Source organism: Nostoc sp. (genome assembly GCF_036917655.1).
Taxonomy (GTDB): domain Bacteria; phylum Cyanobacteriota; class Cyanobacteriia; order Cyanobacteriales; family Nostocaceae; genus Nostoc.
Map to the genome: position 1 here is coordinate 1 of NZ_JBALCY010000080.1, position 57,318 is coordinate 57,318.

56 protein-coding genes, 5 tRNA genes and 1 pseudogene are annotated in these 57,318 nt (G+C 41.5%); 36 read left to right on the plus strand and 26 right to left on the minus strand.

From position 1 onward, the window contains the following. The 4 genes and pseudogenes from V7K30_RS30670 to V7K30_RS30685 form a co-directional block, all read left to right on the plus strand. Window positions 1-599 (plus strand): WD40 repeat domain-containing protein (locus V7K30_RS30670; protein ID WP_335005871.1); only part of this gene is annotated, 599 nt, incomplete at its 5' end. A 277-nt stretch (window positions 600-876) separates the two neighbouring features. Next, window positions 877-1,446 (plus strand): annotated as a pseudogene (locus V7K30_RS30675) (hypothetical protein). A 271-nt stretch (window positions 1,447-1,717) separates the two neighbouring features. Continuing rightward, window positions 1,718-1,933 (plus strand): hypothetical protein, encoded by a 216-nt coding sequence (locus V7K30_RS30680; protein ID WP_335005873.1) that lies wholly within the window; start codon window positions 1,718-1,720, stop codon window positions 1,931-1,933. Between the two features lie 2 nt (window positions 1,934-1,935). After that, complete coding sequence (locus V7K30_RS30685) at window positions 1,936-2,187, plus strand: hypothetical protein (RefSeq protein ID WP_335005875.1); 252 nt, start codon at window positions 1,936-1,938, stop codon at window positions 2,185-2,187. Window positions 2,188-2,226: 39 nt separating this feature from the next. Here the strand turns inward: V7K30_RS30685 and V7K30_RS30690 are convergent. Then, window positions 2,227-2,299: transfer RNA gene (locus V7K30_RS30690), tRNA-Val, on the minus strand. 142 nt (window positions 2,300-2,441) lie between these two features. On the opposite strand from V7K30_RS30690, the gene V7K30_RS30695 reads away from it, so the two are divergent. Together V7K30_RS30695 and mazG are read left to right on the plus strand one after the other, a co-directional pair. After that, the gene (locus tag V7K30_RS30695) at window positions 2,442-3,062 is read left to right on the plus strand and encodes a metal-binding protein (protein WP_335005877.1); all 621 of its coding nucleotides are present in this window, start codon (window positions 2,442-2,444) and stop codon (window positions 3,060-3,062) included. A gap of 3 nt (window positions 3,063-3,065) precedes the next feature. Beyond that, on the plus strand, window positions 3,066-3,914 hold the full coding sequence (mazG, locus tag V7K30_RS30700; RefSeq protein ID WP_335005878.1) for a nucleoside triphosphate pyrophosphohydrolase: 849 nt from the start codon (window positions 3,066-3,068) through the stop codon (window positions 3,912-3,914). Here mazG and V7K30_RS30705 read toward each other — a convergent pair. From V7K30_RS30705 to V7K30_RS30715, 3 genes are all read right to left on the minus strand, one after another. Further along, window positions 3,872-5,089 (minus strand): transporter substrate-binding domain-containing protein, encoded by a 1,218-nt coding sequence (locus V7K30_RS30705; RefSeq protein WP_335005971.1) that lies wholly within the window; start codon window positions 5,087-5,089, stop codon window positions 3,872-3,874. The two genes, mazG and V7K30_RS30705, sit on opposite strands and share 43 nt — an antisense overlap. A gap of 138 nt (window positions 5,090-5,227) precedes the next feature. Continuing rightward, the gene (locus V7K30_RS30710) at window positions 5,228-5,410 is read right to left on the minus strand and encodes an aldehyde dehydrogenase family protein (RefSeq protein WP_335005973.1); all 183 of its coding nucleotides are present in this window, start codon (window positions 5,408-5,410) and stop codon (window positions 5,228-5,230) included. A gap of 97 nt (window positions 5,411-5,507) precedes the next feature. Next, complete coding sequence (locus V7K30_RS30715; RefSeq protein WP_335005880.1) at window positions 5,508-5,639, minus strand: hypothetical protein; 132 nt, start codon at window positions 5,637-5,639, stop codon at window positions 5,508-5,510. Between the two features lie 416 nt (window positions 5,640-6,055). On the opposite strand from V7K30_RS30715, the gene V7K30_RS30720 reads away from it, so the two are divergent. Continuing rightward, window positions 6,056-8,341, plus strand: coding sequence for a hybrid sensor histidine kinase/response regulator (locus V7K30_RS30720; protein WP_335005882.1), 2,286 nt, complete (start codon window positions 6,056-6,058; stop codon window positions 8,339-8,341). 13 nt (window positions 8,342-8,354) lie between these two features. Here V7K30_RS30720 and V7K30_RS30725 read toward each other — a convergent pair whose 3' ends face one another. The 3 genes from V7K30_RS30725 to V7K30_RS30735 form a co-directional block, all read right to left on the minus strand. Then, on the minus strand, window positions 8,355-8,708 hold the full coding sequence (locus V7K30_RS30725) for a hypothetical protein (protein WP_335005884.1): 354 nt from the start codon (window positions 8,706-8,708) through the stop codon (window positions 8,355-8,357). 594 nt (window positions 8,709-9,302) lie between these two features. After that, window positions 9,303-11,297, minus strand: a complete 1,995-nt coding sequence (locus tag V7K30_RS30730; RefSeq protein WP_335005885.1) for a zinc metalloprotease HtpX — start codon at window positions 11,295-11,297, stop codon at window positions 9,303-9,305. A gap of 322 nt (window positions 11,298-11,619) precedes the next feature. Beyond that, window positions 11,620-11,829: a hypothetical protein gene (locus V7K30_RS30735; protein WP_335005887.1), complete on the minus strand. Its 210-nt coding sequence runs from the start codon at window positions 11,827-11,829 to the stop codon at window positions 11,620-11,622. Here V7K30_RS30735 and V7K30_RS30740 point away from each other — a divergent pair. Further along, a complete protein-coding gene (locus tag V7K30_RS30740) occupies window positions 11,813-13,120 on the plus strand; it encodes a glutamate-5-semialdehyde dehydrogenase (protein WP_335005889.1) in 1,308 nt (435 codons plus the stop codon). The genes V7K30_RS30735 and V7K30_RS30740 overlap by 17 nt on opposite strands. A gap of 49 nt (window positions 13,121-13,169) precedes the next feature. Here the strand turns inward: V7K30_RS30740 and V7K30_RS30745 are convergent, their stop codons facing one another. Next, the gene (locus tag V7K30_RS30745) at window positions 13,170-13,364 is read right to left on the minus strand and encodes a hypothetical protein (protein WP_335005891.1); all 195 of its coding nucleotides are present in this window, start codon (window positions 13,362-13,364) and stop codon (window positions 13,170-13,172) included. 187 nt (window positions 13,365-13,551) lie between these two features. On the opposite strand from V7K30_RS30745, the gene V7K30_RS30750 reads away from it, so the two are divergent. After that, window positions 13,552-13,785, plus strand: coding sequence for a lactate/malate family dehydrogenase (locus V7K30_RS30750; RefSeq protein ID WP_335005893.1), 234 nt, complete (start codon window positions 13,552-13,554; stop codon window positions 13,783-13,785). A gap of 69 nt (window positions 13,786-13,854) precedes the next feature. Then, a complete protein-coding gene (locus V7K30_RS30755) occupies window positions 13,855-14,358 on the plus strand; it encodes a malate dehydrogenase (RefSeq protein ID WP_335005974.1) in 504 nt (167 codons plus the stop codon). 473 nt (window positions 14,359-14,831) lie between these two features. Here V7K30_RS30755 and V7K30_RS30760 read toward each other — a convergent pair whose 3' ends face one another. Next, a complete protein-coding gene (locus tag V7K30_RS30760) occupies window positions 14,832-16,247 on the minus strand; it encodes an isochorismate synthase (RefSeq protein WP_335005895.1) in 1,416 nt (471 codons plus the stop codon). Between the two features lie 311 nt (window positions 16,248-16,558). On the opposite strand from V7K30_RS30760, the gene menA reads away from it, so the two are divergent. Genes menA through V7K30_RS30775 form a run of 3 tightly spaced genes read left to right on the plus strand, consistent with a single transcriptional unit; the run spans window position 16,559 to window position 19,853 of the window. Then, window positions 16,559-17,455, plus strand: a complete 897-nt coding sequence (gene menA, locus V7K30_RS30765) for a 2-carboxy-1,4-naphthoquinone phytyltransferase (protein WP_335005897.1) — start codon at window positions 16,559-16,561, stop codon at window positions 17,453-17,455. A 14-nt stretch (window positions 17,456-17,469) separates the two neighbouring features. Next, on the plus strand, window positions 17,470-18,483 hold the full coding sequence (locus tag V7K30_RS30770; protein WP_335005899.1) for an o-succinylbenzoate synthase: 1,014 nt from the start codon (window positions 17,470-17,472) through the stop codon (window positions 18,481-18,483). Continuing rightward, the gene (locus tag V7K30_RS30775) at window positions 18,468-19,853 is read left to right on the plus strand and encodes a 2-succinylbenzoate--CoA ligase (RefSeq protein WP_335005901.1); all 1,386 of its coding nucleotides are present in this window, start codon (window positions 18,468-18,470) and stop codon (window positions 19,851-19,853) included. The genes V7K30_RS30770 and V7K30_RS30775 overlap by 16 nt, the downstream gene beginning before the upstream one ends. Here the strand turns inward: V7K30_RS30775 and V7K30_RS30780 are convergent. The 3 genes from V7K30_RS30780 to V7K30_RS30790 are packed head-to-tail and all read right to left on the minus strand — an operon-like array spanning window position 19,846 to window position 21,052. Then, complete coding sequence (locus tag V7K30_RS30780) at window positions 19,846-20,292, minus strand: acyl-CoA thioesterase (RefSeq protein ID WP_335005903.1); 447 nt, start codon at window positions 20,290-20,292, stop codon at window positions 19,846-19,848. The two genes, V7K30_RS30775 and V7K30_RS30780, sit on opposite strands and share 8 nt — an antisense overlap. Before the next feature lie 35 nt (window positions 20,293-20,327). Beyond that, window positions 20,328-20,789: a type II toxin-antitoxin system VapC family toxin gene (locus V7K30_RS30785; protein ID WP_335005905.1), complete on the minus strand. Its 462-nt coding sequence runs from the start codon at window positions 20,787-20,789 to the stop codon at window positions 20,328-20,330. Continuing rightward, complete coding sequence (locus V7K30_RS30790; RefSeq protein WP_335005907.1) at window positions 20,786-21,052, minus strand: FitA-like ribbon-helix-helix domain-containing protein; 267 nt, start codon at window positions 21,050-21,052, stop codon at window positions 20,786-20,788. The genes V7K30_RS30785 and V7K30_RS30790 overlap by 4 nt, the downstream gene beginning before the upstream one ends. A gap of 417 nt (window positions 21,053-21,469) precedes the next feature. On the opposite strand from V7K30_RS30790, the gene V7K30_RS30795 reads away from it, so the two are divergent. Genes V7K30_RS30795 through V7K30_RS30815 form a run of 5 tightly spaced genes read left to right on the plus strand, consistent with a single transcriptional unit; the run spans window position 21,470 to window position 26,660 of the window. After that, window positions 21,470-21,625 (plus strand): hypothetical protein, encoded by a 156-nt coding sequence (locus tag V7K30_RS30795; protein ID WP_335005909.1) that lies wholly within the window; start codon window positions 21,470-21,472, stop codon window positions 21,623-21,625. Window positions 21,626-21,661: 36 nt separating this feature from the next. Then, window positions 21,662-22,837, plus strand: a complete 1,176-nt coding sequence (locus tag V7K30_RS30800) for a hypothetical protein (RefSeq protein WP_335005911.1) — start codon at window positions 21,662-21,664, stop codon at window positions 22,835-22,837. A gap of 9 nt (window positions 22,838-22,846) precedes the next feature. Continuing rightward, window positions 22,847-23,524 (plus strand): hypothetical protein, encoded by a 678-nt coding sequence (locus V7K30_RS30805; protein WP_335005913.1) that lies wholly within the window; start codon window positions 22,847-22,849, stop codon window positions 23,522-23,524. 3 nt (window positions 23,525-23,527) lie between these two features. Beyond that, the gene (locus tag V7K30_RS30810) at window positions 23,528-24,826 is read left to right on the plus strand and encodes a hypothetical protein (protein WP_335005914.1); all 1,299 of its coding nucleotides are present in this window, start codon (window positions 23,528-23,530) and stop codon (window positions 24,824-24,826) included. Window positions 24,827-24,866: 40 nt separating this feature from the next. Next, window positions 24,867-26,660 carry an ATP-binding protein gene (locus V7K30_RS30815; protein WP_335005916.1) on the plus strand — a complete coding sequence of 598 codons (1,794 nt, stop codon included), beginning with the start codon at window positions 24,867-24,869 and terminating at the stop codon, window positions 26,658-26,660. A 102-nt stretch (window positions 26,661-26,762) separates the two neighbouring features. Here the strand turns inward: V7K30_RS30815 and V7K30_RS30820 are convergent, their stop codons facing one another. The 4 genes from V7K30_RS30820 to V7K30_RS30835 form a co-directional block, all read right to left on the minus strand. Continuing rightward, window positions 26,763-27,950 (minus strand): Druantia anti-phage system protein DruA, encoded by a 1,188-nt coding sequence (locus V7K30_RS30820; protein ID WP_335005918.1) that lies wholly within the window; start codon window positions 27,948-27,950, stop codon window positions 26,763-26,765. A gap of 13 nt (window positions 27,951-27,963) precedes the next feature. Then, on the minus strand, window positions 27,964-28,116 hold the full coding sequence (locus V7K30_RS30825; RefSeq protein ID WP_335005920.1) for a ribbon-helix-helix protein, CopG family: 153 nt from the start codon (window positions 28,114-28,116) through the stop codon (window positions 27,964-27,966). 255 nt (window positions 28,117-28,371) lie between these two features. Next, a tRNA-Ser gene (locus V7K30_RS30830) sits at window positions 28,372-28,456 on the minus strand. 100 nt (window positions 28,457-28,556) lie between these two features. After that, entirely contained in the window at window positions 28,557-29,486 is a 930-nt protein-coding gene (locus V7K30_RS30835; RefSeq protein WP_335005922.1) for a TIGR04168 family protein, read from the minus strand. Here V7K30_RS30835 and V7K30_RS30840 point away from each other — a divergent pair. From V7K30_RS30840 to V7K30_RS30855, 4 genes are all read left to right on the plus strand, one after another. Next, on the plus strand, window positions 29,466-29,621 hold the full coding sequence (locus tag V7K30_RS30840; RefSeq protein WP_335005923.1) for a hypothetical protein: 156 nt from the start codon (window positions 29,466-29,468) through the stop codon (window positions 29,619-29,621). The genes V7K30_RS30835 and V7K30_RS30840 overlap by 21 nt on opposite strands. Before the next feature lie 14 nt (window positions 29,622-29,635). After that, entirely contained in the window at window positions 29,636-30,610 is a 975-nt protein-coding gene (gene nadA / locus V7K30_RS30845; protein ID WP_335005925.1) for a quinolinate synthase NadA, read from the plus strand. Between the two features lie 124 nt (window positions 30,611-30,734). After that, window positions 30,735-30,820: transfer RNA gene (locus V7K30_RS30850), tRNA-Tyr, on the plus strand. Between the two features lie 87 nt (window positions 30,821-30,907). Beyond that, window positions 30,908-30,979, plus strand: a tRNA-Thr gene (locus V7K30_RS30855). 250 nt (window positions 30,980-31,229) lie between these two features. Here V7K30_RS30855 and V7K30_RS30860 read toward each other — a convergent pair. From V7K30_RS30860 to V7K30_RS30875, 4 genes are all read right to left on the minus strand, one after another. Beyond that, a complete protein-coding gene (locus V7K30_RS30860; protein ID WP_335005927.1) occupies window positions 31,230-31,652 on the minus strand; it encodes a hypothetical protein in 423 nt (140 codons plus the stop codon). Between the two features lie 16 nt (window positions 31,653-31,668). Then, the gene (locus V7K30_RS30865; protein ID WP_335005929.1) at window positions 31,669-31,959 is read right to left on the minus strand and encodes a hypothetical protein; all 291 of its coding nucleotides are present in this window, start codon (window positions 31,957-31,959) and stop codon (window positions 31,669-31,671) included. Window positions 31,960-31,992: 33 nt separating this feature from the next. Beyond that, window positions 31,993-32,673, minus strand: coding sequence for a group I intron-associated PD-(D/E)XK endonuclease (locus V7K30_RS30870; protein WP_335005931.1), 681 nt, complete (start codon window positions 32,671-32,673; stop codon window positions 31,993-31,995). Window positions 32,674-32,742: 69 nt separating this feature from the next. Then, a tRNA-Arg gene (locus tag V7K30_RS30875) sits at window positions 32,743-32,815 on the minus strand. 357 nt (window positions 32,816-33,172) lie between these two features. Between V7K30_RS30875 and V7K30_RS30880 the strand changes: the two genes are divergently transcribed. The 3 genes from V7K30_RS30880 (at window position 33,173) to V7K30_RS30890 (ending at window position 35,854) form a co-directional block, all read left to right on the plus strand. Then, the gene (locus V7K30_RS30880; protein ID WP_335005933.1) at window positions 33,173-33,832 is read left to right on the plus strand and encodes an Npun_F0813 family protein; all 660 of its coding nucleotides are present in this window, start codon (window positions 33,173-33,175) and stop codon (window positions 33,830-33,832) included. A 141-nt stretch (window positions 33,833-33,973) separates the two neighbouring features. Then, window positions 33,974-34,825: a hypothetical protein gene (locus tag V7K30_RS30885; protein ID WP_335005935.1), complete on the plus strand. Its 852-nt coding sequence runs from the start codon at window positions 33,974-33,976 to the stop codon at window positions 34,823-34,825. Window positions 34,826-34,846: 21 nt separating this feature from the next. Beyond that, the gene (locus V7K30_RS30890; protein ID WP_335005936.1) at window positions 34,847-35,854 is read left to right on the plus strand and encodes a transposase; all 1,008 of its coding nucleotides are present in this window, start codon (window positions 34,847-34,849) and stop codon (window positions 35,852-35,854) included. Between the two features lie 69 nt (window positions 35,855-35,923). On the opposite strand, the gene V7K30_RS30895 is transcribed toward V7K30_RS30890, so the two are convergent. Next, on the minus strand, window positions 35,924-36,865 hold the full coding sequence (locus V7K30_RS30895) for an ADP-ribosylglycohydrolase family protein (protein ID WP_335005938.1): 942 nt from the start codon (window positions 36,863-36,865) through the stop codon (window positions 35,924-35,926). A gap of 394 nt (window positions 36,866-37,259) precedes the next feature. On the opposite strand from V7K30_RS30895, the gene V7K30_RS30900 reads away from it, so the two are divergent. Then, entirely contained in the window at window positions 37,260-37,799 is a 540-nt protein-coding gene (locus V7K30_RS30900; protein ID WP_335005940.1) for an outer membrane beta-barrel protein, read from the plus strand. 310 nt (window positions 37,800-38,109) lie between these two features. Next, entirely contained in the window at window positions 38,110-40,026 is a 1,917-nt protein-coding gene (sir, locus tag V7K30_RS30905; RefSeq protein WP_335005942.1) for a sulfite reductase, ferredoxin dependent, read from the plus strand. A 113-nt stretch (window positions 40,027-40,139) separates the two neighbouring features. On the opposite strand, the gene V7K30_RS30910 is transcribed toward sir, so the two are convergent. Further along, window positions 40,140-40,388, minus strand: a complete 249-nt coding sequence (locus tag V7K30_RS30910; RefSeq protein ID WP_335005944.1) for a hypothetical protein — start codon at window positions 40,386-40,388, stop codon at window positions 40,140-40,142. Window positions 40,389-40,478: 90 nt separating this feature from the next. Continuing rightward, window positions 40,479-40,925, minus strand: a complete 447-nt coding sequence (locus tag V7K30_RS30915; protein WP_335005946.1) for a hypothetical protein — start codon at window positions 40,923-40,925, stop codon at window positions 40,479-40,481. A 99-nt stretch (window positions 40,926-41,024) separates the two neighbouring features. Here V7K30_RS30915 and V7K30_RS30920 point away from each other — a divergent pair, with 99 nt between their 5' ends. From V7K30_RS30920 to V7K30_RS30930, 3 genes are all read left to right on the plus strand, one after another. Next, on the plus strand, window positions 41,025-41,732 hold the full coding sequence (locus V7K30_RS30920; protein ID WP_335005948.1) for a 16S rRNA (uracil(1498)-N(3))-methyltransferase: 708 nt from the start codon (window positions 41,025-41,027) through the stop codon (window positions 41,730-41,732). A gap of 64 nt (window positions 41,733-41,796) precedes the next feature. Then, window positions 41,797-42,861: a tetratricopeptide repeat protein gene (locus V7K30_RS30925; RefSeq protein WP_335005976.1), complete on the plus strand. Its 1,065-nt coding sequence runs from the start codon at window positions 41,797-41,799 to the stop codon at window positions 42,859-42,861. 88 nt (window positions 42,862-42,949) lie between these two features. Further along, a complete protein-coding gene (locus tag V7K30_RS30930; protein WP_335005950.1) occupies window positions 42,950-45,265 on the plus strand; it encodes a VIT domain-containing protein in 2,316 nt (771 codons plus the stop codon). Window positions 45,266-45,295: 30 nt separating this feature from the next. Here V7K30_RS30930 and V7K30_RS30935 read toward each other — a convergent pair whose 3' ends face one another. Further along, a complete protein-coding gene (locus V7K30_RS30935) occupies window positions 45,296-45,823 on the minus strand; it encodes a hypothetical protein (RefSeq protein WP_335005951.1) in 528 nt (175 codons plus the stop codon). A gap of 403 nt (window positions 45,824-46,226) precedes the next feature. Between V7K30_RS30935 and V7K30_RS30940 the strand changes: the two genes are divergently transcribed. Beyond that, window positions 46,227-46,865 carry an esterase/lipase family protein gene (locus tag V7K30_RS30940; protein ID WP_335005952.1) on the plus strand — a complete coding sequence of 213 codons (639 nt, stop codon included), beginning with the start codon at window positions 46,227-46,229 and terminating at the stop codon, window positions 46,863-46,865. A gap of 69 nt (window positions 46,866-46,934) precedes the next feature. Here V7K30_RS30940 and V7K30_RS30945 read toward each other — a convergent pair whose 3' ends face one another. Continuing rightward, the gene (locus tag V7K30_RS30945; RefSeq protein WP_335005954.1) at window positions 46,935-47,366 is read right to left on the minus strand and encodes a VOC family protein; all 432 of its coding nucleotides are present in this window, start codon (window positions 47,364-47,366) and stop codon (window positions 46,935-46,937) included. A 598-nt stretch (window positions 47,367-47,964) separates the two neighbouring features. On the opposite strand from V7K30_RS30945, the gene V7K30_RS30950 reads away from it, so the two are divergent. The 3 genes from V7K30_RS30950 to V7K30_RS30960 all read left to right on the plus strand — a co-directional run bounded on the left by V7K30_RS30950 (window position 47,965) and on the right by V7K30_RS30960 (window position 52,589). Continuing rightward, the gene (locus V7K30_RS30950; RefSeq protein WP_335005956.1) at window positions 47,965-48,762 is read left to right on the plus strand and encodes a TIGR00297 family protein; all 798 of its coding nucleotides are present in this window, start codon (window positions 47,965-47,967) and stop codon (window positions 48,760-48,762) included. Window positions 48,763-49,155: 393 nt separating this feature from the next. Further along, on the plus strand, window positions 49,156-49,938 hold the full coding sequence (locus V7K30_RS30955) for a peptidylprolyl isomerase (protein ID WP_335005958.1): 783 nt from the start codon (window positions 49,156-49,158) through the stop codon (window positions 49,936-49,938). After that, complete coding sequence (locus V7K30_RS30960; protein WP_335005959.1) at window positions 49,887-52,589, plus strand: type I secretion system permease/ATPase; 2,703 nt, start codon at window positions 49,887-49,889, stop codon at window positions 52,587-52,589. The genes V7K30_RS30955 and V7K30_RS30960 overlap by 52 nt, the downstream gene beginning before the upstream one ends. Before the next feature lie 492 nt (window positions 52,590-53,081). Here the strand turns inward: V7K30_RS30960 and V7K30_RS30965 are convergent, their stop codons facing one another. Further along, a complete protein-coding gene (locus tag V7K30_RS30965; protein WP_335005961.1) occupies window positions 53,082-53,855 on the minus strand; it encodes an SDR family oxidoreductase in 774 nt (257 codons plus the stop codon). Window positions 53,856-54,534: 679 nt separating this feature from the next. Here V7K30_RS30965 and V7K30_RS30970 point away from each other — a divergent pair. Next, a complete protein-coding gene (locus V7K30_RS30970; RefSeq protein ID WP_335005963.1) occupies window positions 54,535-56,229 on the plus strand; it encodes a S8 family peptidase in 1,695 nt (564 codons plus the stop codon). 306 nt (window positions 56,230-56,535) lie between these two features. Beyond that, window positions 56,536-57,279 (plus strand): alpha/beta fold hydrolase, encoded by a 744-nt coding sequence (locus V7K30_RS30975; RefSeq protein ID WP_335005964.1) that lies wholly within the window; start codon window positions 56,536-56,538, stop codon window positions 57,277-57,279. Window positions 57,280-57,318 lie beyond the last annotated feature (39 nt).

The following is a 57,318-nucleotide window of genomic DNA, read 5'->3' on the forward strand; positions in this document are numbered from 1 at the left end:
ATGGACAACAGTTAGCTTCTGCTAGTGTTGACAAGACGATCAAAATCTGGGATGTCAGCAGTGGTCAACTCCTCAAAACCCTGACTGGTCATAGCAGTGAGGTCTATAGCGTCGCCTACAGCCCCAATGGACAACAGTTAGCTTCTGCTAGTGTTGACAAGACGATCAAAATCTGGGATGTCAGCAGTGGTCAACTCCTCAAAACCCTGACTGGTCATAGCAGTGGGGTCATTAGCGTCGCCTACAGCCCCAATGGACAACAGTTAGCTTCTGCTAGTGATGACAAAACAATAATTTTATGGGATTTGGATTTCGAGAATTTATTGCTCAGTGGTTGCAAATTGCTGAATAATTACTTCATTGGCCATCCAGAAGTGTTAGAAGAGTTGCAATCATGCCAAACTCCATCCCGTAAGGCGCAAGGGGCGACAACGTTAGTCATCCAAGGTGAGAATTTAGCGCAAAATGATGATATTAATGGCGCTGTGGAAAAGTTTGGCAAAGCCCAGCAGTGGGATAATAAATTAAAGTTTGATTCCCAGGCGAGGGCGAAAGAGTTGGCGAATCAAGGTAAGACAGACCTAACCCCAGCCCCTTAAGAGCGAGGGAAGGGGAATAAGAAAGGGAGTAAGCCTCAAAGCCTCTCTCCTAAATGGCTACGGTGTACACGTCGAATTACCCCCCTTAATCCCCCCTTAGAAAGGGGGGAAAAAAGAAATCTAGTTCCCTCCCCTTTATAAGGGGAGGGTTAGGGTGGGGTAAAACCCTGCTTAATCAGCTATTTCAGACTTGTGTGTACACAGTAGCCTAAAAGGAGAGAGGTCAAAGGTGTTGCATCCAAACGAGAACTGCTATAAATAATCACAAGGTAGAAGGATGGTATACAGCGATTTTAGTCTCGCTAAGGTGAAAAAGAGTTTTGACTTAACCCTCGATGAAACTCGGAATTTATTTGCTGATACAAAACCTGTTACACCATCAGAAACTCTCAGAACGATTTTAATTGATTACATTCCTTTAGCAAGTGCGATTTCAACCGAAAAAGCCAGGTCAGAGTTTTTAATTGCCCCAATCCTGGCAGAGGTCAGACGATTATTAAATAATAAAATCTCCCTGTTTTCGGGGAATGAATTTAATGTTGATGCAACTCAAGGCTTGCAAGGTTTTTGCGATTACATCATCAGCAATTCCCAAGAGCAATTATTTATTTCTGCTCCGGTAATGTTTATTTTTGAGGCGAAAAAAGAAGATATTATCGGCGGTCTTGGTTAATGTGTAGCGGCAATGATTGCGGCACAGTTGTTCAATCAAAATCAAGGCAATGAAGTTGGGCGGATTTATGGCTCGGTTACGAGTGGAACTAACTGGAAGTTTTTATTTCTAGAAGAAACGATTGTTTATATAGATTCGACTGAGTACTATATAGGACTCATATTTGATTTTTGAAAAAACTCAGTACAACTCAAAGAGGCTTCTTCCCTACTCCCCACTCCCTACTCCCTACTCCCAGCCTACGCAAATAATTTCAGAAATCAAATCGGATTGCTATATTAAAGAAGTTGATAAAATTTTGGGTATTTTATTGCAACCTTTTGGGCCTATTTTAACTACTGTTTGAATATATAGCAGGTAATAGCCAGTAACCTGCGATTCTCCTTAAGCCAAGCGGATTGTGTTATAAGATTAAGTTATCTCAATATCCTAAGAGAGATTAAAGATGCTAAGTGCAGTTGAGTTTCAAGCAAAGATTCAAAATGGTTTAATTCAGATTCCCGATGAGTACAAACAAGAACTCAGTGAAGGAGATGATATTAAAGTAATCATTTTGGTGAAAAAAAAATCATCTAAAACAACAGATATGATTGATGAATTAACAGAGAATCCTGTTCAAGTGGATGGTGTACTCAGCCGTGAGGAAATTTATAACCGATAATTATGAGTTTTACTGCATCTTTTATTGATACGAATGTTTGGCTTTATCGTCGTTGCACTGTGGTAGAGTTCAATCTGACTATTTTTGAATCTGCATCAGATATCCGCAGTCGATATAATTTTTATTTTTGGGATAGTCTAATTATTTCTTGTGCGCTATCTACAAGAGCAAGTATTCTCTATTCTGAAGATATGCAAGATGGGTTAGTAGTAGCTGGTCAATTAGAGATTATGAATCCATTTAAAAAAGGCTAGAAACGGCATCTAAGCTGTCTCTAGCCTTAATTTACTTAATGGGCAGTACCAGACTCGAACTGATGACATCCTGCTTGTAAGGCAGGCGCTCTACCAACTGAGCTAACCGCCCTTTTCACTAATCCTTAACTAATATAGCAAAAGATTTCGTGTGGCGCTAGTAGTTTTAAGAAAATCTTTTTTCTCTTATACTGACTCAGTATTCAGTTACTCAGCACGGGCTAAACGCCCCGCTATCGCTAACAGGATTTAGGATGCCCTCTGGTCGGACGCACGATCGCATTACTATGTATGCTCTGCCGTTGGTGGCGGGCGTTACTTTGTGGCAGACTCGCAGTAGCAATGCGACTTTGTTGGTTGCAGGCGGATTTCTCTTTGGCGGACTGATGTTTGGCCCCGATTTGGATATTTACTCTGTGCAATTTCAACGCTGGGGTTTCTTGCGCTGGATTTGGCTACCTTATCAAAAAAGTCTCCGTCATCGTTCTTTCTTATCCCACGGGCCGATTATTGGCACGATTCTGCGGATACTTTATCTAGGGTGTTTGCTAGCTATTTTGGCAATTTTCGTTTTGGGAATTGCTCAAAGGTTATGGAATCTGAGTTTTACTTGGCAGGATTTGGGGGAAACTGTGGGGCGATCGCTCGTACAATACGATACTGAATATATCGCTTTGTTTTTGGGGTTGGAACTCGGTGCGATGAGTCATTCTCTCAGTGATTGGGGCGGTTCGGCATACAAGCGCTTTCAAAAACAGGGGGTTCGGGGGTTGCTTCCTAGTGGCAAAATTAAGAAGCGGAAAGTTACAAGTCGGGGTAGTCGTCGAACTACAGTTAGCAGAAAGAGCAACGGGAAAACGACAAAGGACAAATGACAAATGACAAATGAGAAAGTTGAGACTTTGGCGGCGTTGCAGGAGTTAATTGAGGTGGTGGCGAAGTTGCGATCGCCTGATGGTGGTTGTCCTTGGGATTTGGCGCAAACTGCCGAAACGCTGATGCCTTATGTGATTGAGGAAGCTTATGAGGTGGTGGACGCGATTAAGAGTGGGGATAAGGGTGCGATCGCAGAAGAGTTAGGCGATTTATTATTACAAGTGGTACTACAAGCCCAAATCGCTAGCGAATCTGGACAATTTTCCCTCAAAGAAATAACTCAAGGGATTTCCCAAAAGTTGATTCGCCGTCATCCCCATGTGTTTGGTGATGTGTCGGTGACAAGTGTGGATGAGGTGCAGCAAAATTGGGAACAAATCAAAGCTGCGGAAAAAGGCGAAGCATCTCCAGAGGCGCAAAAACTTAGTGCTAAACTCGCTCGTTATGGGCGCACCCTTCCCCCACTGACGGCGGCGATGAAGATTTCTCAAAAGGCTGCGGCGATCGGGTTTGAATGGGAAAATATTCAGGGTGTCTGGGATAAGTTTCATGAGGAGTTGGGGGAGTTTCAACAGGCTTTAGCTGAGGAAACACCCGAACGACAACAAGCAGAATTAGGCGATTTACTATTTGCGGTTATTCAGCTAGCGCGTTGGCATAATCTTGACCCTAGCGCTGCTTTGCAAGGCACAAATCAGCGATTTGTCCAGCGATTACAAAAAATGGAGGCAGTTGTTGACCGCCCCCTTTCTGATTACAGTTTAGATGAGTTAGAAAACTTGTGGCAACAGGCAAAAGCCCAACTTGCTCAAGATTCTTTAGGAGAGAACCACTTATCATATAGCGATTGATAAGTGCCATCTTCTTTGAGATTCAGTAGGGCCTGATTAATTGGTTTGCGGTAGGGACTGTTGTTGGGCAGAATAATGCCGTAGCTTTCTTCACGCAAGATACTGCCAACAACCTGTACCTTCCCTTTGCCTTCATGGGCAGCATAGAAGAGGAGTACAGGCGCATCAAACACCACGGCATCAGCTTTTTTTGTTTGCAGAGCATTGTAAGCTTCCTCAATCTTGCTAACTTCTAGAAGTGAAATATTATTTTCTCGCAAGTATGTGGCCGCTGTGCTACCCGCAGTCGTGACTACTACCTTGCCGGGTAAATCGTCTATACTCCTGATATCACCCTGAAGTTGCTGCACTGTTAATGAAGTAGTAGCGCTGGCTGTAAAGTAGGCGACAAAGAGGACTCCGATAAACATCCAGACTACAGCCATTAGACGTCCCAGCACTCCCTTGGGCATTTCATCGGCTTGAGTCGCTAATGTGGCAGCTGCCCACCAACAAGCTTTGAAAATGCCAGGAAAGTATGATTGAGAAATCATCCCTTCTTTATGATTGCGCTCAGATAACCAAATAATGTGGGCTGCTACGACAATTAACACTAAGGCAATGCCTATTACTTGCAAGAGGCTAGTAGAAAAAAACAATTGCAAAATATTTGGAAAGGCACTGTTTTTACTCTCTGGGTTTCGTACCATAATTTGCAGCCCCCCAGCAAAAATGGGTAATGAGAAATCAAAATTCTGCTCGCGTTCGGCTGTAATCGAAATCGCTGAAATCCCTAAGTTGGCTTTGCCCTCCTTAATAGCAGAAAGCAGTTCCGGCACACTGGAATATTCAATAAATTTAGACTCTATACCTATTTGGTTAGCGATACTGCGCCAGAGGTCGATACTGAATCCCGATAGCTCACCTTTGTTTGGTAGCACGAAAGGCGGTATAACTCGTGTAGCTACTAATAACGGTTGTTGGAGTTGTGGGGATTGTTGGGGTTGCGGTTTTTGGGCCAGTCCTGGGGATGCTATTAACAACAATGCCAAAATTCCCCCTACTAATCCTATACAGGTATACAGTGCTAAGGAACGCCTGGTTTTGTTTTTGCGGTCATATCTGTCAAAATAGCTAATCGGGCTTTTTCTGGCAGCCATAAGTTGGCGAAATCTAGTAGCGATCGCATTTATCATCAGAGTTTTCATGGGATTGTATGCAACGTCTATTTATCATGCCCACCCCATATCAAATATCACGTTCATCATCCCCCTAACACCGATTTTTTTCAGATTTAGGGGGATGAACATGGCTAAAGCTAGACTCAAGTCGAACTAAAATTTGATGGTAACGGTCTTAACTTCGGTGTACTGCTGCAAGCCATATTCGCCTAGTTCCCGGCCAATGCCAGATTGCTTGAATCCATCGAAGGGTGCAACAGCATCAAATCCGTCGTAGCAATTTACCCACACAGTACCAGCCCGGAGATTGTTGGCGATCGCAGAAGCTTTGGTGATATCCTAAGTTCACACAGGGGCGGCGAGTCCATACATTATGCCATTCGCCTATTAAATAACTTTCTCGATATCTTTAAATTTGATCATGCTCATCAGTTCACCTCGCCTGTAGTCGGGTTAATTGTTTCAAAGCGGCGAGATCGCTGACACTTTCTACCCACTCATTGTTAATCAGCAACTTGATTGGGCCAATTTTGACCTGTTGTCCTGGTACTGTTGCTGTAACCATCAGGCCCTCCTTAAGTTATAAAAAAATTTGCTTAAATCTACTTATTATGTTTGTTGCTGTACAGCCCTCTAGGTGGATTTATTTATGAATTCTTTATTTTAGGATAATAGTAGTTAGAGGTTGAGGCCCCTATATTTTGTCTAATTCACTTTGTATAACTCATTTTGGTGAAACAAATATCTATCTTCTGATCAATCGTTCAGAGATCAGCTTTTAGCTTATATTTGGACTTATACTTGCTTAGTATTTCCTTTCACGTGCGCTTCTTAGTCTTACTACAGTTTTGCGTGAAAGCGGAGGTTTTTAATGCAGGGAAACGCATGAACAATGTAAGTCGATGCATTGGTATTATAGGGTATTGCCAAATTTAATTCGCTACGAATTAATGAAATGCTGTACTTAGCAAAGTGAGCAACATGGATGTAGACGATTTTAGTCAACAAATAGAGACATTGCGCTCACGGGTGACGGGATTATTGCAAGGTACTGCAAGTGAGCCGCACTCACAACAGGAGCTAACAGCAGAAGCTTTTGAAGAACTTCATATCGCTTTGGAAGAACTGAAAATCGCCTCCGAGGAACTACAAGCAACACGAATGGTAGTAGAAAAGGAGCGTCAGCGTTACCAAGAATTATTTGATTTTGCCCCTGATGGTTATTTGGTAACTGATATCTATGGCACTATCCTTGAAGCTAACTGTACCGCTACCATACACCTTAATGTTTTACAGCGATTTTTGATTGGCAAACCGCTGCTTACTTTCATCGCCAAGTCAGATCATCAAGCTTTTTTTAATTACCTAACTCAGTTGCAGCAGATCGATCGGGGTGAGGAATGGGAAGTGCGTTTACAACCACGAGAAAAAGTCTCTTTTGATGTTGCTTTGACAGTAGTTACCGTCCGTAACGAGGAAGGTAAGCCAGTTGCTCTGCGCTGGCTAATGCGCGACATTACCAAGCGCAAGAATTTAGAGTTAGAGCGCGAGCAGTTATTCGCCAATGAGCAAGCCGCCAGGATTGCAGCCCAAGCAGCACAAAAGCGCTCTAATTTCCTAGCTGAAGCAAGTAGTGTACTGGCATCTTCCTTAGACTACCGCACCACCCTAACTAGCGTCGCGCAATTGGCAGTGCCTACCCTGGCCGATTGGTGTATTGTAGATGTCGTTGAAAATAATTCGTTAGTCTTCAGTAACCCAGTGATAGCTGCATCTGAAGCGCAGAAAGAAGCACTAGTACGAAAACTCCGACAACTCTATCCAATTTCTGTCGATGCTGATTATGGACTACCAAAGGTTTTACGGACTGGTGAGCCGGAACTAGTTACAAACATTCTTAAGTCTTCATTCCAGAAAAACGCATGGAACGAGGAACACCTGAATCTGCTGGAAGTGAAGTCTTATATCGTAGTGCCACTGCTGGTGCGTAAACGCAAGCTGGGGACAATTGTATTTGCGTCTGCACAACCAGGACGCCATTACACTATTGTAGACCTAACAATGGCTGAAGAACTTGCCCAACGGGCAGCGTTCGCCATTGAAAATGCCCAGCTTTATCGCGAAGCTCAAGAAGCTAACCGATTTAAGGACGAATTTTTAGCGATCGTCTCCCACGAACTTCGTACACCTCTTAACTCTATGCTGGGTTGGGTTCAAATAATCCGTAATCGAAAATTGGACGAGACAATTACTATTAAGGCACTGGCGACAATCGAGCGGAATGCTAAACTTCAGAGGCAACTGATTGAAGATATCCTGGATATTTCACGCATTGTACAAGGTAAAATCCGCCTAAATACCCGTAAAGTTGACCTTGGACTTATAATTAACGCCGCGATTGAAGCTGTACATCCCACATCTGAGATTAAGGCTATGCAAGTTGAGTCTAACCTTGATCCCTCAGTAGGTGAGGTTATAGGTGATGCAGACCGCCTCCAACAAATCGTCTGGAATTTGCTAACTAACGCCGTCAAGTTTACACCCAGCGGGGGGCGAGTTGAAGTGCATCTAAAGCAGGTAAACTCAAATGCCCAGATAACTGTCTCTGACACAGGTAAGGGAATTAGTGCTGACTTTCTACCTTATATATTTGAGCGTTTCCGTCAAGCTGATAGCACAACTACTAGAGTAGACAATGGTTTAGGGCTGGGACTGGCAATTGTGCGCCACTTAGTAGAAATGCACTCAGGCACAGTCTACGCATTTAGTGAGGGAGAAGGACGGGGAGCAACATTTACAGTGCTGTTGCCTTTAGTAAAATCGCAACAAGAGCAGTTAATTAAAGAGAGTGAAGTAAAAGTCGATAACCTCTCAATGCTCGACGGCTTGCAAGTACTCGTTGTAGATGACAATGCCGATACGCGTGAGTTAATTGCCTTTATTCTTCAACAGTCTGGAGCGCAGGTAACGGCGGTTAGCTCAGTAAGTGAAGCCTTGGAAGCGCTGGTAAGATTAAGTCCAGATGTTTTAGTCAGTGATATCGGAATGCCAGATGAGGATGGTTATTCGCTGATTCGCAAATTGCGGGCGCAGGAAGTTTTTCGTGGGGAAAAGATTCCAGCTGTAGCACTAACGGCATTTGCTAGAGATGAAGAACGCAGGCTCGCTCTGCAAGCTGGATTCCAAGTTCATGTATCCAAGCCAATCGAGCCAGAAGAGTTGGTGAGAGTGGTAGCGAAACTTGCCAAAAGCAGCAAACAAATTTAAGGCATAAATCAAATTAGGGAGTTTCTGCGATCGCCAAAGCTACAAATGCGATCGCCAAAGCTACAAATGCGATCGCTAAAGCTACAAATGCGATCGCCAAAGCTACAATTGCGATCGCTAAAGCTACAAATGCGATCGCCAAAGCTACAATTACGATCGCCAAAGCTACAAATGCGATCGCCCAAGCTACAAATGCGATCGCCAAAGCTACAATTGCGATCGCCAAAGCTACAATTGCGATCGCCAAAGCTACAATTGCGATCGCCAAAGCTACAAATGCGATCGCCAAAGCTACAATTGCGATCGCCAAAGCTACAAATGCGATCGCCAAAGTAACAAATGCGTAGGCGTAGCCAGCAGTCAGCATCGTCGAAGTTGCAAATGACCTAACCCCTAGCTCTTTTCCCTGCTAGGGAAGGGGAAAATTTCTCTCATTTCCATGCTCCGCATGGGAATGAGGAAATGCTCCGCATGGGAACGAGGACGAGGAAAGCCTGAAATAGCTCACCCTGCTTATGCTACGCAAAACCTGTCCCTCTCCTTACTAAGGCTACGGTGTACACACAAGTCGAAAAAAGCTCGATTTCTCATTTCTCCTTGTTCTCTCGTTCCCATGCAAAGCTAGGAATGGTTGATTAGAGGCTGCTGCCTCCAGTCAGATATTGAGTCAGAGACTCAATGAATGCATTCCTCATGCAGAGCATGGGAACGAGTCAAGCCTAATTCAAGCTAGGTTTTTAGGACTTGTGTGTACACCGTAGCCTTACTAAGGAGAGAGATTAAAGATAGGACAGGGTGAGGTTTTTCTTTTGTTTTGGGTCACGACTTATGCGTACATCTGTACGCCCCAACAGCCGATTCATAAGTTGCATGAAAAAAAGAGGCAGTTACTAACCGCCTCCTAACAAAATTAAAGCTTGGATGGACTGAGAAATGCTTTGACAGCAGCCTAGAAACTCAGCTATCTACTGCTCAAAAACATAGTCAAGACGACTCCCAGGATAATCGAGCCACTGCCAAGGATGAATGACCAGAAGCGATGGTAACTGTTGACAATGGTGCCATTTTCACTTTGAAGTTGAATCAGATCCATCCAAGGTGCAACACCGCGACGGAACCAACCCACAGCCCCAACTTGTTCACCAATCAAGCTTTTGACTCGCTTCATCCCAAACAAAAAATTGCCGATAGGGCCAAAGCGGGAAGCGTAATGCAAATAAAGCATTCCGCTACGATCCTGAATTTTTAAATCGGAACCAAACTTATAACCAGCGTCGCCACGACCAATTAGTTGACCTTCAAGTTTTGCAGGTTGTCCGCGCAAGGGACTGGCATAGGGGTCTGACATCAGGGTGAGAATGTCGGTTTCCGGTGCTTGCTTGTAGTCGGGGAACATCACCAAGGCTTTGACCATAATTCCTATCCCTAAGCCAATTAGTGGCGCACCAAATGCTAAACCTGTGTTTGGAGAACTTGACCACAGAATCACACCCATTACCAACCCAACAAAGAAACCAATTGTTTCAGCCCCGTACAGTACAACATCTAAAAAGAAGTTGCCGTAAAGCCTACTCTTACTCAGACTTTTGCCTTCTCCAATAACTCGCCCCATATCAAACTCAGTCGGTAAACCCAATTGTTCAGCATAGGTGCTTAATGCACGAACTCGTTTACCTGTCAAGGGGTGAGTTGAATTTAACTCCATCCACCAGCCCCAAGGGTTAAACATATCCCACAGAAAGACGCGACCAATTTTTTGCGGATCGGATGCAATGCGGTAGGCGGTTCCTGTGGAAGCGGCGGCTTTATGGTCATAGATACCCAAGGCGCGAGTCCCTTCAATTAAACGGCTGGGTTCTGGCGATCGCGAACCTTCTTCTAATATCCCATAGGCAATCTTCACCAAAGCGCGGGATAATCCATTGGGATTACCTGTACTTTCGGCTGAAAAATGGTCAGCAAAGTATTCCCGTGTGCGCGAGAGGTACAGCAGTAAATAAGTACCGAGGACATAAAACACGTAAGCAGCTAAGGCAGCAGTTTGCATCGCATCTTTAATTTTGCTATCGCCACCACGCCCAAATCTTCTGGCTGTGCTGTAAATCAAGTAACAAATTTGCACTAAGGTAGAAGCTACAGTCATCACTGCAAAGTCCCAGTGGACGATGTGTCCCAATTCGTGGGCGTAGACAGTAGCAATTTCATCGTCATCCAGGTATGTGAAAAGTCCCTGACTGACGACTAAACGGGCGCTGTTTGGCAATGAACCATAAGTAAAAGCCGTGGGGTTTTGGTCGTTAATGATTCCCAGTCGTGGCGCTTTCAGCTTTTTCTGCTCACAGACTTGGCGAATAACTTTAGCTGTCTCTGGACTGAGGGTTTCAACTTCTGCTAACTCTACCCAGCGAGTTTGGTAAAGCCAGCTTTGAGTTAAGTCCATGAGAAATGGCGACAGGAAAAAGGCGGCGATATTAAAAACTAGGGTAATACCAATAGCGATCGCTAGCCCTTGGAGTGGATCGTCGCTACCCACAATAAATACTAAGCTCAAACCTAAAGCCAACACCATGCCAAACAGCAAGGTCATGGTGACACCAGAAGCTAACGCCAAACTACCACCCACACCCCCCATCGTTAATTTCATCCCAGTAGTAGCAGCGCGACCAGCTTTTTGGATATTATTAGACTGGTTTGCTGGCGTTTGGCGGAAAGATTGACTAGCTTGTTCTGCCCAACTGCGAGTCTGTGGGTTTTCACTGATCATTAACTTTTGACACAGGATCTTGGCTTTTTCGATTTCGCCTGTGGCTTGATAGGCTTTCATGAGCCACATCTGTGCTGAAATATAATCAGAGGAATCGTGTTCAACACAATTGCGGCAGAATTCTTCGAGTAATTCAACCGCTTCTTGATAACGCTTGTCTTTTAAGGCATCTAATCCAGATTGCAATGACATAGGATCTCCCTAGCATAGGAGTGGTATTTGATCCATCAATACACAATAGATCCAGCGATCGTCACTGCAATTTCGTAAAAATTAAAATAATGGCAGTATAAATTATTTACTTAAGTAAAAGACTAGAGAAACATAAATTACTATGTCTTTCTAGTCTTGGGAACGCATAAATCATATTTAAGATTTTCAAATAAAATATGTAATAATACCTGCTATATTTTGAATACGGTGAATTTACTACCTCTAATTTGTCTGTGTTCGATAATCACAGAATAAATGTTTTGAACCAAGTCTTGCTTCACCCGATCAGAGTAATTATTGATTACCCAGATGGTTCACCCGATTGGAGGAAGACGATATAGCTTTTTTTAATCAAATGAGGTACATCAGAGCAAGCTCTCGAAGAGCGGGGAGGGGGTTGGGAGTGGGGTTCTTGTACCTCACTCAACTGAGAACCGCTATAAGCAATGATCAACTCAGATTGATAAGATGAAGAAAAGGTAAAGATTTCTGCTATGACTATTCTTGACATTGCTTCTCCCCTAATTACGATCGCAGGGCAAACCCGCCAAGCTGCAAGTAAGCTAGCGATTCTCTCCACCGAGGCAAAAAATCAAGCACTTGAAGCGATCGCTCAAGCTTTAGAATCAGCTAGAGATGAAATTTTACAAGCAAATGTTGCTGATTGTGAAGCTGCCACTGCGGAAGGAATTCCCAAACCACTTTATAAACGCTTGCAGTTGGATGAACATAAATTAAGAGATGCGATCGCTGGGGTACGAGATGTTGGTAAGCTAGCAGATCCAATTGGTAAAATCCAAATTCACCGCGAACTTGATACTGGTTTAATTCTCAAGCGGATTACTTGTCCTTTAGGTGTTTTGGGGATTATTTTTGAAGCCCGTCCAGAGGCGGCGATTCAAATTGCTTCCTTAGCGATAAAATCGGGAAATGGTGTAATCCTCAAATGTGGAAAGGAAGCTGTGCGTTCTTGTGAAGCAATAGTTAAGGCAATTAAACAGGGATTATCTCAAACTGCTGTTAATCCTGATGCGGTACAGTTGCTGACAACTAGAGAAGAAACTTTAGAACTTTTGAAGTTAGATAAATATGTGGATTTAATTATTCCTAGAGGCTCTAATTCCTTTGTCAGATTTGTACAAGAAAATACACGGATTCCGGTACTAGGTCACGCCGACGGGATTTGTCATCTTTATATAGATAAAGCCGCTGATATGTCTAAAGCAGTTCCGATTACCGTTGATGCTAAAGCGCAATATCCTGCTGTTTGTAATGCGATTGAAACTTTGCTAGTTCACCAATCAATTGCTACAGAATTTTTACCAAAAGTTGCTGAGGCTTTGCAAGAACGTCATGTGGAATTAAGGGGTGATAAACGCACATTGGAAATTTTACCTAACATTAAAACTGCAACAGCAACAGACTGGGAAACAGAATACAGCGATTTTATTTTGTCGATAAAGATTGTAAACTCTGTAGAAGATGCGATCGCCCATATTAATGAATATGGTTCTCGTCATACTGACGCGATTATTACTGAAGATTCAGCATCTGTTGAAACTTTCTTTGGACTAGTAAATTCAGCTAATATATTCCACAATTGTTCTACCCGGTTTGCTGATGGCTTCCGCTATGGTTTTGGTGCAGAAGTAGGGATTAGTACGCAACAAATGCCTCCCCGCGGCCCCGTTGGTTTAGAAGGATTAGTGACATACAAATATCAAATGACTGGCGATGGCCATATTGTGGCTACTTACACTGGGGCGAATGCTAAAGCTTTTACTCATCAGGATTTAATGTAAAATATTCTCTAGTAACGCTAGAAATACACCGGATAAATCGGTGTATTTTTTATGTTAATAGCTTTTCTGAGTTGTCAAAAGTTTTAATTGAGCCATGCCATCGGTCATCATTTAAGAAAATCTCGTCAAAGACACCATTAGTATATTGACTAATTACCTTACTCCAAAAAGCTTGTGCGCCTAAGTTCAAAGCAGTCTGCCGTACCTCGCAACTGCCAGGAAACTTGTCAAAATTGGGAAGCATTGAAATCGATGTCAGATGACGACATTGATTATTCTGAATATTCCATTATTACAACGATGAGTTTTTCGAGAAGGCAATGTTGAGATTGCCAGCAACTCAAGCACAGAATTTAATTCAGATTGATCCAGATATGATAGCTTGGTTTTAATTTCAGAGTGTCGAACACAAAACACTTATCAATTTTGTCTTGCGTCAACACATCAAATCTTTGAGACGAAGCGATCGCTTCAAGAATGCGGATTCTGATATCATTGTCGTGACTGTTGGGGTGCAGCAAAAACAAGGACAGACCCGATTAGATACGTTGAGCGATAATGCAGAGATTATGCGTTCGACGATGAAAGAATTGGATCGAGTTGCACCAAATTCAATCGTACTTATCGTTAGCAATCCAGTGGATGTACTAACGCGGATTGCGTAGGCGTAGCCCGTCGTAGACATCGCTAGTTCCACTAGGGCAGAAAACCTAATTTTCGGTTCGGGAACTGTTATTGATACTGCTAGACTGAGATATCAACTTGGTAAGAGACTGAATGTTGCTCTTCGAGACGTTCATATTTATGTGATTGGAGAGCATGGAGACAGTGAATTTATCGTTTGGTCTAGTGCATTTATTGGAGGAATTGCGTTAACTGAATTTTTCATCCCACAAGGAGCAACACTGGAACAAATTCAGCAAGAGTACTCAGAGTTAACCCGTAAGCGAGGCTATAACATTTTAGAACGTAAAGGAAATACTAGCTATGGCATATCAACAGTCGTTTCTCAGTTAGTTGATACCATCTTGCGAGATGAAAAACAGATATTTCCAGTATCGGTGAGAGCAGATTCTAAGTATGGAGTTAATAGTGATATTGTTTTTGGACTTCCATGTATTATTAGCTCAATAGGTATTGAGCGCCATCTAGTGTTACCAAGAAATGCTCATGAACAACGCTTATTAGAAGAGTCAGCCACCAAACGGAATGAAGCCTACAATTCTTTGCATAATTAAAATCAACTCATATAGTCTGTTTAAAGATGCCCTTTTTTGAATATGTATTAAGGGCTTGCAGGATGAAAAAAAGGGCTAGGATGCAGATAAAATAAGCCTCATCGCCCTTTCCCCTGGTTGATAGTTGTCGATTAACACGACATTTGTCATCGTTCACCACGAGATATGCAACGGGAGCATCTCAATGAGTGTAAAAAGCCTTGTAAAACCTCACCCCAACCCTCTCCTTGGTAAGGAGAGGGAGCAAGAATCTTGTTTCTCATCTGGTATATTTGCAAAACTGAGATACTCCCATATGCAACGCGGTAAGTAAAAAAAGTAAACATGTTATTTGTCGTCAATCGCCTAGATTTCAAGTATTACCCAAGTGCCTCAAACAATCAAGTCAGCAGTATAACAAATAGCTGCACCCAACCCGCGCAAATTTTAGTGATTGAGCGTTGCAAAATCATCGGCGGCTGAAAAATTAGCTATTAAACTAATGCTTTAAGTAAAGCCTGAAGTTTAAGTTGCACCTCTGCAAATTCCTTGTCAGGATCAGATCCCGCAACTATACCAGCACCAGCATACAATCTCGCGCGATCGCCATCAATCAATGCTGAACGAATTCCCACAATAAACTCGCAGTTCCCCTCAGAATCTATCCAACCCAGAGGCGCAGCATATAAACCCCTTTCAAAGCTTTCATAACGACGAATTTCGGCACAAGCAACATCTCGTGCTGCACCGGCGACGGCTGGTGTAGGATGCAATTGTCCGACAATCTTTAAGGGATGGATGTTACTAGGAACTGTAGCACTTATTGGTGTCCATAAATGCTGGATATTAGATAATTGTCGCAGGCGGGGTGCTAATATTTTGGGTGATAAACCTAGCTGGAATAGAAGTTGAGTTATAAAATCAAGTACCAGCGAATGCTCGTGCTTTTCTTTTTCACTATTGAGTAAGCGATTGGCATTAGCTGCATCTTCAGCAGGGGTTTTACCTCGTGGTGCAGAACCAGCCAAAGCATCAGTGATTAACTGTTGATTATTAATACTAATTAATCTTTCTGGACTTGCACCAATAAAATTTTGTCCTTTGCCATTACTTGTAGAAAAAATATAACAATTAGGATGTATTTGCCTAAGATTATTTAATGATTTAACTAAGTTAAAGTGATTGTTTGACTTGACATCTAATATATCTGCTAACACAATTTTACTTAAATAACTAGACCGAATTTTTTCTAAAGCAGATACTACTGAACGCTTAAATTGAGCAGGATTCGTAACGGTTTTTTTGTAGAACTTTGCTGGAAAATAATCAATATTAGCAGGGTAATATTCTAAAGATTGGATAAATTCAATTTTATTTTGCAGAGTGTCCAACAATCTTTGAATATTTACATTTGCATTGATAATTATATTTGTTACTAATATACAGCGCTGATTTTTTACAGCTACTTGCCAACGTGGAAGAAAGATGGTAGCAGATGGAAATGGATAATCTAGTTGGGTATTTTTATCAAAAAAGCTGAAATAACAAAAAAAGTGAGGGCCAGAAAAAGGTTGGTTAGCGTTACCAAAATTAATTATATTGTTTAGACAAGATTTGATAAAATATTCTGCTTGAGTGAAACGGTCTGCGCCATCAATCTGTAATTTTGCTACAGCATCAATTGCCGCGATCGCTTCTGCTTTACCTCTGTTCTCAAAGTAAAAATTTATTTCATTTGCTTGTGTAAGTTTATCCAATACAAGTAAAGGATCAACTAAATCGATCTCTTGAGAAACACTGACAATTTGCTTGCCATTATTTTGGAGGCACTTTTCTTGGACTGATAACAGAAATTGATATAAATCTTTGCGCTCTACAAACAAGTTGCTACGACATGGTGAAACTGTCATGGATTTAACGATAGTAAATTTTTTTTAAGTTAACTTCCTAAAGTGTAATTAATCGTGGTCGTATTTCTACAGGTAACATATTAAGTTGTCATTTTACCAGCGTAGGATTTGCCTTGATCGTGGTGTTCCTAGACCCTGACAAGCCAGTTCCAGCCTTGGACTGCGACGTGAGGGTGGAGTATTAACAAGACAAGGTTAACCACCCACAGTAAAAGTGGCAGTTATTTTTAGCTCATGAATATCTAGCGTCTCTTTAAATCATAAAATCTCAAGTGTGAGTAATATTCCGGCAATTTAATCAATCACAACTGATGACTACCAAGCAGATTTTACGTCCCAACACTAAGTTATGGATGGCAGCGATTAAACCGCCAATGTACAGCGTTGCCATTATGCCCATTTGGGTAGGAACAGCAGTAGCATTTGCCGAAACTAAAATTTTCAACGGTGTAGTATTTTCTACTTTTGTAACTGCGGCAATCTTAATTCTTGCCTGGGAAAATATCACTAATGATGTCTTTGATTCCGAAACAGGTATTGATCAAAATAAGCACCATTCTTTGGTGAACTTAACAGGCAATAAGCCATTAATATTTTGGATAGGAAATTTGTGTTTAAGTTTGGGGTTGCTGGGCATAGTAGCGATCGCTTTGTGGCAACAAGACCTAACTGTTATCGGTATAATTTTACTGTGCTGCGGTCTAGGCTATATGTACCAAGGGCCTCCCTTTCGCTTAGGATATCAGGGTTTAGGCGAGATTCTTTGCTTTTTTGCCTTCGGCCCTTTAGCAGTGGAGGCAGCATATTACAGCCAAACCCAAACTTGGTCAATAACGAGTTTAGCAGCTTCAGTGATTGTTGGGATTGCCACAACCTTAATTTTATTTTGCTCACACTTTCACCAAGTTAAGGATGACATAGCGGCAGGGAAGCGATCGCCTATCGTCCGTTTAGGAACCCAAAAAGGTGCCCAACTCCTCCTTTGGTTCACTGCTAGCATTTATCCCCTCACCTTGCTGTTTGTGCTGTGGGGAATTTCTCCAGCTTGGACGTTACTGAGTTGGGTGAGTTTACCCTTTGCCTTCAAATTATGCCGCCACGTTCAAGAAAATCACAACCAGCCCGACAAAGTTAGTAACTGTAAATTCATCGCCGTAGCCGTGCATTTCTGGGCTTGCTTGCTGTTGGGCTTGGGATTTATGGTTTAGCAATTACTAAATTGATGCGTTATCAATTTAAATTTCGTCCCTATCGGCGAAGATTTTTGCGAGCGCTTACCACCAATCACGGTAATTGGGATATTCGTGAAGGTATTATCCTCCGTCTCACCGATGAATCAGGTAAAGTCGGCTGGGGAGAAATCGCCCCCATTAGCTGGTTTGGTTCCGAAACTCTAGAACAAGCTTTAGACTTTTGTCGCCAACTCCCAGCAGAAATCACAGACGAAATGATTTTTTCCATCCCAGATGAGTTACCTGCTTGTCAATTTGGCTTTGAGTCAGGGTTAGAGGGAGTGGGGAGTGGGGAGTGGGGAGTAGGGAGTGGGGAAGATGAGGGAGATAATTGTATAACTCCTAACTCCTCACTTTTCCCCTACAGTGCTTTACTACCAGCCGGGGAAGCGGCTTTAAATCAATGGGAAACTTTGTGGCAACAAGGATATCGCACGTTTAAATGGAAAATTGGTGTGTATGCGATCGCTGATGAACTAGAAATTTTTGAGTCACTGATACACACCTTACCAGCCTCTAGCAAACTGCGATTAGATGCCAACGGTGGACTCAGCTATGAAGAAGCTAACTTATGGCTCTGGACTTGCGACAATCTCAAGGTAAATGGAGAAATAGCCCTAGAAATTGAATTTATCGAACAACCGCTACCCGTTGAGCAATTTCAGCAGATGTTGGAATTGAGTATGAGTTATGAAACTGCGATCGCTTTAGATGAATCTGTCGCCACACTTAGGCAACTCGCCGCCTGTTATCAACAAGGTTGGCGAGGGATTTTTGTCATCAAGCCTGGGATAGTCGGATCACCATCTCGTCTGAGAAAGTTTTGCCACCAACATCAAATTGATGCTGTGTTTTCATCAGTATTTGAAACTGCGATCGCAAGACAAGCATCACTCAAACTAGCAGCAGAATTATCCCGAAATAATCGGGCAATTGGTTTTGGCATCGACCATTTTTTTGAACAAGAAGAAACGTGGTTTCAAAGCTTATGGAACGACCTTTAGACTGTCTTAATAACCTGGCTCAGAATGATTGGCTTCTCGGTTATGATAGCAATCATTTTAATCAAATAACTCAAGAATTATATTTAGAACTAACACAATTATCAGCGTGTGGAACGCCACCAAAAATTATTTTAGCTGAACGCGAACCATTACGGTTTTTAGCAAGTTTTATTGCCGCTTGTGCGGCTAATTGTCCAGTCTTTCTTTGTAACCCCGACTGGGGAACACAAGAATGGCAACAAGTCTTTGATTTAGTAAAACCAGATATTATTTGGGGAGAACTTCCCTACACTCCCACTCCCCCACTCCCTCACTCCCCACTCCCTACTCCCCACTCCCCACTCATAATGATTTCCACAGGTGGTTCATCGGGGCAGATTAAATTTGCCATCCATACTTGGGAAACTTTCATTGCATCTGTACAAGGATTTACAGAATACTTTCAAATCAAGCAAGTAAATTCATTTTGTGTATTACCGCTATATCACGTTAGCGGTTTAATGCAATTTATGCGCTCTTTCACTACCGGAGGTAAACTAGCTATTCAAGCATTTAAAGCAGTAGAATCTAATCAAATATTGAATATTAAACAATCGGAATTTTTCATATCTTTAGTACCAACACAGTTACAACGCCTTCTGCAAAATCCAGAATTAACTCAATGGCTATCCCAATTTCATACTGTACTTTTGGGAGGTGCGCCAGCATGGAAGGAACTATTAGAAAAAGCTAGATTTCATCGCATTCGGTTAGCACCTACCTATGGCATGACAGAAACAGCCTCTCAAATTGCCACGCTCAAACCAGATGATTTTCTCAGAGGTAAAATTAGCAGTGGTCAAATTCTTCCCCATGCAAAAGTAACTATTCGCAATCAGCAAGGCGAAATTTTAAATCCCAATCAAATCGGAAATATCACTATTCATGCTCAATCTTTATCTCTTGGTTATTATCCGATAACCAAAGAAAATCAAACTGATTTTCAAATAGATGATTTAGGCTTTTTAGACGACCAAGGTAATTTAAATATTGTCGGACGTAACAGCGACAAAATTATTACAGGTGGTGAAAATATTTACCCAGCAGAGATTGAATCAGCGATACAAGCCACTCAAATGGTTGTCGATATTTGTGTCATCGGCATCCCAGATAAACACTGGGGACAAGCCTTAACAGCGATTTACATTCCCAAACAATCAGATATCTCTACCTTAAAAATTCAAACCTTACTCAAAGACAAACTCAGCAAATTTAAAATCCCAAAATATTGGATTCCCCAGCAAAACCTACCCCGTAACTCCCAAGGTAAAATTAACCGCCAACAGTTACAGCAAATAGCCACAGAATTCCTACAAAATCCCATCACATAATCTCTCTCGACTTTCTTCTCTCTGCGCCCTTTGCGTCTCTGCGGTTCGTTTCCAACCACTGGATTATATTTTCAGGTAATTCCCGCTTAATTCTACTACTCACATCAATACAAACATGACGAGTAATAGCCTTAGCAGCTACCACCTCACCCACACTAATTTCGTAAGTAATTTCAAACTTCTCAACACCTAGTTTTTGGGGTATTAAACTAATTAGCAACTTGTCCCCTACAAACATAGGACGCAAAAAATCAACACTAGCGTGAACAATGGGAAACGCCACAGATGGATTAGTAAAAAAATCTTTGAGATTAATACTTAATGCTTCTAGAGATTCTTCATAAGCTTCATGGCAAATACCCAAAACATTAGCAAAATAAACTACGCCAGCAGCATCAGTATCTTGGAAGCGAACCGTGCGGTTATAAGTAAAAAACATTTTTGACAATTGAATTACGAATTACGAATTAGTAATTATGTTGACTCTAACGGCGGAACCTCGAAGTCATTAAACGAGGAAACATTGTAAGACGAAGCGGCTATTGCTTTTACCAGCTTACCATCGAGAGTCAGCAAAGTAGCACCTACCTGCTGTGAAAGTGCAACATAAGAGCCATCGTAGGCGGAGATTCCATAATTTAATGCGATCGCAACTGCATCCGCCATCAAATCATCTGTGGAGACAACACGCAAAGGGAAGCTTTTGAGAGTTGCTAAATCTGCTGGCACATCAGCAACAGCATAAAGTCTGGCGCGGACATACTTCCAAATGATGTTGCCACACTCAATGTAAAACAGGTCTGGGACAAAGATTGCAGTTTGGGGATTAGCAAGATGAGCAAACAGTTGATTAACCTTCGGAGTTAGTGGATCGTCTGGTATAAATTGCTTAATAGCTACACTTGCGTCTACAACACACCTGAGAGGGATAGTCATCTGTCTCGGTCTTCTCGGATTAACGCAGTACTATCAGGCCATTCGCCATCAGTCTGGCGACTCTCACGGCGAAGGCGGATTTCCTCTAGAAGTTTTGGGACATTTTTTCGTCTTTCTTCTTCCGTTTGCTGTGTTTTTGTTTGCAAGGCGTTCTGCAAAATTGTAATAACTTGAGCATCAACTGAGCTATTTTCAGCTTTAGCTAACTGTTCCAGCCGTTCGTATAACTCATCGGGAATATCTAGCACATGAAGGCTAGCCATTGATTGACCTCCCAAAAGAATTTATTGGTAATGGTAGCATGACGGCAGTAAGGGGGAAAGGTTAGGGGGCGATCGCTAATAATGTTGGTGTTTTAATAGTCATTGTTTGAGCTACTACTTTCTTGATACCTCTGTTACCTATCTCAAAAGCTATATATTCGGTTATCCAGAATTTTGTGTTCGGTTAACCGAACAATTTTCTCGTATTCCAGATTAACCTAATATATTATATTTATGATTAATCTTTTATTTTTTATAAATGCTGTGGCTACAGTAAATATACTGTATAGATTTACAGTATATTTACTGTTGAATAAAATTGCGGCTCTAAATAATTTTACTACTTAGAAAAGTTGAATGTATAGAAAAGCAGAAACAAAATACTTTTTATACGTAGATTCCAAGGACAAACTGATCATGGAATTAGAAGCTGAAATCAACCACCTTAGAAACGTTGTTAGTAATCAAGCAGATATCATCGCAGAGCTTCAATGTCGCATAGATCCATACTCTCCAAACGGAGATGCTATATGTAACTCATTTTATGATGATAAATATTATATGAATGATTAATGTTTTAAATTATTAAGGTATGCTAGAGAAATTATCATGAACAGGAAAATTACTAAATCTAAGCCAAGCAATATTCTTGCTGGACAGTTAACACTCTTTGATTTGTCGAAATTTAACAATCAAGCAATGAAGATAGCATATTCGGCCCAACAACCTGAATTAAAAAAATCTATTTCTACAAAAGAAGCAAAATCTACATATACAACCAACCAAGATAACTCTGGTGAGGTTGTATTAAATACAAATAATATTAAACGTGTCGTTGTACCTATAGAAATTGCTTTCGATGTATGTCAAGGAATTAGAGATGTCAAACAGTTCTGGCTGCTGAATAATAAGCCAGAGTTAGAGGTAATATTTGATGCTAGACATTTAGATTTGGCAAATTATTACGTAGCTGGAAATAAAGAAGTTTTTGAACCACAAGAACAGTATTTAGTAGGAAAAGGTGGACTAATTAATATTTCAACTTTTTTTAATTTGCTGAGATGTAAAGAAACTTTAAATAATTGGTCAAATGATGAGTGGAAAAAGACAGAAAAACGACCAATCAATAAATTTGATTTTATTTCACCAAATACAAAGGCTGTAAAGCAGCTATGGAATAATTTGGGTATGCCAGTTCCATACATGAATAGTAGTTCTAATGTAGCTAAATTTAGGTCTCGGTATATTACTCCCATACTCTGGGTTGATGAGTTGAGTGAACAAGAAGTCTTTGAGCAATTTAGTATATGGACTCACAAAATTTGTCAAAATTTGAGTAGTCACTTAAAGTCCGATTTACTGATGAAAGCTATCCCAGAGATAACTTCAAATTTAGTTAAACATGGATTTGGAGGATTATTTTGTGTGGCGGTTTGGCGTTCTGGACAAATAGAAATTTTTTGGTCTAATCTTATAAATCACCTTAAAGATTGGCCCCCGGAAGATACCGCATATGGTCTTGCAGAAGGATTGCAAAACCGTGGAGGAGGTGGAGCTGGTATGAAACACATTCGTGAAAAATTACTACCTCGTTATAACGGTACACTAGAAGTTAACTATAAAGATATAGATTTATGTTTTTATTCTGAAGGGGGATATGAAATATTGGGGCAAGGTAGTCGTAGGGATGAATCAGATCCAAATAATGGTAATGATTTATTGCCGAACAGTATCCTATTTACGATGCATCTTTTTTGTGAACCAACTAGAGATAGCGAGGTATAAATAATGGTCATGAATAGTGAAGTAAAATTACTTCAAGTTTTAGAAGCAGAGCGAAGTAGCTGGGTTGTTAAATTTAACGTAGATGGCAATAATACAACTTTGTTTAAGCTTGGTTCAAAAGATTTTTTTGAAGAAAGAGATTCTCTTATTCAGGTTATAAAGAAGCATTTAGAATTGACTAAAAAGCATACTATCCATCTTATTAATATGGATAATATGGACTATTTATCACCGTCGGCTGCTAACGTATCGATGTCCGCGGCATTGGAAATTTCAAGGCAAACTAAGATACCTGTTATTTTTACTCAAGTTTTATCGGAAGTTCTAGAAGGACTCAAAGCTGCCCCGTCTGCCGTTAAGACAGAAGATAGAATTTTGTGGGCAGTAGATATTGCCGGAAATCCACATATACTGGGTACTATTCCAGATAGGCTAGTAGAAATACTAGACATTCTTAAAGATAAAGGTCGAGTTAGTGCTAGTGAAATTGCAGCACTACACGGAGAACAAAATTCTAAAAAATATATCAATAAATTCAGCGTTTATTTGCAGGAACTATTTAATACAGGATTGATTAATAGAGAGAAGATAGCGGGTTCAGCAAGAGATGAAGCAGGGCGGGGTTGGACTTACGTTTATCGTCCTGCCTACGCAGATATTTTTGAAACTTTGATGAAGAGGTTTTAGGCTGTGGATGGTTTTGGCAACCTTGTAGCTCACACAAAGCGTATAGAATTAGGTTTACAAAGGCAAGATGTCGAAATTCCTAATTATAGAACTGTACAACCTCGTATTCTAGATAAGACAAGGTATATAGGAGCGCTTGATGGTTCAGATCAGCAGATGTATGCCGTTCCAGGCATTGCTGAGTTAGGAGTTGCTGTTTGGGCTACTCTTTTTTTAGAGTTTGATGTAAGACACCCAGATAAAGAAATTCATCGCAGTGGGCCTAATTCTAGCGGCCCTTGGACAAAGCGTGATTTAGCTAATTATCGTATTTCAATCGAGCTACATAATGAACAAGCGAATAAAAAATTTCGCAATGACTATTATTCTTGGAGACAAATATTGTCTCATGCAAGACCCACAGAACCTCCTATATTTAAAACTGCTGAAGAGAGAAAAATAAAGGGTGTACGTCAACAAGCGGCTATTGAGCGTGCTACAGGAGAATGGCTTGCATGGCAAGCGGCTATTACCCGCCACCTACCACCGGGTTCTTTAATGCTTAGAGATGGTCGCTTCAACTGCCAGATTGAGCAATCGGCTTCTTGGGTAGATCAGATGGGAAGACGTGCAGTGCGTAACCAAATCCGTGCTGTAGCTGTTGTTAAATCAGGTTTACTATATGGTCAGCTTTTCCCTATTGTTAGAGAAATTGCTACTAACAGGACAAAACAACCTTTTTATTTCATCCTTCCCAAAAATGTAATTGAAGATTGTTACGGAAAGAACGAAAAAAACCCTATCAGAAAAACCTTAATGGTTGGCGGCAAAGATCATACAGACTTAGCTGGTATTGGAGCATTATGGACAGCTTTCTGCCCTAATCCTGATGATTTTAAAAGTTTTGTAATTCTTGAATTTAATTTATACGATCTCTACAATTACAAAACACCAATTATAGATAGAGAGCCAATAGACTTACGAACGTGGCATATTGAAAAACTAGAAGAAGCAACGCATGATACACCAAAAGGTACAAAACATATCTGGGTAACTGACCTCAAAATTAATGAAACGCGAGATATTGAAGATTTAGTTGAACCTACTATTCAAGAAATACTTGAGTTATGCGAACGAGAAGTAGGTCATTTTGGATATCCAAATTTGTTAGGTAAGGCTCATCGTGAGGTTGTTCTTACAAATTCAAAAATGAAATTACTTCGTGAGCAATATAAGGAGCTATTTGCTTACTCTAACAAAATAATTGAAGAACTTGAAGGTAATGAATTTGTGGAGAATCCACATAAAATTCATCATATTTAGCAAGGTTTATTAATTACAAAGACTCACAAATTCAGTAATTATGAATAATTCAAATTCTAATTCTGCTCAATCATGGGAAGAAATTAATGCAATTACAGAACTCTTCCCAGATCGCCATATACCAGAGCCAAAACAAATAAATTTCGTAATTGATACAAAAATCGAAGGAGAGCAAAAACTATACTTAATAGAATTAGATACCAACTTTGATGCTCGTGTTGGAGATTTATTAGAAGCTAGAGATTCTCGTACACAACGCAATTATTTACTGATGATTGCAGATATTGGGTATGCCTATCCTCATAAAGAGGAACACGCTGAGATGCTGGATTTACTTCGCCGTCGTCCAGATAAAGAAATTGATAGCCCAACTTTTCGCGCTTTGTGCAAAAACCTTGCTATATGTACTCTTTTGGGAGAAATCCGCATTGGAGAGATTACTGAACAAGGATACCGCCCTAGTAAGTACACTACAACAGCTATTAAAGCTAGCGGTAATACTGAAAAGCTAATGGCCAGTGAATGGCAAATTGGTATAAATATTGGTTCTCTACGTGTAGGCAGAGATAAAAGACAAGATGTTCCTGTACATTTTTCTACAGTAGATTTAGCTGGCAAGAGATTTTTAATCGTGGGTCAAACTGGTAAAGGTAAGTCTACAGCAATGCGTCAACTATTAGATGGTCATTTACACTTGATGGATTCATATAAGGATAAAAAAGATAAGCGAAAAGTTGGGTTTCTAGTAGATGATTTCAAAATGGAGTATCCCTTTGATACATATAATCAAGCAGGAGAAACTGTACCAGGATTAGTCAATAAGTTAGGAAAAATAGCTAAAGAAAAACTTATTATTTTGACTTGCAATACTAGTGAATATCAAAACCATAAACAGAAAGTTAGAGATACTTTAAAACTTCAATTACCTTTAGAAACTCTTTCACTCTCAGTTTTTTGCGACTTATCTAATTTAACAGAAGCTCAAACTAATGTCGTGCGATTAATAGAAGATACTAATAGAAACCCATCAGATTTTTTTAATGATCTGTTAGCTGTAGATCAGTATGGTATGCCAGATACAGTTGTATGGGGTAAAAAGTATGGCCCAATGTTCTATAGCGAAGCAGGGAAGAAAAAAGCTAGGGCTAATAAGGAAAGCAAGCAGAAGTCTCAATCTTTAAATCAAGGATCACAGGAAGAACTCGAAGAATCAGATATTGATAAAGGTTTACGCGATCGCTTATCTTATATTCGTCGTGCAGTACAACGTCTTTTGAAGATGCCTTTTATGACTAAAAATGCAACTCAGGGTGACTGCACTGGGAAATTACTTCAGTATTTGCGTGAAGGTTGCACTGTAATTGTTGATAAAAATCATCTTGAGGATCACCAGCGTGAAATGCTAACGGTGATTCTTCTCTATCACATATTTCGTCACAATCAGGCATTAGCGAGTGGAAGCGAAGAGCAACGCAAGCAGATGATTCCAGTGGTAGTCGCCGTTGAAGAAGCCCAATATCTTTTATCAAAAGATAAGGTAGCTGATCCAGAATCAATTTTTGCCAAGATAGCCTTTACTGGACGCAGCTATCAGATTGGATTACTCGCAATTACCCAACGTCCTCAAGCCATTCAGAAAGAATTATTAGGCCAATTTGACGGTTTTTTAGTTCTACCATTAGAACATGCAAACGACTTTCGCCATCTGGCAGATGCTTGCCCAGTTCTTTCAGGTTATCGCAATGATTTAGCATCTGCCCCACTTGGTGGAGGCGTTCTGGCTTATGGTTCACCAAAAAAAGTAGTATCAGTTCAAATTGAGAATTATATTTAGGATATTACGGCTCAATGTAACTTAGCCTTGAGATGTTTGAATTGGAAATTACTCAATCCACCCCTATACTTTTTGAATAACCAGGGGTGGTAAATCTTGTTTTTACAATAACTCTAATGCCTTCGCAATAGTCTGTTTACCATCTATAGAACATGAGCATCGGTTATTAGCACGCTTTAGACAATACCGTCCTTTCCAAAATTCTGCTAATTCCTGGAAAGGCTGATCATTGTATATTGGAGTTTCTTCTTTTCCTGCAAGAATATCTTCTAAATTGTCTGTGTGAGATATAATAAACACTTCTCTTTTGATATTATGCTTAAGATAAGTTTGAGGTAAACATAATTGTCTAAGTACATGGCTAATAACTAGTTGTTTAACTTTTGGGCCTGTACCAAATCCTCTAACTGGTTTGTCCGGAAATAACTTTTGATGAAAAATTTTTATTTTTCGGTAAAGATCATCATTGAAGTAGAAAGTACCCCAACCCTTACAATTTCCCAGAGAAGCTGTAGCCCATAAGTTTTGGTTGCCTTTCTTTCCCTTACTTACTCGGTTGTACAAAGAACTACGCCCAAATGCACTTAGTGTAGTCACCGCTATTAAATAAGCAGGCAACACTCTTTTTTCCATTTCAGTTATTCGTCCTTCATAACGTTGTTCATAGTCTTGACGCACGTCCTTTGATGCGGCAGCCAAAACAGCAAGCTTACCTCCAAGTAAATCACTGTAAGGTGGTACTGCGCCTACCGAGTAAGCATCCATAGTCTGATTTACTATTTCAGGTTTCCGTTCTCTAGGGATATTAAACGTTGTATCTCGTGCTGAAAAACCGATTGGTGGCGACTGTAAACCAAGAATACCCATTAGTTTGTGGTTGGAATCATCCCATATCAAATAATTGAGTCGTCTACCGTAACCCATACTATATGGTAGACTCCAAGATAAACGGGCGATACGAAAAATATCTCTTTGTACTTGTTTTGTTACTAATTCCAACCTCGGTTGAATAGCTTCAGGAAAGACTTCTTTTGGTTCAGCAAAAACATTACTGTATTTTGGCCAGTTTTTATCAAGCCATTTCTTATGTTTACCAAGAGTCACAAGGCGTGAAGATGAATGTGCATTCCGGTAATCAGATTTTGGATTAGTACCTACAAGCCGTATCAAATTACGACGCATAGCATGAATCTCATTCATTAGTTCTTCCGCCTCTGTCACTAGGTCTTTCTCATATACAAGAGGAGAAAATTTGCTCTCCTGCACAGATTCAACGCAAGGTAAATTCATTTATTTATCCTTTCTAAGAGTCTAATTTCAGGTTACGAATCCACTCTCTTAAGACTTCTGTTTTTGTTTTTCCGTGTTTAGTACAGTAAGCCTCAAGAAGCTCAAGTTCGTTTTTTGGCAAGCGAATTTTAAGTTCTTTATCAGATGGTGGTTTTGTCCTTGCCATAATTTTTAGTCTATCATATATGTGGGTACAAAGTGTGAACAAAATCTAAGCCAGTTTTACTGGCAATTCGCTTAGATTTACAAATTAAACTTTTGCCCAAATAAGTTAAATAATGAAAGGGTCGCTCCATCTTCTTGGTTTACAATAAAACCTGAAAAGCTGGCAAGCACATGGAAGCCCACCAGCAAGCAGTATCCCCAGCATCGGGAACTATAGTATTTAGATGCAAGTTTGAACAAGTTTTATATTTAAGAACGGAGAGGGGGAGATTCGAACTCCCGGAGGTTTTAGCCTCATCCGATTTCAAGTCGGACGCAATCGACCACTCTGCCACCTCTCCAGTAAATCTGTCAAACTTGTGCTGATCCTAGTTTCAGACGCTATTCAGGCGTTTTTGTTGGTTAGCACTAAACTTGACAGATCATACTATACCCTATTGTCTACGCAGATTGCACTACTGGATTCGATCGCTCATACAAAATTTCCTCCTTAGCTACCTGGAAGTCATTGCCAACCCAAGTTAGGGAAACTTGCGAAACCACACCCGCCTCTACGGTGACAATAGAAAAGTTACGCAACTTCTCGCCACCATCTTCCACAATCCTGGGGACACTAGCCGCATTCAAGTAAATTGTTCCCTCTGGACTTCTAAAGACAGGTTTGCGCTGCACCTTCTTGGTATGGCGTAAATCTCGGTGCATGTGACCAAATGTCACTAGGGGAATGGTTTTACCAGCAGTCAAGGCTTGAGAAATCGCCTCGCCAAAATCTGGATCGCCAAAGTCGCCGCCAATTGGGTGCCAGTCTTTGCCGCAGGGGTCTTCGGGGCGATCGCCTAACCCACTAGGCCCATTGTGACCCAAAAATATAATCGTCTCGTAAGCGGCACTTTTCACCGCTTTCACGATGCGATCGGCAGATTCTTCCAAACTCGTCACACCGTAACGTTCTTTACAGATTTCCGCGAATTTCCACTCTGGGCCACCCCAGGTAAAGGGACGACCCCCCACTACAGTTAAATTCCAAGCGGGAAAATCCAACTTACCGTAACCGACATGGGACGCGCCTAATAAATCGAGTTGTTCCTGTACCCAGTCTTCCTTAGAGCGGTCATAAGGAGCCTTTTTACGTCCCCATTCGGTGGCGGTGTACCAGGCATCGTGGTTGCCCATCACGGCTGCTTTGGGAATATCGAGGGAGGCGATCGCTCTGACCACTTCCACCGACTCGTTGCCAAAATCCCCGACAAACAGCACTAAGTCAACACCCAAATGCTTGAGTGCAACACCATCTTCCACTTCCCATTGGTCGTGAATATCTCCAACTACAGCAATTTTGAGGTTTATCGATTGAGTTTTCTGACTGGTCATGCCACTTTCCTTGCCGTCTATCTCCAGGATATGAAACTCAGCCAGATTTGGACACAACCCCAAAATATCAACCGTCCACTATTTTTGGTAAAAACTACTATAATTGATTCCACAGGACATAAATTTGCAACTTAAAGCACCCCTTAATTGTGTTTACCACTGCACTAGCTCAACGAGAAAAAACCCAACTGGGTGAACTACCACTAGATTTGTTTGCCGCCATTGAGAGTCTCAAAAAAGACCTCAATGCAGTTATCCTGGCACATTATTATCAAGAGCCAGATATTCAGGATATTGCCGACTTTATTGGGGATTCATTACAACTGGCGAAAGCAGCAGAAAAAACCAATGCGGATGTGATTGTCTTTGCTGGTGTTCACTTCATGGCAGAAACAGCAAAGATACTTAATCCCGATAAATTAGTACTTTTACCAGATTTGAATGCTGGTTGTTCTTTAGCAGACAGTTGTCCACCAGAGGCGTTTGCAGCTTTTAAGGCAGCGCATCCCGATCATTTGGTGGTGTCTTACATCAACTGCTCTGCTGATATTAAGGCAATGAGCGATATTATTTGTACCAGTTCCAACGCTGTGAAGATTGTGCAACAGATACCGAAGGAACAGCCGATTATTTTTGCCCCAGATCGGAATTTGGGGCGGTATGTCATGGAACAGACTGGACGAGATTTGGTGCTGTGGCAAGGTAGCTGTGTTGTCCATGAAACCTTTTCGGAAAAGAAAATTGTCCAGTTAAAAATTGCCCATCCAGAAGCAGAGGCGATCGCACATCCAGAATGTGAAAGTAGTGTATTGCGCCACGCTAGCTTTATTGGCTCCACAGCCGCTTTACTCAAGTATTGTCAAAATAGCCCCACCAAGGAATTTATCGTTGCTACGGAGCCGGGAATCATTCACCAAATGCAAAAGCTAGCTCCTGACAAGCATTTTATTCCTGCCCCGCCGATGAATAACTGTGCTTGTAACGAATGTCCGTTTATGCGGTTAAACACCCTAGAAAAGCTCTACTGGGCGATGAAAAATCGTACTCCCGAAATTACCATGTCAGAGGATATTCGTCTGGCTGCACTGCGACCAATGCAACGAATGCTTGAAATGAGCCTGTAACTAGTATTTTTTATACGTATGGTAGAGACGCAACAAAACTACGTCTCTACCCATAAGTTATTTTTTTCTAAACACTTGCTATTTATAAAATATGGTGCTAATATTATTAATCGTGAGACAAATCGGGTCGGTGTCCGAGTGGTTAATGGAGACGGACTGTAAATCCGTTGGCTAGCGCCTACGCTGGTTCAAATCCAGCCCGGCCCACCACTTACGAAGTTATAGGTTATAATGGCTGGGTAAAGAGCAAAGCTCCCAGCATTGTAACTTACAACTGAAAAATCAAAGTTATATTTTGCCCGTGTGGCTCAGTGGTAGAGCACACCCTTGGTAAGGGTGAGGTCACGAGTTCAATCCTCGTCACGGGCTTTTTGAATTTATAAAATAATCAACATAAAATTAAGGGTTTCAGGCTTTTTAAAGAATCTTGATGTTGAAAAGCTAATTCTCTTACTTGTATTTGTGACTATTTTGACTATGATCTTGACTATCAGATCAGAATTTGGGATATCCAGCTTGTTTTTTTGGCTATGAATTTGGCTATGATTTTGTAGGCTAAGTACAAGCCATAGAGACATTTATCCTACTATTCAGCAACGCCCTTTTTTCACTCTCTCCTCTAAAGTCCTTGGATTTCATTACGAATTTCATTATCAATCTGTGATTCCTGAATTACCGAAAAGTCATCCGAATCGGCATGTAATCCGTGAGAAAGGATAAACCTACTCCCATCTTCTACCTCAAACAGTAATCCAATTTCATTTGCAATATGTGCGTATAGTGCGCTGCTGTAGCTTCTTTTTAAAATAGTTATATTTGATATACGTTGCCCTACAAATCTAGCCCAAAAATTATTACTGTATACTTTATCTCTTGCATCTACTGGATAAAGCTCGTTATCTTCTTCAGCTATAGGAATCCGGTTTGATTTATGAAAAAAATTAGGTATTGTAGGGTGTGTTAGACGGAACGTCGTAACGCACCAAATCCTTATAAATAGTGCCGTCCTCTCGGCGGTAACACACCCTACGTGTCTTTTCAAAAATCAAATAGGAACCCTATAGTTCTTCACTTGTTTCACCAGCCTCGTTTTTCTCAACCCAGACAGTAACTGAGTTTTTTGATGGATGACTTGAATATCCAATAACTAGCCCTGAGTCAAAGCTCATGATAAGACAGCCGGCTGTCAGTGAAAAAACTTCTTTTGCTTCAATGCCGTATTCCAGAACCGCCCTATCAGGAGGCTCCCAACTATATCTAGTCAAATTAAGTATCGCAAGTCCCTTAAGGGAGTCTAAAACATCACTCCGATTAGATGGAATATCTGATGTATATAAAAAAGTTTTCATTTATTTAGTTTTTCTGAACAGACTCAATAAGTTTCAATCTTCGTCATCGATTGTTAACTGTCCTTCCACTTTTCCATAAGCTTTCTTTACCCAATACCCTCTAGGTGGCTTTTCTACCCCATAAGCCTTACACCACTTTTCTACAGCCTTATCAGACACGCCCAAATCTCTGCCAATTTGCGCTGTTGGTTTTTCCCACACCAATTTTTCTAGTTCTTCTTTTGATGGCCTTTCAACTTTCCTAGTATGAATCCTAGAGTCTGGATTAACCTTTCTGGTTGTTAAATCAACGCCAAACTCCTTGTAAGTTCGCTTAGATGCTGCTTCAGTTAAGTCTGTAAAATCCTCCCACCAATAAAAGGGTGTAGCTGAATTAGGTATCTGGGTAGTTATGTAGCAACCCTTAAAGTTAATTGATGGATAAACAACTTTATCTATATCAGGCAGATAAACAGCATAAAAGTCAAAGTCATTTACTTTATACTTCTTCTGATGAGTACCATTCTTATCTACCCAAATAGTTTTATTGACTACTCTATTATCTCCCGCGTATTTAGCTTGTATTTTATAAAATTTATCGTCTTTGTACCCAACAAAATCAAAAGGTAAATGCTCACAAACAAGTGGCGTGAGGACTAAATACCCTTTAAGCGTTAAATCGGCGATCGCTTTCGTAGCAGCAATATCGCCTTTGTTCTTGGTATGATGCAGCAATAGCTAACCCTCAAACGGATAAATTATCATATCACTTCACGGTGCTTGAGGGTTCATATTTAGTTAAAACGAGCGCGGCAGGGTTCGAACCTGCGACCGATTGCTTAGAAGGCAATTGCTCTATCCACTGAGCTACGCGCCCAACATAAAATTATGGCTCCCAAAAGAGTCATCTAAACTATTATATCGTTTGGGCGTACCAAGAAGCAATCGAAAATTGCAGATTTACCACTAGCAAGGCTAAGATGCTAGTCGCTAGCTAGTCAATTTACACTAAAAACGAAACAGATGGGGTATTCGTTTAGATATATTGAGTTGTCAAGGGGTTATTTGCCCGTTAGCGCCAACGACCTCTGGGCGGCTACCTTCGGGAAGGATCTGGCGATCGCTAGGCTCATTCCCACAGTATGCTAGGTAATTTCAGCCTTGGCGATGCTGCCAAATGCCATTATATATTCCATATTAAGAGTGCCCCTGTGAGGAGTTATTTGCTAGTGCCATGTTTATTCTCAAACGGCAGGATGTTGAAATATCAAGCATTCAGCACCCAAAACGGGATCAGCAGGTGCCGATCCTCAATTATCAAGGGCAGACTTTTCGCTTGATTAGTGTCTTCAAAGCTAGTCAAGAGGAAGAAGCTAGAGCCTTATGGAGAGAATTAACGGATAACCGGGGTAAAGCCTGTGTTTTACTGGAAGAACCAGAACGTTTTAGTGTCTGGGGTAAAATCCGTTTAGAGCAATTGGGTAATGACACAGGTGGCCATGGTAAAACGGGGATTTTAATCCAAGCCAGTATTTTGCTATTGCAAGGTGTTTCTATCGACATTGAAGAATTTTTAGGTGCTAGGCAAGCTGCATTATTTGAAAAAGATATTGCGGAGGTATTACAGCAGAAGCAATTTCCCCAAGCATCTTCCCTGGAAGCAGTTAAATATTTGGTATCTACTAATCCGTTGCCGAGTGCCAAAATACCTGATTGGCAAGAAAATCATGTAGTTATTTTGTTACAAGAACTACATCGATTAGGAAAGGCGTATTTTGGCAACGCCAATTTTACCAAACAAGTGATTTATAAGTTAGAAGATATGCCAGAAGCCGAGCGATCGCTGTTTATCAGTTGGCTAAATCAATCGCCACTGGGTAAACTATGGCAGTAGCATGGAAATTTTTTAACAAACTTCCGGCCACTGGCACTTGCTTTTGGTGTCTGATTGTGTGTTATGTGACAGACAAACTGCTAGCCACACAGTCCTTTAACTCAAAATACTGCCAGAGTGCATCTACATAAGTCTTGCCCTATGAATAACTCTTACGACAATTCGTTCCTTTCCAAATCAATTTTCACCACTCAAAATATTGTCTTAGCTAATATTGGCTGGGCGGTACTGGCACTGTTATACTTTTTATTATTTAGTGCCAAAGTTCCAGGAGCAGATGGCATAGAAAGCCGGGCCGAGTGGTATGTGATTGGCACAAATATTTTTGAAGCTTTAGCTTATTTGGGTGCCAGTATCTTATGCTTGAGGAACTGGTTGAGTCCGCAAATCGTCAGTGGACGGAATGTTTGGCTCTTAATTGGCTTAGGTATGCTTTCCTATTTCGTTGGGGGGATAATTTTTGGCTATACCGAAATAGTTTTAAAAGATGAACCGGATGTGTCTTTAGGCGATATATTTTTTGTACTGAATTATCTATTACTTGGCGCAGGCATGATTTTAGCTGTGGCTTCCAGGCGAATCAATCTGGAAAAATGGCAGTGGCTAATTGTGTTAGCAATTGCAGTATTCGGTAGTTTGTTGGCATGGTGGATTTCTATGCAACAGGAAACACCCTCAGAACTGCTAGTCGCTATTTTGAATTGGTTTTACGTAGTTAGCGATGTGGTTCTGTTAATTATTGCTACCACTCTGCTGTTAGCCTTTTGGGGGGGAAGAGTTTCCCAGTCTTGGCGAATGATTGCAGCGGCGGCCTTTTCGCTCTACATTGCAGATATGTGGTTTAAATATGCCCAAGGCCCCAATTATCAAAGTGGGGAGATATTAGAAGTGTTTTGGGTGTTTAGTGGAGTGTTATTTGGCATGGGCGCTGTCTTAGAATATGACGCATCACTAAGACGAACCCGGCGTACCAGCGGACGGAAACGAGCTTAGTAAAGATTTTTGGTATCTACCGTGAGAAAATTAACAGACTCTGACAAGCAAGAAATTCTTAAGTTATATCGAGAGACTGCCGAAACAACCTCAACTTTGGCAGACCGCTATGGTGTGAGTAACTCGACAATTAGTCGCCTGCTCAAAAGCACTTTGCCAGAAGATGAGTATGAATACTTGGTCTCTTTAAAGCGGGCTGCGAGAACTCCTGAGGGAAGGGCACAGGTAAGCTACGAGCAGTTACCCCTGCTGATTCAACCAGAGCCTGAGATAGTAGAAGAAGTTCCAGCCATCGAAAGCCCACCCTTGGAGGTGGTGCCAAAGGTTGAGCCATTACCACGTCGGGTAATTCATGTAGAGGAGGAACTTTACTCAGAGGAGACGGCGGAGTCAATCGCCGCTAGTAGACGGGTGCGGCGACGCCCCTCGGCGTCAGAAAAACCGAAGCTACGAGTAACAGAGAAATTAGAAACTCCAGAGCAAAAGCCGCTGGAAATTGTCAGCATCCCCATCCCACCGCTAAAGAATGAACATCCAGGAGCCGCCGTCATAGCGCACCTGCTGGGCGAAGATTTGCTAGACGAATCAGAGGATTTGGATGATTTAGAAGACGATGATTTAGAAGATGACGACTTTGAGGAAGAAGACTTTGATGACGATGACCTGGATGAGCAAAGACCTTTAGTCACAAAAAGAAAACCAGGTGAAGCATCAGTCCAAGTTTTACCACTGTCTATAGCTAATTTGCCCAAAACTTGCTATTTGGTTATTGACCGTTCCTCAGAATTAATTACTCGACCTCTGAAGGACTTTGGTGACTTGGGGCAAATTCCCAGCCTCGAAACACAACAAAGAACTCTGCCGGTGTTTGATAACCATCGCGTCGCAAAGCGCTTTTCTACGAAGCGCGATCGCGTGATTAAAGTTCCTGATAGTAAAATGCTCCATAAGGCTCGGACTCATCTGCAAGCTAAGGGCATCACACGGCTGTTGATTGATGGTCAGGTCTATTCGTTATCTACGGTTTAGGAGTTAGGAGTTAGGAGTTAGGAGTTAGGAATTTCATAATTCTTAACTCTTAATTTTTAACTCCTAACTCTAAGTGTAGACAGCCCTTGCAAAACGCTCTGCTAAGTAGATAATGTCTTGTTTACGAGCAATTTGGTTCATCCACTTTTGAGGAATATTTTCCACGCCGTAGTAAATTCCCGCCAACCCACCGGTGACGGCGGCGGTAGTATCAGTATCTCCGCCTAAGTTAATAGCTTTCAGTACCGCCTCAGAATAAGACGAGCTATTTAATAAACACCACAGGGATGATTCTAAGGTATCAATCACATAACCACCAGAATTAATCTCCTCTACTGGTACCTTGGCAATCTCACCACTCAAAACTCTGCCAAAATGCGGCTTCTCTAATAAAAATTCCCGTACAGAATAAATTGTTTGAATGTCTTGCAATCCTTGTAGATAAGCTGTTTGGAGGTCAGCCCCTTCCAAGAGCGCCACTGCAATACTAATATAAATACCGCAGGCCATTTGCGATCGCGCATGGGCATGAGTAATCGCCGAAACATCATGCACCCGCGCCAATAATTCGCCTAAAGTTAAGCTTCTGTGACAATAAGCCATCGGCAAGATTCTCATCAACGAACCATTGCCATTGCTATTTTCAACTTTGCCACCCGCTTGATGGGCAACAACTCCCTGTTTGAGGCGCATAATTGCTGTATGGGTAGTTTGACCAATATCAAAGACATCGCCACGAGGAGTCCAGTAAGCCTCCTTGTACCAGCGCCAGAAGGAATTAGCTATAGCATCCAAGGAATACCCTCTACAAAGACATTCTGCCAAGCAAAAGCTTAACGAACTGTCATCTGACCAAGTTCCTGGTGGTTGATTCCATGTGCCATAACCCAGCATTGTTGTCACTGGAGATTTTACTCGTTCAGCACGGCTAGTAAACTCCACTGGTACACCCAATGCATCACCGACACATAAACCCATCAAACCAGACAACGTTTTTGCAGCGGTTAGCATTATTCAATCTCCACGAGAATTGCTCAAAATTAACTTTATAGATTCCCTCTATAGCTTGTTGCAACAGATGCTACAGCCTACTTTTTCATATTATGTGAAAAGCTCGGCAACAAGTTGTTAATCAGGTATCTTATTTACCATATTCAGACTTAGTTTTAGTTCCAAATATTGTGCCAGTTTTAAAAGCGTCTATTTTTGAAACAAAGAACCCGTATGAAAAGACATTGAATGTAATTATAACAGCTTATTTATTATTTTAATGGAGAGTTAGCCTGTAAGCAGGATGCATCAATAACAACAGTCATTTAATAAAATTGGGGAATCATTTGGAACATTCTCACACGATTTTCGACTTGGAATATACAAGTAAAAAATACAAAATTTGGTAAAAATTATGAGACGCTTACTCAAGTCTTTCATGACAATTTCTGCATTGTCTTCTTTAATAGTTGCTCCTTTTGTTCTATCAGCTGGTCAAGCTTCTGCTGAAACCAAAAAAGGTACTGATGCTAGTTATATTGGTGCTGGTGTTGCAGCTGGCGTTACCAGCGGCGGACAAGGCATCAACGATGATGCCACATTTGGCGGTAATGTCACAGGTCGCGTGAAATTGGGAAATACGCCGTTTTCTGCACGCGGTAATGTCCTCTGGAGTGATAAGACGAGTGCTATTATCCCAGAACTTTCTGTGGATGTGCCCATCGCTAATAGAACTAATGCCTATTTAACTGGTGGTTATTCTTTTGTAGAGAAAGATGGTTCACCAACTCCTATAGGTAATAGAGATTCAGTGGTGGTAGGTGCTGGTGTTGAATCGGAAGTTGCTAACAACTTCCTCGTCTACACTAATGCCAAAGTAGGACTGGGTGCCTACCAAAATAGCGATGCTTCTGCTGTTAGCATCAATGGTGGTCTTGGCTATCGCTTCAAATAAAAGATTATTGAGTCCTCAGTCACCGAAACAGTGCTGAGTGCTGTTAGCAGTAGCGGGGCGTTTAGCCCGTAATCAGTACTGAGTAAAAAATAAAATTCATTGCATTCAAGACTCAGGACTTAGCACTTCTTCACTCACTACTCCAAAAAGCTGGTTTTGTTAAGTGTTACATTACTGACAAAGCCAGCTTTTGCCGTGGTAAAATTAAAATATTCCTCATTATTCCGGCCGGATTACCGGGGATAAAATAGCCGAAGGGTGCTGATTCGGCGTCTACGTAATGCTTTATTGAGAATACTATACAAGTCTAATGGTTAAATCTGCTCCTTCCCCCATCACTAGCCGTAAGCCTTCCAAAGTAGAAGGAATCAAGGAAAATAGTAATTTTTTGCGTGAACCTGTAGCAACTGAGATCCTTCAAGACACTACCCATTTTACCGAAAATGCGGTGCAGCTTTTGAAGTTTCACGGTTCTTATCAGCAGGATAACCGCGACAATCGCACTAAGGGACAGGAAAAAGATTACCAGTTTATGCTGCGGACAAAAAATCCGGGTGGTTTGGTGCCGCCGCAGCTGTATCTAGCTTTAGATAAACTAGCTGACGAGTATGGCAACCACACCTTACGAGTAACTACCCGTCAAGGTTTCCAAATGCATGGAATTTTAAAGAAGAATCTTAAGACAGCAATTGCCACAATTGTCAACAACCTGGGTACGACTTTGGGAGCTTGTGGCGACATTAACCGCAACGTCATGGCACCACCAGCCCCTTTTAAGAATCGCCCAGAGTATCAGTATGCTTGGGAATATGCCCAGAATATTGCTGACTTGCTGACAGCCCAAAGCGGTGCTTATTACGAAATTTGGTTGGATGGGGAAAAAGCAATTAGTGCTGAAGAAGACCCAGAGGTGAAGGCGGCGCGACAGCGCAATGGGAATGGTACAGTCATCCATGACAACGAAGAACCAATTTATGGCACTTACTATATGCCCCGCAAGTTCAAAATTTGCGTGACGGTGCCAGGGGATAATTCGGTTGATTTGTATTCCCAAGACCTCACCTTGGTAGTAATTACCAATAAGAAGGGACAATTAGAAGGATTTAATATTTTTGCTGGTGGTGGCTTAGGTAGAACACACGGTAAAGAAGAAACTTTCGCTAGGTTAGCAGACCCCATCGGTTATGTGGCGAAGGATGACGTTTACGACATTGTGAAAGCGATTGTTGCTACCCAGAGAGATTATGGCGATCGCACTGATCGTCGTCATGCCAGATTAAAATATCTAATCAACGATTGGGGCGTAGATAAATTCCGTACCCAAGTTGAAGAATATTTCGGCAAACCAGTTGAAGCCTTCAAACCACTGCCAGAGTTTAAATATCACGACTTCCTCGGCTGGAATGAACAAGGTGATGGCAAGCTATTCTTAGGAATTTCCATTGACAATGGTCGAATCAAGGATGAAGGTTCGTTTCAACTGAAAACCGCCTTGCGGGAAATTGTCGAGCAGTTTAACTTTTCTATCCGTCTGACAGCCAACCACAACCTAATTTTTTACGATATCGAACCAGATAGCAAGCAAGCTATTCAAGACATTCTCAGCCGTCACGGTGTCGGAGACGACCCTAGTAAAATCGAACCTTTAGTGCGGTATGCAATGGCTTGTCCGGCTTTGCCCACTTGCGGCTTGGCAATCACGGAATCAGAACGGGCAATACCGGGGATTTTGGAGCGGATTCGCGCCCTGTTAGATAAAATAGGTTTACATAATGAACATTTTGTGGTAAGGATGACAGGATGCCCCAACGGCTGCGCTCGTCCTTACTTAGCAGAATTGGCTTTTGTCGGTAGCGCTCCAGAATCTTACCAATTATGGTTAGGGGGTTCGCCAAATCAGACTCGACTGGCGCAACCTTACACAGAAAAGCTGCACCATAATGACCTAGAAAGCTTCTTAGAGCCGATTTTTGTCTACTTTAAGAAATCTCGGAAATCGAAGGAAAGCTTCGGTGATTTTTGCGATCGCGTTGGTTTTGATGCAATCCGCGAATTTGTTAGCACCTACGAACCCCAAACACTCAATGGTGCAAACAAATCGCGCCATCGGGTAAATTTGAAAGAAGAGGTTTATAGCAAGTTGAAGGAAGTAGCCCAAAGCCAAGGTAAGCCGATGACTCAGTTAGTGACTGAAGCGCTAGAGGCTTACTTCCAGAATCTTTCGTAAGTAAAAAGCTGTTCTCTAATCTTCTTTCCATTAGTTTCAGTTGAGAGGAGGTGACGTTTCGTCATCTCCCCACTGCAAATAGAGATTTTAAACAGCTTATTATAGTGATGAATCTATACTTTTGTTGTAGCTTTTTGTTGCTGTTTGAGTCTGATAACTGAATTTGTACCTAAAGCACCAAATGCTAAAATAGCTAATGTTGAAGCAGGTTCTGGAACTTTTTCCGGAAACTTAGCATCAAACTGTACGTCATCGATTGCGTAAAATGTTCCAGTAATCTGCAAATACTTGATATCGAAGGCGTTTCTTGTGAAGCCTGCGTATTGATTGGATGCATCTACTGGTGAGACAGTTTCTAGCAATTTAAACCCAGCATCGTAGATATTGAGTACCTCAGATATCTTATCTCCACTGGCGATACCAATTCCTATTTTGCTAGCCAGATTTTCAAGTTAAATCAAAATTGAACCATTAAATACACTATTACCCACATAGTTAGGTGGGCTTTGACTTCCAAAACCGTATCGCTGAAGTTGGTTTGTCCCTGTAATTGAGGCAATACCAAAGCTGACGTAATCATCAAAATTAACTAAACCTGCTGGTTTATCATCAAAATTTACTAAAGTTCCAAATACAGGGTCAAGGTCTGGAGTCGGTCTTCCTTGGAACGAAATAGCACTAGCGGGTTTAACCCATAGTGCTGTTCCTAATACAGAAAATGCTGCTCCTAGAGTCGCTAGTGACAAACTTTTCACTAAACTTGATATATTCATAAAACTCCTAAAATTCAAATATTTGAGGTTCGTATTAATACGATATTCCAAAAATTTTTTATTTGGATAAAAAATAAAAATCGGTGATTTTACGGTAACTTTAAAAACTATGACATCAGGTTTCACAGTATTTATATGTAGTTAATTTGTCCTTAATGAATTAATTGAGCAAAAATCAAAAAGGCGGCAAAAAACCGAGTTTACTGACTAAAAATCCTCAATCCTATGTCTCAACTGCAAAGAATTGCGATCGCACCCTCCCAACTTCAGCAAGGGCAAATTTTGCTCACCAAAGAACAACAACATTATTTGGGGCGTGTGTTGCGCTTGCGGGAAGGCGATCGCTTTATTGCAATGGATGGTAAGGGAAAATGGTGGTTAGCGCAGCTAGCAGGCGAGCAAGCACAGGTTTTAGAATCGCTTTTGGTGGAAACTGAATTACCTGTATCGATTACGCTGATGGTGGCGTTGCCCAAAGGCAATGGATTTGATGAAGTTGTGCGATGTTGTACAGAGTTGGGAGTAACTTGTATTGCACCAGTATTGAGCGAGCGCACTTTGCTTCATCCTAGTCCTCAAAAGCTCGAACGCTGGCGGCGCATCGCTGCGGAAGCCGCCGAGCAATCAGAGCGCTCTTTTGTACCGACAATTTTAGAGCCTGTTGCTTTTAACACTGCTGTCACTGCTAATCAGACAATTCACCGTTACATTTGTGAGGCTCGTGGTGAGTATCCCCATTTAAACAAGGTGCTGAGTAGCATCTCTGAGGAGATTGTCATTGCCACTGGGCCAGAAGGGGGATGGACAACACAAGAAATTGAGAATGCGATCACATCTGGATTTCAACCTGTTTCCCTTGGTCGCCGCATCCTAAGAGCAGTTACAGCCCCAGTAGTAGCATTATCCTTGATTACCGCAATTTGTGAAGTATAAATGATTTATAGCTCACGCAAAAGTGATTTTGCGCGAGACATCACTCCAGCGTGTATTTAAAGTGATGATTGAGCAAGTTGCGATCGCCTTTGACCATAAAGACTATCAAACAGCGGCTAAATTACTCAAACAGCTGCTAACAGAATCACCAGACAATCCTTGGGTGCAATTTTATCTTGGTCGGTTGCATGAAGTATCTGGAAAGCATCAGGATGCGGAAAAAATTTATCGGCAACTGCTGCGAGATACAAGGAATATCAAAATAGTGACGCTAGCACGTCAAGGTTTGCAAAGACTACAAGAAATTGAGTTAGAAGAAAGACAAAGAGCCATTTCCCAAGCAACATCTGAACCTAATAACACCGAACTTGGCGTACTAGTTTTAGAGCCTCTCAGTAACGAGATGAAAACAGAAGCATCTCGAAAATTTGCCCAGATTATGCAGGTAGACCCCTACACCGCACGACTAATACTGCCAAGTCGTGGCTGGAGGTTGTACCGCACTGGTCAAGTGGGAGAACTAAAATTTTACGGGAAACAGTTACAGCAGGCTGGCATTCCTTGCTTTTGGGCAACAATAGCTCAAATTCAGCAAATTCAAGTTTATCAAGTCAAACATTTCCAAGAATCTACCCCACAAGCTACTGTTGTTTGCCGTAATCAGACAAATCAACTCGGTTCTCTCACCTTTGACTGGTCAGAAGTCACAGCGAGAGTAGTGGGACTGTTACCCATTTTTGAGGAAGTAGTAGATCGCTACGTGCGCGGTGAACCGGAACGGAAAACCCAAACACAAGACTATGCCCAGTTTTGTGATTTACACCTACCTGCTAGACGTTGCATTCTCCGACTTTATGATAACGGCTATGAATTTCAGCAAGGTTTAGAAATCATTCCCCAAGCTAGCCAAAATACAATCAGAATTAATTGGAATAGTTTATCAAGTTGGATTGACCAGCAACTACCTCAAGTCAAAATTTGGTCAGATTTCACGCCCTTTGCAGATACAACATTAGATCAAACAGAAATGCTGGGTCATATCAAGTCTTACATTCATCTGTTTCGTAGGAAAGAGACTAATTGGGACCCAGCTTTTCATTTATATAGTGGACTGGTGTTTGTTAAATAATTCGTAATTCGTAATTCAGTTACCTATTACCTATTACTTAAGTTAATAAGTAAGCTCACAAATAAAATAGGAGTGTTATATCAAATCTATGAATATAGTAAGTCCTAAAAACCAACATTTAGGGGGTTTGTACGTTCAATCCCCTCAAGGAGAACAGCTAGTTTTTCCGCTCAAGCATACAGAAATTCTAGCAAAAATTGCAGGTAACTTGTCACGATTTGAGGTGATTCAAAGCTTTGAAAATCCTTTCACGCAGTCTTTAGAAGCAGTGTATATCTTTCCGTTACCTGATGAGGCGGCGGTTGATGACATGGAAATCAAAATAGGCAATCGCATCATCAAAGGTAATATTAAAAAACGTGAAGAAGCTGTAGCCATTTACGAAAAGGCAAAACAAGAAGGACGCACTGCTGGACTTCTAGAACAGCAACGAGACAACATCTTTACCCAATCTCTGGCTAACATCAAACCTGGTGAACAAATTGATGTCACAATTCGTTACACCGAAAGTTTAAAATTTGAGGCGGGAAACTACGAATTTGTTTTTCCGATGGTGGTGGGGCCAAGGTATATTCCCGGAACGCCGATAGATAGTAGCGGTGACACAGATCAAGTTCCTGATGCTTCCCGCATTACACCGCCTGTAGTCCCAGAAGGAACCCGAACCCGTCACAATATTAATGTCACAGTAGAAATTGATGCAGGTTTGCCAATTTCTGAAGTGCGTTCTCCTTCCCATCAATTAAAAATTGAACACTCAGGTCAAATTGTGCGGATTCAATTAGCCGGAGAAGATACAATTCCCAACAAAGATTTAATTCTCCGCTATCAAGTTTCTGGTAAAGAAACTCAATCCACAGTATTAACCCAAGCCGACGATCGCGGCGGACATTTTGCAATATACCTGATTCCAGCTTTGGAATATTCTACTGATGAAATTGTCCCCAAAGATGTCGTATTTTTGGTGGATACTTCCGGTTCACAATCTGGCGATCCGTTATGGAAGTGTCAAGAATTAATGCGGCGATTTATCAATGGGTTGAATCCCAACGATACTTTCACAATTATCGATTTTTCCGATAAAGTCAGACAGTTATCAAAGAAACCTCTGCCGAATACACCAGAAAATCGTGCCCAGGCGATCGCTTACATTAACAATTTACAAGCTGATAGCAGCACAGAAATGCTCAATGGCATTCGTACAGCCATCAATTTCCCCACGCCAGCCGGAAGATTACGGAGTGTTGTACTCCTAACTGATGGCTACATCGGCAACGAAAATGAGATTTTGGCAGAGGTACAACAGCATCTACAACCAGGAAATCGCCTTTACAGTTTTGGTGTTGGTAGTTCAGTTAACCGTTTTTTGCTGAATCGCATCGCCGAAATTGGCCGGGGAATATCCCAAATTATTCGTCATGATGAACCCACAGAAGAAGTTGCCGAAAAGTTTTATAGGCAAATCAACAACCCCGTCCTCACAAATATTCAAATTTCTTGGCAAGGTGACACAGAATTGCCTGTCATTTACCCAGCAATAGCGCCTGATTTATTCAGCGAACAACCATTAGTTTTATTTGGTCGCAAACAAGACAAAGCCAACGGTAATCTGCAAATATCCGGCATCGCTGCGGGCGGTAAGCACTATGAAAAAACCTTTAACCTCAAATTTGAGGAAACAGAAAATCTTGCTGTAGCGCAGTTATGGGGACGTGCTTGCATCAAAGATTTGATGAATCAAATGGTGAGTTTTGAAACTAAAGCTGGTGTAGAAGCAGTTACAGAAACAGCCTTAACTTATCAACTGCTTTCTCAATACACCGCTTTTGTAGCTGTCAGCGATGACGTGCGAGTTGAACCAGGAAGTGAATACGTGTCTATGCAAGTGCCAGTGGAAATGCCTGAAGCAGTTAGTTACCAAGGAGTGTTTGGCAGTCCTCCGGCTGGTGGTTTTGCGCCTAAAATATCACTCTCAATGCCAGCAGCAGCCTCAGCAGAAGCTCCAGATTTTCTGCGGCAAAAGCGATCGCCACAATCCCCACTAGCGAAAGAAGCCGATATCTCTTTTAGCTTTGATTCCCAGGATATGGAAGAAGGTGAAATATCAGATGCAGCCATCAACCATCAGTTAGAAGTAATCAGCGTCACTGGCTTGGATGCCACAGGAATTGCTGACCTAACCCAACACCTTCAACAACTAAACTTGCCTTCCGGCTTCAGTGGTGAAATCGTTTTTGAGTTCACCGTCAAGAAAGGTCGGGTAGGACAGGTAGTTTTGGATGAGAAAGTCTCGACTTTAAAAGATGCAGTTTTAGTGGAGAAAATTAAGCGATCGCTCCTACTTTGGAGAGTTCCTCCATCTACAACTGGCAAAGTTATCTTAACCTTGCATATTCACGTTTAATCTCTAGATATCGTAAATTTACGTCCTCTATCAATTGTTAGGCGTTTTAATCTGACGTGCCATCTCTAAGTAAGCACTCATATTCGCTCCTGGACGACGACGACCATTAGAGCTAGTAGTCGAAGGAGCAAGATATTTTGGCGCAAAGGTGGTTTCAGTTGGCTGCTCTTTGAGTACTTTGGCTGCTGCGGCTTTTGCATTTTTGCCCGGTTCAATTTTAAGACCCTCAGCAGTTTGGACTAGCGTAACATCGGCTGGTTTAGGGTTTTTAGCTGATTTTCCATTAGCCTTACCTGCGGCGGTTTTTGTTCCGTTCAATGAATCTGGCTTGGATGAAGCTGGTGCTTCTGATGCAATTGTTGCCGTTACTTTTTTAGCATTCGATGCAACTGTCTCTGCTACTTTCTTCGCGTTCGATGCTACTTCTTTAGCAGCATCTTTGACAGAATCTTTGGCTTCGTCCAGTTCTAAGAAGTAGCCGTTGCTTTTCTTCTTGCCTGGTAACAGTCCGGTAATGAAACCCAGAAGACCCGAAATTAACTTTTTGATAAAATCCATTACAATTACTCCTGCCTTTTACCTTTTTTAGAACTCGACCGTAATTTTTAACAATTACGACAAAATGTTACATTTTTTGCTTGGCGTCACGTCGTTATAGTGACAACGCTTATAGGCTTGTGGTTAATCAACATTGTAGTAAAACTATAGGGCAAATGTTTTCTTGCAGACACTTGCAACCTCTACACACCGAGAATTAATTATTAAATTTTACTGTAGCTAAGAGCAAGATTCTGAAAGCAAGCTTGACAAAAATTAACATTTCTTTGTTTGGTAAATATCTAATTGAAGTGAAGCAAGCAGTTAACTTTCAACCAGTGGGAGGAGTGTCATAGCCTATTGGTAGATAGCAACGGTACTCAGTTACATTTTTTACATACTTAATTCAGCCAGATTTTTATAGATGAACACTAAAAATCAGCAGCGCAATCCTGTGTTATTGGTACACGGTCTTGACGACACAGAGGCAGTTTTTCATAAAATGAGGGCATATCTCATACAAAGGGGTTGGTCTGTATATAGCTTGGATCTGGTTCCTAATAATGGTGATGTCGGTCTGGATGAGTTGGCAAAGCAAGTAGCCGATTATGTTACGGCTACCTTTGCATCAGAAGAACGCCTAGATTTAGTAGGCTTCAGCATGGGAGGAATTGTCAGCCGTTACTATGTCCAGCGACTGGGAGGAATTAACCGCGTACAGAGGTTTATCACCATCTCTTCGCCCCATAATGGAACTGTAGTTGCTTATGGTTCCTGGCGTCCTGGTTGTATACAAATGCGCCCCGACAGCATTTTTCTCAAGGATTTAAATTCTGATGCTGTAATATTGGGGCAGCTAGATTTTACGTCTATCTGGACACCTTATGATTTGATGATTCTCCCAGCGAATAGTTCACAAATGTCCGTAGGACGCGAAGTAATAGTACCAGTTCCTCTACACCCTTGGATGCTGACAGACTCCAGGAGTTTAGCAGTAGTGAAAATAGTTTTAGAGCGTATTAAGCTTAAGCTACCCTTCCTTAAGAAAGCATCCAGTCAGTAGCCAGGATGCTTGCCACGCCTGATTTATTCATCTTTAATTACGAATTACGAATTACGAATTACGAATTTATTAAGTCCTATCCCCAATTTGTGTATGTTCGTAACTTCCAAAAATTGCCTCTGGGTTGCAATAATACTTGAACTCCATGAGGTTATAAAAGGGATCTTCTAAAAAGAAAGTGCGATGCTCAAGAGGAGAACCAACAAAGCGATTTTTGGTTCCTTCCCGAAAAAGTAGCTGTTGTTGTTCTGCCCTTTCTAGTAAGTCTTGCCAATCACGTTCTTGGGTAAAAATTAGCCCAAAGTGTCTAGGATAGATAGTCTGTTGCGGTGTTAATGGTTCTTTGGTGACGTGAGCCACTAGTTGATGGCCGTAGAGATTGAGAATCAGGGCGTGATGGTTTTCACGACCAGGAATGCAGCCCAAGCCATCCACATAATATGCTTTTGTTTGGGTAATGTCAGTCACAGGGAAAGCAAGATGGAATAAAGTTTGGCTCATAGCTTGTGTGGAAAAGGCTAGGGGTTGATGCTATCTATAATTTATGGTGTTAAGTCTTGATTGTGGTTAACTTGAACACAGTTTTAATTGACATTAACTTATATTCTTTATCTTTATGACTAAGACTAGGAACTGAGTACCAATTCAGCCGCCGCAACCTGTGGCTAGGGACTTCACCCTGTATCTACATAATTTACACTTAATTCTTTAGGTGAGGCTTTGTCTTGTGCAGCTATACTAATTTAGGTTTGTATTGGCAGACCCTTGGGAACGTAGATTATTTAATAACTTACAACTTTCATAGGGTGTGTTCGGAATTTAACGCACCCGATGAAAGTGCTTTAGATGCGTTACGCACTCGAAGACTAAACAGAAGTTTTGCATTTTGTTTAATCCACGTTCTTTAGTCAATATTGCGGTGTATATCTAAGAGATTGTTTGTAGTTTTACACTCAGCTTTCAGGGCGATGCCTACGCTATTTAGTTAATAATACAAACATATTACTTTAGCTGGGGAGGTGTCATAAATTAAGCACTAAGCATGAGAAATTCGTTATTCTGTTGATATTCAAACAAAATTACTCATGATTATTTGCTGATGTCATCCTTAATTAATTCTGTGAATCCCTGGTTGGTGGCAGTAGGATTAAACACAATTCTATTGGGTTTAGCTTGGATTGCTCCAAAAAAGCTGCTTACCCCAGCAGGATTATTCCACGCTTGGTTTCTGGCCATTCTAATTTGGGTAACTCTAGGCTGGCAAGGATATGCAGTAGTAATGTTCTATTTTCTGGTTGGTTCTGGCGTTACCCGCATCGGTATGGCGCAAAAGGAGGCAGAAGGAATTGCCGAAAAGCGTTCTGGGGCAAGAGGCCCAGAAAATGTTTGGGGTTCGGCTTTGACTGGGGCGCTGTGTGCTTTGGGAGTAGGAATAATAAATTCGGGATTTCTTGTACCTAGTCCCCAATCCCTAATCCCCAATCCCCAATCCCTACTTTTGTTAGGCTATGTAGCGAGTTTCAGTACTAAGCTGGCTGATACCACTGCTAGTGAAGTCGGTAAAGCGTATGGTAAAAGCACCTTTTTGATTACTACACTCCAACCAGTGCCTCGCGGCACAGAAGGGGCGGTAAGTTTGGAGGGAACTTTAGCAGGTATAGTGGCTTCTGTGGCGATCGCATTTGTTGGTTGGGGAGTTGGTTTAATTGATCTATTAGGAGTCGCTTGGTGTGTGCTGGCAGCATTTATTGCCACCAACATAGAAAGTGTGATTGGGGCAACACTGCAATCTAAGTATACCTGGTTGACCAATGAAGTAGTAAATATTTTTAATACTTTAATCGGGGCGATCGCGGCTGTGCTACTTGCCTGGACATCGATAAGTATCATTAAGTAGATTGGGCATTGGGCATTGGGCAAAACAGTTCCTCTTTTCTGTTAGCGGTAGCGGGACGTTTAGCCCGTTCTGAGTAAAGAAATGAGATTCTCCATTTATGACTCATGACTTAGCACTCATGACTCAGCACTCATTAGGAGCATTGGTAGAAAATAAGCAATCTGCTTTACTACTGCGCTACCGCTGATATTTTCAATCCTGTTTTGTCCCCGCTAGACTGTAAAAGAGATTATGGTAAATTATTTTATTTACTAGCTATATAATTCTCTGGCAATCTAGATGTAATTAGTTCATGGAATCTTTATTATATTTATCCATAAACGACCAGATGATTTCTATATGATTTAATTTAAAAGTCCTATAAGTGTTTAACCATATTCACATAATTAGTTCATGGAATCTTTATCATTTTTGACAATCAATGACCAAATAATTTCTATTGAGTCAGCAGTAAAGTACCTGCAAGCCTCTGGAAAATTGGGACAGTTCATTGGGGATATTCTCCGCCAGTACGTAATTGAAGAAGAAATCCGAAACCGAGACGATATTGAGATTGGTACAGCAATAACTGAACAGGCAATTATTGACTTTAGGTTGAAAAATCAACTGACCGATCCCCAAAGTTTTCAAGAATGGTTAAATACCAACAACACAGATTACGCTACCTTTTACACATCGGTTAGTTTTGGTTACAAGTTAGAAGAGCTAAAAGCTGTAGTGACCCAAGCAAAACTCCAAGAATATTTTATTGAACGCAAAATTTTTTTGGATCGGTTAGTACTTTCCCGAATTGTTGTTGATAATCGAGAATTGGCAGACGAACTACAAACCCAAATTGAAGAAGGAGGTAGTTTTGAGCAACTAGCTAAAGAGTATTCACTTGCAGATGACCGAATTGTGAACGGCATGATGGGAATCATCAGCCGAGGAAGTATGCCGGATATATTACGGGCAGCTATTGATATGGCGAGTCCCGGACAATTGATAGGACCAATAGAAATCGTTGGCAAAGACTCTCCCCAAGGAGAAGGACCTTATGGTTTGTTTCGAGTAGAACAATTTATGCCAGCGTCTTTAGAAGATACTCAACTAAAGCAAGCACTACAAAATGAGTTATTTGAGAAATGGCTAGCAGAGAAAATTCAAAAACTGACAGTCAAATTACAAGTGAGTTAAAAATTCTGGATAATGAATCTTTACGATTAAAAGTGCTAGCTTCTTTGCCTTGGGATCAGCCACCTTTATGCTGGCTGACTCCCGAACAACAATCCAAATTGGAAAATGAGTCCCAAACTCGTCAGTATCGTCTTGGAGAAAAAATCTGGTCAAACGATGTCGGCGGTTCCCAATTCTTAATTGTGGCTGGAAAAGTTCGCTTACGAGAAGAAGGCATTGGCAAACCTTTAGCAGCCCTAGATGTGGGAGATTGGTTTGGTGACTTACAAAAGCTATCTGCGGATTTTAAAGCTGTAGCTGCCAGTAAAGAAGTAATAGTAGTGTGTTGGGATACATCGCTGTGGGCAGAATTTTCTAACCCACAAATTCAAGAGTTCTGGCAAGTGTTACCAGTGGACATGCAGAGAGAAAAGGAGACATTTTCCTTCTCTTCCACTCGTTCACTAGCGCCAGCTTCGGAGGGAACTTCCAGCCCCCACAGCCTCCAACCCCAAAGAGGACTCCCAGCCGCCAATCTGATCGTCTCAAATTATCCCTTTGTTGCCAGTTGGAACACCGCAGCTGCCTGTTTAACAATGGTGGCGCAACAGTTAGAAAATTCTGTGCAACTGGAATGGGTGCAGCGCCAACTCAGAGGACAACGCCCAAAACAGGTTGTGGAAGCAGCAGAAAAGTTAGGGTTAGTGGTGCGGCGGTTACAAGTGAGTTGGGGTGAGTTGCGACAGCTGTCATTTCCAGCTTTACTACTGTGGAATTCTGACTCACCCCAGAGTCCATCTTGGGTGGTAGCCTATGGAGTTAAAGGCGATCGCCTAATTATCGCTAACCCTCTAAATCCCGATCGCCTTTGTGAAAGCTTGCCGCAGTCCATAGTTGAGGCGTCCTGGGATGGACAATTGTGGCAAGTAGAACTGATATCTCAGCAAGAAAAATTTAACCTCAGTTGGTTCACTCCAGCAGTTTGGAAGTATAAGGAATTGCTAACAGAAGTATTGTTAGCATCTTTTACCTTGCAGCTTTTGGGGTTAACAACACCACTAATTACGCAAGTTGTCATTGATAAAGTGATGGTGCAGGGGAGTTTGCCGACTCTCGATGTGATGGCGATCGCACTTTTTTGCGTAGCCATATTTGAGTCCATACTTGGCATTCTGCGCCTATTCATCTTTACCCATACAGCTCGTCGTCTCGATTTGAGTTTATCAGCACAGCTATTTCGCCATCTGATGCGTCTGCCTTTAGCTTATTTTGAGTCGCGGCGCGTCGGAGACACAGTAGCACGAGTTCAGGAACTCGAACAAATTCGTCAGTTTCTCACAGGTACAGCATTAACTGTGATTCTGGACAGCATCTTTGCTGTGGTGTACCTGGCATTGATGTTTTACTATAACATCCCACTCACCTTTGTGGCTTTAGCAGTACTGCCACTGTTTGCCACCTTGACGATAGTTGCAACACCAATTCTGCGTAACTGGCTCAACGAAACCTTTAACCGGAGTGCCGATAGTCAATCGTTTCTAGTAGAGACAATCACGGGGATTCACTCCGTTAAAGCCCATGCAGCAGAACCAGTAGCCCGCGATCGCTGGGAAGGCTTATTTGCTCGCTTCATTCGCACAGGTTTTAAAGCTTCTACTACCTCCAATATCAGCAGCAACATTGGTGACTTTCTCACCAATTTTTCCACCATGCTGATTCTCTGGTTTGGAGCCAAGTTAGTCATTGAACAAAAGCTCACAGTCGGACAGCTAGTTGCCTTTCAAATGCTTTCGGGCAGAGTCACAGGCCCTCTTTTGCGCCTAGTACAGTTGTGGCAAAACCTCCAACAAGTGCTACTTTCTGTAGATCGCATTGGTGATATTCTCAACGTCTCCCCAGAAGCTGAACTGGGAACTGGTCTAGTTTTACCGCCCCTGAAAGGACAAGTCACCTTCGAGCAAGTATTTTTCCGCTACCGGCCCAACTTTGAAGCAATTCTGCGGGGAATATCTTTCAATGCCGAACCAGGGCAATTTGTTGGCATTGTCGGACGCAGCGGTTCTGGTAAAAGTACTCTGTCTAAGCTATTGCAACGCCTCTATCAAATTGAATCAGGACGCATCCTGATTGATGGTTTTGATATTAAAAGTGCAGATTTAGCTTCACTGCGGCAACAAGTTAGTGTAGTTCTTCAAGAAGACTTTTTATTCAACGGTTCCATTTTGGAAAATATCACTCTCGGTACTCCCGACATTACCGCAGAGCAAGTAGTAGAAGCGGCAAGACTAGCAGTAGCCCACGACTTCATCAGTCAATTACCCTACGGTTATGAAACCAATGTTGGTGAACGTGGGACTGCTTTATCTGGCGGACAGAGACAACGTATTGCCCTAGCAAGACTATTTCTTTCCCAAGCACCGATTTTAGTTTTGGATGAAGCTACCAGTGCTTTGGATAGTGAAACTGAACAGCAAGTACTGCAAAACCTGCAAAAAGTTTCCGCTAACCGTACTGTATTTCTGATTGCTCACCGCTTTGCTCCCCTCAAACGTGCTGATTTGATTTTGGTGTTGGAGCAAGGCGTGATTGCCGAACGTGGTACTCACTCACAGTTGTTGCAACAAAAGGGTTTGTACTGGTCACTATATCAACGGCAGCAAGCAAACATTTAATAGATTTAACTAGCTTTATAGCTTGTGCCTACTTGATATCTGGAGAGTGGCTTAAGAATAGTCTTTGGCGAATGGAGTTATACACCATTCGTCATTTGAGTTTGCTTACAAACTTGTCATGCAACAGGATGATAACAATTCAAAATTCTTGCATTAAAGACATTTTCAGACGGGGATTTAAACCCCGACTGTAGCAAGATCCCGCAGGGGTAACTTCGCGGAGGCGGAGTGGCTCTGACTCCGCGCTACCTGTATTGTTGGGGTCTTAAACCCTTTGATTTATGATAAATTTTGCGATCGCAATGTTTTAGAATCAAGTATTTGCTTTTTTTCTTGCACCACTCGAACTGTACTAGTACCGCTACGCAAAAATCAAAAGGCTTTTATTTTGCGCTTTCCGGCTCTTTTGAATGGTAGCTTTATTTCCGCCGTGATCTACTGGAAATAATTATTTTTAACGTCAGGATTCACGTTGTTAAGCGCGTAATTGACTCAGGTTGCTAATAAACCGCCATCCACAACCAAAGACTGGCCCGTTATGTAAGCAGCTGCGTCAGAACACAGGAACAATACTGTAGACGCAATTTCTTCTGAACTGCCCATGCGTCCCATTGGAACAGAATTTATTAGTTGTTGCGTGCCAGCATCGGCATCTTCTCCTAAGTTCGCTGCGAAACGCTCAACCATAGCAGTAGTAATGAAGCCAGGATTGACGGCATTAATCCGAATGCCCTGTTTAGCGTAATCCAGCGCCGCAGATTTGGTTAAGCCCATGACAGCATGTTTACTAGCATGGTAGGGAGCAATACCCGGAAAAGCTATCAGTCCGGCGATGGATGAGGTGTTGACGATTACGCCACTTCCCTGTTGAAGCATTTGAATGATTTCGTACTTCATTGAGAGAAACACGCCGCGAACGTTGATTGCCATCAGTTCATCAAATTTATCAAGCGATTGCTCGTGCAGTGGAGTTACCGGTGACTCAATTCCTGCATTGTTAAAAGCGTAATCGAGTCTTCCATAAGTCTCAATTGTCTTTTCAATAGTTACCTTAATATCTTCTTCCTGCGAGACATCGGCTCTCCAAAAAGTTGCTTCTCCCCCTGTTTGTTTAATAACCTCAACGACCTTTTGTCCTTCTTCCTCTCGGCGACCTGTGAAGACTACCTTTGCACCTTCGTTAGCAAAGGCGATCGCAGTAGCCCGACCAATGCCTGAAGTCCCACCTGTTACAAGTGACACTTTGCCATCAAATTTACCTGCCATAATTTCCTCTCAGTAAAGTTTTTATACTATTAGGTTGAGCTAACAACTGATACTCTCCGATCATGTTACTTCTGTCAACTACCACCGACCTGAATTATTACTTTTTAACGTATAAAAATAGGTGCTTTAACTGAGTCTAACGCACACTACTGCTGTGACACATCTCATCTAAGCTCGACTTTATCCAAAATTAAGAACTCGCTTTTCTTTATCCGGCAAAACCCCTGGTTTTTGGCAAATACTTTTTCTACCTCATAAATTATCGATAAATATCAAAAAGTAAAACTGCCATCAGACAAAGGTTTCAGCTTATGTGTTCGCCTAAGCGTAAAAATGGATAAAGTCGAGCTAAGAAGATGTTTGAAAAGTATTGTTGGTAACAGCAAAACCTCCCAAACATTTGGAATTTATAAGTTTACAAGCATAAAAAAATTAATTTTTTATGCCACCAATTTATACTTACATCACTACAAATTTAATATTTATTTCATCAGTTACTTTATTAATAATAGTTCCACTATTAATTCTGCTTTTTGGTAATAGAATTAGCATTTTGTTATCAAATTCCATAGTAATTATTGACAATGGAGCTAATTCACACCTTAAAATCTTTTTCTTTTAAAGATTTTAACGCTTCAATCTGTCAAAAAAAGATTGCTATCTTTGAGAAAAAATACTTATGAGCATTGATGATGTTAATAACAATGTGTTGTCAAATAAACGGCTCAATGTCACTTCAACTTCCTCATTAGATAGCTTTAATACGAAGAATGACTACAGCCTCAACCTCAGCAGACGTAGTAGCTACAACTCAGCCGATGCTGATGTGCAGTTGCAAAATAGCAGTAACGCTACTGCTAATGCTTTAAGCACTGGGAATTATAACTCCACCAATGGCTATGGCTTAATTAATGCAGCAGCAGCAGTGGCTAAAGCTGCTGGTCAGAATACCTTTGCTGATGTTCCTGATCTTAGTGGCAATAATTGGGGAGCAGACCTGATTAAAGCACCGGAAGCCTGGGCACATGGATACACAGGTAAAGGCGTTGTTGTGGCTGTTATAGATACTGGGGTTGACTATAACCACGAAGATTTAAAGGATAATATCTGGACGAATCCCAAGGAAATTGCTGGCAATGGTAAAGATGATGATGGCAATGGCTATGCTGATGATACCCACGGCTGGAACTTTGTTGACAATACTAATAATGTCCTAGATGACAACGGTCATGGCACTCATGTTTCCGGCACGATCGCAGGAGAAAATAATAACTACGGTGTCACTGGTATTGCTTATGATGCCAAGATTATGCCCGTCAAAGTTTTGAATGCCTCTGGCTCCGGTTCTTACACTTCCATCGCTAAGGGCATTGATTATGCTGTAAACAATGGAGCTAACGTGATTAACCTCAGTTTAGGAGGTGATTATTCCAATCCTACTCTAGAGTCAGCCATTGACTATGCCAGCAGCAAAGGAGTAATTGTCGTCATGGCAGCAGGTAATGATGGTGACTCATCACCAGATTATCCCGCCCGCTATGCATCCAAGTCTGGAATTGCCGTTGGGGCAGTAGATAGAAATAATAATATGCCCGACTTCTCTAATCGCTCTGGAACGAAGGAAATCGCTTACGTCACAGCCCCAGGAGTCAAGGTCTACTCATCAGTTCCGAATAATCAGTATGCCACTTATAGCGGCACGTCTATGGCTGCTCCCCACGTTGCTGGTGTAGTTGCTTTGATGCTTAGTGCTAACCATAATTTGACTGATGCCCAAGTCCGTCAGATTGTCACAGAAACGGCAGGAAATAGTACACAAACTACAAGCTCTAGTTTTAATCTTTCTAATGTCAGTTCTCTGGCGAATCAGGTGATTGCAAACACAGCAGTAAATAATACACCAACTACAAGCTCTAGTTTTAATCTTTCTAATGTCAGTTCTCTGGCAAGGCAGGTGATGTCTGACGATAAACTGCTACGCATTAACGCACAAACCGCAAATTATCTTACATCACAGACAATTTCTAGTTTTAATAGTTCCAATTTTGCTTCTCTGAGCGGTCAGGCAATTACAGAAACGGCAAAGTATCTAACACCAGATACTATCGCTAGTTTTAATAATTCCGATGTCGGTTTTCCAATAGGTCAGACGAGCGCAGAAACAACAAAATATCTGACACCAGCCGAAGGTAATAACGGATTAGCCAATCCAGAATTATGGTCGCAATTCCAAAACTCTGAGAATATTCTGAGCAGCATCAATGTGGATAGCAATGATGATAATGATGATAAGAATAATCCTGATTATGGCAAATTATTAGAGGGAATGCAAAAACAAATAGAACAGTATAGAAAATTCTTGGGTATCGCTTGAAAATTATATAGCGATTTGCAGTTGAGTCCAATACAGAGCTAATACTGCTCGATTAAGAAAATCAAGCAACCTAAAAACCTTGTAGAGATGCGAATTTTCGCGTCTCTACATTTTTATAATTATCGCTCACAATCCTTAACTGAGTAGTATTGAATACAGACCTAACTCCCAAGCATTGCATCTTGATCGGATCAGCCAACGGATAAATACGCTGATTAATGCGGAGTATGGGACGAGACAGAGCGCTTAACGTCGGTGCAACCTTGGATATACGGCAATCCGAAATTCACACAACAGGAGAAATATATGAGTCAACATTTCGTCCTCATTCATGGTGCATGGCATGGAGGTTGGTGTTGGGACGGCGTGATTCGAGAACTCGAAAATGCAGGTCACACGGCAGTCGCTCCAACGCTCCCTGGAAACAATCCTGATGATGACTTCGCATCAGTAACGTTTGCTGACTACCTAGACGCGATCGCGGCAGTGCTAGAGCAACAACAAGAACCTGTTATTCTCGTCGGTCATTCAAGTGCGGGTTTTCTTCTGCAAGCAGTTGCACCCAAAGCAGCCAACAAGATTGCTCATCTCGTCTTTCACAATGCCTTTATCTTGCCAAATGGTGCTTCGCAATTAGATATGCTTCTCCCCGAAGTCGCCAAAATTTTGATTGATGCTGCGATGGCTTCTCCTCATAAAAGCGTACCTGTTCTGGAAGATTTAGTTCGCAATGCTTTAATGAAAGATGACTCAACAGAAGTACAAAATGCACTGCTGAGTCGTCTGGTACCACAACCATTCGTTCTCTTCAATACTAAGGTCAAGACCAATGACTTCTTTGCCTTAAATATCCCTCAAACAGTGTTGTTCTGCAAAGATGATCGCTCACTTCCACCGGGAACCTATCTCAAGATGGTACAAAGCCTTGGCACGTATGAGCTAATTGAATGCCCAGGAGGTCATGAAACGCTGTTCATTGATCCCAAAATTATTGCAGATGCACTGACGACAAAAATTACCACTAACCCTACATTTCATGCGATCGCATAGTGTGCTAGAGCAATCCGAATTGAATCATGAGAAAATACG

Excerpts from the sequence above, each read along its gene's own strand:
- V7K30_RS30680 (WP_335005873.1), top strand. The coding sequence starts at position 1,718 with ATGCTAAGTGCAGTTGAGTTTCAAGCAAAGATTCAAAATGGTTTAATT.
- V7K30_RS30685 (WP_335005875.1), top strand. The coding sequence starts at position 1,936 with ATGAGTTTTACTGCATCTTTTATTGATACGAATGTTTGGCTTTATCGT.
- V7K30_RS30695 (WP_335005877.1), top strand. The coding sequence starts at position 2,442 with ATGCCCTCTGGTCGGACGCACGATCGCATTACTATGTATGCTCTGCCG.
- mazG (WP_335005878.1), top strand. The coding sequence starts at position 3,066 with ATGACAAATGAGAAAGTTGAGACTTTGGCGGCGTTGCAGGAGTTAATT.
- V7K30_RS30705 (WP_335005971.1), bottom strand. The coding sequence starts at position 5,089 with ATGATAAATGCGATCGCTACTAGATTTCGCCAACTTATGGCTGCCAGA.
- V7K30_RS30715 (WP_335005880.1), bottom strand. The coding sequence starts at position 5,639 with ATGGTTACAGCAACAGTACCAGGACAACAGGTCAAAATTGGCCCAATC.
- V7K30_RS30720 (WP_335005882.1), top strand. The coding sequence starts at position 6,056 with ATGGATGTAGACGATTTTAGTCAACAAATAGAGACATTGCGCTCACGG.
- V7K30_RS30725 (WP_335005884.1), bottom strand. The coding sequence starts at position 8,708 with ATGCTGACTGCTGGCTACGCCTACGCATTTGTTACTTTGGCGATCGCA.
- V7K30_RS30730 (WP_335005885.1), bottom strand. The coding sequence starts at position 11,297 with ATGTCATTGCAATCTGGATTAGATGCCTTAAAAGACAAGCGTTATCAA.
- V7K30_RS30740 (WP_335005889.1), top strand. The coding sequence starts at position 11,813 with ATGACTATTCTTGACATTGCTTCTCCCCTAATTACGATCGCAGGGCAA.
- V7K30_RS30735 (WP_335005887.1), bottom strand. The coding sequence starts at position 11,829 with ATGTCAAGAATAGTCATAGCAGAAATCTTTACCTTTTCTTCATCTTAT.
- V7K30_RS30745 (WP_335005891.1), bottom strand. The coding sequence starts at position 13,364 with ATGCTTCCCAATTTTGACAAGTTTCCTGGCAGTTGCGAGGTACGGCAG.
- V7K30_RS30760 (WP_335005895.1), bottom strand. The coding sequence starts at position 16,247 with ATGACAGTTTCACCATGTCGTAGCAACTTGTTTGTAGAGCGCAAAGAT.
- menA (WP_335005897.1), top strand. The coding sequence starts at position 16,559 with ATGACTACCAAGCAGATTTTACGTCCCAACACTAAGTTATGGATGGCA.
- V7K30_RS30770 (WP_335005899.1), top strand. The coding sequence starts at position 17,470 with ATGCGTTATCAATTTAAATTTCGTCCCTATCGGCGAAGATTTTTGCGA.
- V7K30_RS30775 (WP_335005901.1), top strand. The coding sequence starts at position 18,468 with ATGGAACGACCTTTAGACTGTCTTAATAACCTGGCTCAGAATGATTGG.
- V7K30_RS30780 (WP_335005903.1), bottom strand. The coding sequence starts at position 20,292 with ATGTTTTTTACTTATAACCGCACGGTTCGCTTCCAAGATACTGATGCT.
- V7K30_RS30785 (WP_335005905.1), bottom strand. The coding sequence starts at position 20,789 with ATGACTATCCCTCTCAGGTGTGTTGTAGACGCAAGTGTAGCTATTAAG.
- V7K30_RS30790 (WP_335005907.1), bottom strand. The coding sequence starts at position 21,052 with ATGGCTAGCCTTCATGTGCTAGATATTCCCGATGAGTTATACGAACGG.
- V7K30_RS30795 (WP_335005909.1), top strand. The coding sequence starts at position 21,470 with ATGGAATTAGAAGCTGAAATCAACCACCTTAGAAACGTTGTTAGTAAT.
- V7K30_RS30800 (WP_335005911.1), top strand. The coding sequence starts at position 21,662 with ATGAACAGGAAAATTACTAAATCTAAGCCAAGCAATATTCTTGCTGGA.
- V7K30_RS30805 (WP_335005913.1), top strand. The coding sequence starts at position 22,847 with ATGAATAGTGAAGTAAAATTACTTCAAGTTTTAGAAGCAGAGCGAAGT.
- V7K30_RS30815 (WP_335005916.1), top strand. The coding sequence starts at position 24,867 with ATGAATAATTCAAATTCTAATTCTGCTCAATCATGGGAAGAAATTAAT.
- V7K30_RS30820 (WP_335005918.1), bottom strand. The coding sequence starts at position 27,950 with ATGAATTTACCTTGCGTTGAATCTGTGCAGGAGAGCAAATTTTCTCCT.
- V7K30_RS30825 (WP_335005920.1), bottom strand. The coding sequence starts at position 28,116 with ATGGCAAGGACAAAACCACCATCTGATAAAGAACTTAAAATTCGCTTG.
- V7K30_RS30835 (WP_335005922.1), bottom strand. The coding sequence starts at position 29,486 with ATGACCAGTCAGAAAACTCAATCGATAAACCTCAAAATTGCTGTAGTT.
- V7K30_RS30865 (WP_335005929.1), bottom strand. The coding sequence starts at position 31,959 with ATGAAAACTTTTTTATATACATCAGATATTCCATCTAATCGGAGTGAT.
- V7K30_RS30880 (WP_335005933.1), top strand. The coding sequence starts at position 33,173 with ATGTTTATTCTCAAACGGCAGGATGTTGAAATATCAAGCATTCAGCAC.
- V7K30_RS30885 (WP_335005935.1), top strand. The coding sequence starts at position 33,974 with ATGAATAACTCTTACGACAATTCGTTCCTTTCCAAATCAATTTTCACC.
- V7K30_RS30895 (WP_335005938.1), bottom strand. The coding sequence starts at position 36,865 with ATGCTAACCGCTGCAAAAACGTTGTCTGGTTTGATGGGTTTATGTGTC.
- V7K30_RS30900 (WP_335005940.1), top strand. The coding sequence starts at position 37,260 with ATGAGACGCTTACTCAAGTCTTTCATGACAATTTCTGCATTGTCTTCT.
- sir (WP_335005942.1), top strand. The coding sequence starts at position 38,110 with ATGGTTAAATCTGCTCCTTCCCCCATCACTAGCCGTAAGCCTTCCAAA.
- V7K30_RS30920 (WP_335005948.1), top strand. The coding sequence starts at position 41,025 with ATGTCTCAACTGCAAAGAATTGCGATCGCACCCTCCCAACTTCAGCAA.
- V7K30_RS30925 (WP_335005976.1), top strand. The coding sequence starts at position 41,797 with ATGATTGAGCAAGTTGCGATCGCCTTTGACCATAAAGACTATCAAACA.
- V7K30_RS30930 (WP_335005950.1), top strand. The coding sequence starts at position 42,950 with ATGAATATAGTAAGTCCTAAAAACCAACATTTAGGGGGTTTGTACGTT.
- V7K30_RS30935 (WP_335005951.1), bottom strand. The coding sequence starts at position 45,823 with ATGGATTTTATCAAAAAGTTAATTTCGGGTCTTCTGGGTTTCATTACC.
- V7K30_RS30940 (WP_335005952.1), top strand. The coding sequence starts at position 46,227 with ATGAACACTAAAAATCAGCAGCGCAATCCTGTGTTATTGGTACACGGT.
- V7K30_RS30945 (WP_335005954.1), bottom strand. The coding sequence starts at position 47,366 with ATGAGCCAAACTTTATTCCATCTTGCTTTCCCTGTGACTGACATTACC.
- V7K30_RS30950 (WP_335005956.1), top strand. The coding sequence starts at position 47,965 with ATGTCATCCTTAATTAATTCTGTGAATCCCTGGTTGGTGGCAGTAGGA.
- V7K30_RS30955 (WP_335005958.1), top strand. The coding sequence starts at position 49,156 with ATGGAATCTTTATCATTTTTGACAATCAATGACCAAATAATTTCTATT.
- V7K30_RS30960 (WP_335005959.1), top strand. The coding sequence starts at position 49,887 with ATGGCTAGCAGAGAAAATTCAAAAACTGACAGTCAAATTACAAGTGAG.
- V7K30_RS30965 (WP_335005961.1), bottom strand. The coding sequence starts at position 53,855 with ATGGCAGGTAAATTTGATGGCAAAGTGTCACTTGTAACAGGTGGGACT.
- V7K30_RS30970 (WP_335005963.1), top strand. The coding sequence starts at position 54,535 with ATGAGCATTGATGATGTTAATAACAATGTGTTGTCAAATAAACGGCTC.
- V7K30_RS30975 (WP_335005964.1), top strand. The coding sequence starts at position 56,536 with ATGAGTCAACATTTCGTCCTCATTCATGGTGCATGGCATGGAGGTTGG.